General features: G+C 35.1%; 34 protein-coding genes. 16 read left to right on the top strand and 18 right to left on the bottom strand.

Features of this window, described 5'->3' with window-relative positions:
* Positions 1-374 precede the first annotated feature (374 nt).
* On the bottom strand, positions 375-1793 hold the full coding sequence (locus CQA66_RS07640) for a glutamyl-tRNA reductase (protein ID WP_104762258.1): 1419 nt from the start codon (positions 1791-1793) through the stop codon (positions 375-377).
* On the bottom strand, positions 1793-2752 hold the full coding sequence (locus CQA66_RS07645; RefSeq protein ID WP_147289220.1) for a polyprenyl synthetase family protein: 960 nt from the start codon (positions 2750-2752) through the stop codon (positions 1793-1795). The genes CQA66_RS07640 and CQA66_RS07645 overlap by 1 nt, the downstream gene beginning before the upstream one ends.
* 197 nt (positions 2753-2949) lie before the next feature.
* Between CQA66_RS07645 and ppa the strand changes: the two genes are divergently transcribed.
* Positions 2950-3471 carry an inorganic diphosphatase gene (ppa, locus tag CQA66_RS07650; protein WP_104762259.1) on the top strand — a complete coding sequence of 174 codons (522 nt, stop codon included), beginning with the start codon at positions 2950-2952 and terminating at the stop codon, positions 3469-3471.
* An 88-nt stretch (positions 3472-3559) separates the two neighbouring features.
* Here the strand turns inward: ppa and CQA66_RS07655 are convergent, their stop codons facing one another.
* The 3 genes from CQA66_RS07655 to CQA66_RS07665 are packed head-to-tail and all read right to left on the bottom strand — an operon-like array spanning position 3560 to position 5266.
* A complete protein-coding gene (locus tag CQA66_RS07655) occupies positions 3560-4213 on the bottom strand; it encodes a hypothetical protein (protein WP_104762260.1) in 654 nt (217 codons plus the stop codon).
* Between the two features lie 4 nt (positions 4214-4217).
* Complete coding sequence (locus CQA66_RS07660) at positions 4218-4592, bottom strand: hypothetical protein (RefSeq protein WP_115582584.1); 375 nt, start codon at positions 4590-4592, stop codon at positions 4218-4220.
* Positions 4593-4627: 35 nt separating this feature from the next.
* Positions 4628-5266, bottom strand: a complete 639-nt coding sequence (locus CQA66_RS07665) for a porin family protein (RefSeq protein ID WP_104762262.1) — start codon at positions 5264-5266, stop codon at positions 4628-4630.
* Positions 5267-5491: 225 nt separating this feature from the next.
* On the opposite strand from CQA66_RS07665, the gene CQA66_RS07670 reads away from it, so the two are divergent.
* Positions 5492-6286, top strand: a complete 795-nt coding sequence (locus tag CQA66_RS07670) for a sulfite exporter TauE/SafE family protein (RefSeq protein WP_104762263.1) — start codon at positions 5492-5494, stop codon at positions 6284-6286.
* 13 nt (positions 6287-6299) lie between these two features.
* Here CQA66_RS07670 and CQA66_RS07675 read toward each other — a convergent pair whose 3' ends face one another.
* The 6 genes from CQA66_RS07675 to CQA66_RS07700 form a co-directional block, all read right to left on the bottom strand.
* Positions 6300-8528, bottom strand: coding sequence for a heavy metal translocating P-type ATPase (locus tag CQA66_RS07675; protein ID WP_104762264.1), 2229 nt, complete (start codon positions 8526-8528; stop codon positions 6300-6302).
* A gap of 231 nt (positions 8529-8759) precedes the next feature.
* On the bottom strand, positions 8760-9881 hold the full coding sequence (locus CQA66_RS07680; RefSeq protein WP_104762265.1) for an SAM-dependent methyltransferase: 1122 nt from the start codon (positions 9879-9881) through the stop codon (positions 8760-8762).
* Between the two features lie 29 nt (positions 9882-9910).
* Positions 9911-11977 (bottom strand): hypothetical protein, encoded by a 2067-nt coding sequence (locus CQA66_RS07685; protein ID WP_104762266.1) that lies wholly within the window; start codon positions 11975-11977, stop codon positions 9911-9913.
* Positions 11978-11991: 14 nt separating this feature from the next.
* Positions 11992-14412 (bottom strand): hypothetical protein, encoded by a 2421-nt coding sequence (locus CQA66_RS07690; protein WP_104762267.1) that lies wholly within the window; start codon positions 14410-14412, stop codon positions 11992-11994.
* 104 nt (positions 14413-14516) lie between these two features.
* Positions 14517-15377, bottom strand: coding sequence for a bifunctional methylenetetrahydrofolate dehydrogenase/methenyltetrahydrofolate cyclohydrolase FolD (folD, locus tag CQA66_RS07695; RefSeq protein WP_104762268.1), 861 nt, complete (start codon positions 15375-15377; stop codon positions 14517-14519).
* The gene (locus CQA66_RS07700) at positions 15374-16435 is read right to left on the bottom strand and encodes a transaldolase (protein WP_104762269.1); all 1062 of its coding nucleotides are present in this window, start codon (positions 16433-16435) and stop codon (positions 15374-15376) included. Before CQA66_RS07700 ends, folD begins: the two co-directional genes overlap by 4 nt.
* A 75-nt stretch (positions 16436-16510) precedes the next feature.
* Here CQA66_RS07700 and CQA66_RS07705 point away from each other — a divergent pair, with 75 nt between their 5' ends.
* The 4 genes from CQA66_RS07705 (at position 16511) to uvrA (ending at position 22305) form a co-directional block, all read left to right on the top strand.
* Positions 16511-17719, top strand: a complete 1209-nt coding sequence (locus CQA66_RS07705; RefSeq protein WP_104762270.1) for a DegT/DnrJ/EryC1/StrS family aminotransferase — start codon at positions 16511-16513, stop codon at positions 17717-17719.
* Between the two features lie 44 nt (positions 17720-17763).
* Positions 17764-18699 carry a D-2-hydroxyacid dehydrogenase gene (locus tag CQA66_RS07710; RefSeq protein ID WP_104762271.1) on the top strand — a complete coding sequence of 312 codons (936 nt, stop codon included), beginning with the start codon at positions 17764-17766 and terminating at the stop codon, positions 18697-18699.
* A gap of 4 nt (positions 18700-18703) precedes the next feature.
* Positions 18704-19396, top strand: a complete 693-nt coding sequence (trmD, locus tag CQA66_RS07715; protein WP_104762272.1) for a tRNA (guanosine(37)-N1)-methyltransferase TrmD — start codon at positions 18704-18706, stop codon at positions 19394-19396.
* 107 nt (positions 19397-19503) lie between these two features.
* On the top strand, positions 19504-22305 hold the full coding sequence (uvrA, locus tag CQA66_RS07720; RefSeq protein WP_104762273.1) for an excinuclease ABC subunit UvrA: 2802 nt from the start codon (positions 19504-19506) through the stop codon (positions 22303-22305).
* A 487-nt stretch (positions 22306-22792) separates the two neighbouring features.
* Here the strand turns inward: uvrA and CQA66_RS07725 are convergent, their stop codons facing one another.
* The 3 genes from CQA66_RS07725 to CQA66_RS07735 form a co-directional block, all read right to left on the bottom strand.
* Positions 22793-23419: an outer membrane beta-barrel protein gene (locus tag CQA66_RS07725; protein ID WP_104762274.1), complete on the bottom strand. Its 627-nt coding sequence runs from the start codon at positions 23417-23419 to the stop codon at positions 22793-22795.
* Positions 23420-23587: 168 nt separating this feature from the next.
* The gene (locus CQA66_RS07730) at positions 23588-24214 is read right to left on the bottom strand and encodes a LysE family translocator (protein WP_104762275.1); all 627 of its coding nucleotides are present in this window, start codon (positions 24212-24214) and stop codon (positions 23588-23590) included.
* Between the two features lie 11 nt (positions 24215-24225).
* Positions 24226-24819 (bottom strand): hypothetical protein, encoded by a 594-nt coding sequence (locus tag CQA66_RS07735; RefSeq protein WP_104762276.1) that lies wholly within the window; start codon positions 24817-24819, stop codon positions 24226-24228.
* A 495-nt stretch (positions 24820-25314) separates the two neighbouring features.
* Between CQA66_RS07735 and CQA66_RS07740 the strand changes: the two genes are divergently transcribed.
* Positions 25315-27534 carry an NADP-dependent isocitrate dehydrogenase gene (locus tag CQA66_RS07740; protein ID WP_104762277.1) on the top strand — a complete coding sequence of 740 codons (2220 nt, stop codon included), beginning with the start codon at positions 25315-25317 and terminating at the stop codon, positions 27532-27534.
* Positions 27535-27559: 25 nt separating this feature from the next.
* On the opposite strand, the gene CQA66_RS07745 is transcribed toward CQA66_RS07740, so the two are convergent.
* Positions 27560-29341 carry an AAA domain-containing protein gene (locus CQA66_RS07745; protein WP_104762278.1) on the bottom strand — a complete coding sequence of 594 codons (1782 nt, stop codon included), beginning with the start codon at positions 29339-29341 and terminating at the stop codon, positions 27560-27562.
* Positions 29342-29455: 114 nt separating this feature from the next.
* On the opposite strand from CQA66_RS07745, the gene CQA66_RS07750 reads away from it, so the two are divergent.
* Both CQA66_RS07750 and CQA66_RS07755 read left to right on the top strand, forming a co-directional pair.
* Positions 29456-30301, top strand: coding sequence for an ATP phosphoribosyltransferase regulatory subunit (locus CQA66_RS07750; protein WP_104762279.1), 846 nt, complete (start codon positions 29456-29458; stop codon positions 30299-30301).
* Positions 30302-30303: 2 nt separating this feature from the next.
* Positions 30304-31629, top strand: a complete 1326-nt coding sequence (locus CQA66_RS07755; RefSeq protein WP_104762280.1) for an adenylosuccinate synthase — start codon at positions 30304-30306, stop codon at positions 31627-31629.
* A 48-nt stretch (positions 31630-31677) separates the two neighbouring features.
* Here the strand turns inward: CQA66_RS07755 and CQA66_RS07760 are convergent, their stop codons facing one another.
* Complete coding sequence (locus tag CQA66_RS07760) at positions 31678-33978, bottom strand: hypothetical protein (RefSeq protein WP_104762281.1); 2301 nt, start codon at positions 33976-33978, stop codon at positions 31678-31680.
* 310 nt (positions 33979-34288) lie between these two features.
* Here CQA66_RS07760 and CQA66_RS07765 point away from each other — a divergent pair, with 310 nt between their 5' ends.
* From CQA66_RS07765 to CQA66_RS07785, 5 genes are all read left to right on the top strand, one after another.
* Positions 34289-35362 carry a DctP family TRAP transporter solute-binding subunit gene (locus CQA66_RS07765; RefSeq protein ID WP_104762282.1) on the top strand — a complete coding sequence of 358 codons (1074 nt, stop codon included), beginning with the start codon at positions 34289-34291 and terminating at the stop codon, positions 35360-35362.
* A 16-nt stretch (positions 35363-35378) separates the two neighbouring features.
* Positions 35379-35990 carry a TRAP transporter small permease gene (locus CQA66_RS07770; RefSeq protein ID WP_104762283.1) on the top strand — a complete coding sequence of 204 codons (612 nt, stop codon included), beginning with the start codon at positions 35379-35381 and terminating at the stop codon, positions 35988-35990.
* Between the two features lie 3 nt (positions 35991-35993).
* On the top strand, positions 35994-37307 hold the full coding sequence (locus tag CQA66_RS07775) for a TRAP transporter large permease (RefSeq protein ID WP_104762284.1): 1314 nt from the start codon (positions 35994-35996) through the stop codon (positions 37305-37307).
* Between the two features lie 60 nt (positions 37308-37367).
* Positions 37368-38447 (top strand): DegT/DnrJ/EryC1/StrS family aminotransferase, encoded by a 1080-nt coding sequence (locus CQA66_RS07780; RefSeq protein ID WP_104762285.1) that lies wholly within the window; start codon positions 37368-37370, stop codon positions 38445-38447.
* A gap of 118 nt (positions 38448-38565) precedes the next feature.
* Complete coding sequence (locus CQA66_RS07785) at positions 38566-38856, top strand: hypothetical protein (protein ID WP_104762286.1); 291 nt, start codon at positions 38566-38568, stop codon at positions 38854-38856.
* Positions 38857-39089: 233 nt separating this feature from the next.
* On the opposite strand, the gene CQA66_RS07790 is transcribed toward CQA66_RS07785, so the two are convergent.
* Positions 39090-40868 carry a Na/Pi cotransporter family protein gene (locus tag CQA66_RS07790; RefSeq protein WP_104762287.1) on the bottom strand — a complete coding sequence of 593 codons (1779 nt, stop codon included), beginning with the start codon at positions 40866-40868 and terminating at the stop codon, positions 39090-39092.
* 238 nt (positions 40869-41106) lie between these two features.
* Here CQA66_RS07790 and CQA66_RS07795 point away from each other — a divergent pair, with 238 nt between their 5' ends.
* Together CQA66_RS07795 and CQA66_RS07800 are read left to right on the top strand one after the other, a co-directional pair.
* Positions 41107-41889 carry a J domain-containing protein gene (locus tag CQA66_RS07795; protein WP_104762288.1) on the top strand — a complete coding sequence of 261 codons (783 nt, stop codon included), beginning with the start codon at positions 41107-41109 and terminating at the stop codon, positions 41887-41889.
* A gap of 23 nt (positions 41890-41912) precedes the next feature.
* Complete coding sequence (locus CQA66_RS07800) at positions 41913-42797, top strand: NAD(+)/NADH kinase (protein WP_104762289.1); 885 nt, start codon at positions 41913-41915, stop codon at positions 42795-42797.
* Between the two features lie 66 nt (positions 42798-42863).
* On the opposite strand, the gene CQA66_RS07805 is transcribed toward CQA66_RS07800, so the two are convergent.
* The coding region (locus CQA66_RS07805; protein ID WP_181882258.1) for a bacteriohemerythrin at positions 42864-43435 on the bottom strand (572 nt) is incomplete at its 5' end.

Raw genomic sequence — 43435 nt, forward strand, 5'->3', positions numbered from 1 at the left:
TACAATCTCACCAAAACAGAGATTAAGATTGTAGAATCTCAATAATATAAGAACACAAATTTTAAATAAAGAGGGTTTATGGAGAGAGTTTATATAAAGCATGATTACATAGTAAATTAGTATTAAGGCTTACAGAATTTTTATGATTGCAACGCTTTAAGGTGCGACAAATACAGTATAAATTCAGACATAAAGAATACGGCAATGGAGATTTCAAAATCATTTTGTTTTATAGAATCTTATCGAAGTTTAGGTTTAGTGATTTTGTAATTTTACAGAGGGAGAGCTTCTTCTAATTACTTACGTAACTATACGATTGTATGACATGGTTTCTTTTTATTAATTTCGACTTTCTTAATACTACTTTGATGATATTATTTTTCGCATTTATATTGATTCAGCAATATTTGTTCATTATCGCCGAAAACATTTCCGATAGATTCCAATACCGTATCATAGCATTCGTTTTCTGCCATAGCTTTGAGCTTTTTTGTTGGAGAGTGTAGAAATTCATTAAAGGCACTTTGTAGAAGCTTTAGGGCATTATTTCTTAGCGATTCGGGGATAAATCCCTTTTTAATTGCGCGGTTGATTTCCTTTAAACTTGCTTGCTGTGCTTTTAATCGCATAGCTTTGATAACAGGGTCAACCTCGAGAGTTGAGAGCCAATGTAAAAAATCAATTGTTACTTTTGCCACAATTTCATGCGCTTCTTTCGCGCTTTGTTTGCGTGAGTTAATGAATTCTTCTGCTTTATTTTTTAAGTCATCTACCCCTATGACTCCTATTTCTCCTAATGCTTGTTGCCTTATATCATGTGTATTGAATGTGATATTGCGCGGAATCGATAAATCTATAAACAATCTTTTAGAGTCTTTGTAGTGTAAAACGTCTGTGGTAAGCAAGTTGCCCCCATTAACCGCACTAAAAACAATGTCGTAATCGTTAATACAGGGCTTCAAGGAAGAAAAATCCAGAATCTTGATGTGCTTTTGCATTTCTAAATCTAGTAATACTTGCTGCGCTTTGTGCAGTGTGCGGTTGCACACCGTGATATTAATCGGGTATCGCATAAGATATTTCAGGCATAATACTCCCATTTCACCCATACCAATTATGAGAATTTGTGGTGCATAGTCTTTTGTATTTTTTGTGCATTGATAAATGGATTCGGAATCTGGCTCTGAAAAATTGCCTGATATATATTTTGAAAGCTTATGGGTAGAGGAAATATTTGTGTTATTAAGAAAATCAATTGCGTAGCCAACCGCCACGGAAGCTATTGAAATAGGGTTCTTTGAAATATCCGTCTTGTTTCTTACTTCTGCTGCACAACGGAAAGCAAAGTGCATAAGCCTTGTCAAATGCTTGGCGCAGAATCCATTTTCATAACTTATTTTGTAAGCTTTCTTGAGCTGTCCGCTAATTTGTGTCTCTCCTAATGCTAATGAGAATAGGGAGCTTGCTACGCAAAAGGTATGATAAATCGCCTCTTTACCGTGTCGAATCACGGCTTTCTCTTGTAAAATCTCTTTTGCTATGTGTTTTTGCAACGAGAGAATGTGTAAAATTTCTTCAAATATTGTTTTAGATTCTATTGTTGATTGCTCTAAGCTGTCTTGTAGAAAAAGATAGATTTCACAACGATTGCAAGTAGAGAGTACTATTATTTCTAATATATCACTCATATTTATTAATGGTAGAAATTCTTTAATTTCTCTATCGCTAAAATGTAGTTTTTCTCGTAGGGCAATATCAGTATTCTGATGTGAAAAACTTATTAACGCATACATTAAAAGTCCCTTTGTATCATAGAATCGATAAGTGATTCTAGTTTAGGGTTATTCAGAGTGATTGCGTGTTGCTTGGCAATCTTGGCATAGTCTTGTGCTTTTTGCTTAGTTTTGTCAAGTGATTTTTCTAGCAGTAAGCTGTGTAGTTTTGCCTTATCTGCGTGCGTTATGTCCTTTTTAAAAAGTGATTGTAACCATATTTGTTCGTCTCTTTGTAATTCATGGTATAGATAGATATAAGGTAGTGTCGTTTTCCCTCCGCTGAAATCTCTCATGGTAGGCTTACCAAGTGTCTGTGTGTCCTGTGTAATATCTAAAATATCATCAATAATCTGGAATGCCATACCGAGATAGAGACCATATTCATAATAGATTGCCGCTTTATTGCAAGTAGCGGAATCCAATTGGGCATTATGTGGGTTTTTGGAATCTAATCTAATGCAGTCTTTCAAGAGGAAAGCACATTGTGCGCTCGTTGCGATGAGATCCGCGCTTTTATGTTCTATCATCTGGAGATATTCATTTTCATTAGTATTGAATTTTTGTTCTAAAAAAACATCTTCTAATTCTCCAATGCTCAATTTAGAAACACTCAATGAGAGGTTTTGAGCGATGAGCGGATGGAATTTCGAGAGTTCATAAAAAGCGCGCGAATAAAGAATATCTCCTAACATAATCGCGTTCTTATTCCCAAATTCTGCATTCAGACTTGGCTTTCCACGTCGCAATTCGCTTTCATCGATTACATCATCATGCAGTAACGAGGCACTTTGGATAAGTTCTATGATAGCGCATAGAAGATAGGCTAACTCATGATTGATAATGTTTAAAATCAGTTTTGAACGTAGCATTTTACCCTCTTGGAGTTGTTTATAGAGCATGATCGCTAGCGGACTTTGTGTGTCTTGTATTATTGTTAGTGCGAGCTGTGAGATTTTTTGTTTTTCAGTAGTGTCCATAATATGAGCCTTACTTTTGCTATTTTGAAATCTTTATTTTAACATGTTTTAGTGTTGTTTCTTGTTGCATAATTGCACGGGCAATTATCATTTGGTTCGGATTCGACAAAATACGGTGGGTGGGGGGGGTAGGTTGTTAACTTTTAATTGCCAAGATACACAATACCGTTTTGGTAAATTTTTTTTAAGGAGAAATTATGAATATTTCAAAAATAGATTTAGGCAAGATACCAGATGCAGTTAATGCTGTGATAGAAATTCCGTATGCTTCTGATATTAAATATGAGATTGATAAAGAAAGCGGTGCGGTTGTAGTTGATAGAGTCCTATATTCTGCAGTGTATTATCCTGCTAATTATGGTTTTGTTCCTAACACATTGGCTGATGATAATGATCCTATAGATATTCTAGTGCTTAATGAATATCCGCTGCAGGCTGGTTCAGTGATTAAAGTTCGATTGATTGGTGTATTATTAATGGAAGATGAAGGAGGCAAAGATGAAAAGCTTTTATCGGTTGCTATTGATAAGATTGATCCGACATACGAAGATGTAAAATCTTATAAAGATTTACCTCAACTTACACTTGATAGAATCAAAAATTTCTTTGAAACTTACAAGGCACTTGAACCTAAAAAATGGGTGAAAGTTACTGATTTTAAAGATGCTAAAGAAGCGCAAAAACTCTTAGAAAAAGCTGCCGCAAATTATAAAGGATAATGTTTCCTAGAATACTCACCTTTTACTCAAAATAGCAAAAATATTCTAATAATGTGAACCGCAAATAACTAGTTATTGTAGTTATTTGTTAGTTTTCTCTGCTCAAAGAGCGGTATTTTTCAATCCATTTAATTTGTGAACAATAAGCTCGTGATTTTTTACGCATTTTGCTTGTCGGAGAGATTCTGCCAAGAATTGCAAATAGAATCCTAGACAAATACAACACAAACGGCGAATATGATTCCCAAGTATAGGATAGATTCCAGTCATGTGGTAGGAATTGTTTATCTCTTGAATCTCTAATTGCAGATGATTCTATACTTGCTTTTGTGGACATATAGTCTTGTAAAGTTACACAATTATGAATTTTCATAAGAAGACTAAATATACTTTGGTCATGACGATTTTCCTGAAATTCAGGATAATTTGCTGTTCTTGATGGGCTATCTGTAACAAGATGGAAATGATTGTAAAAGATTTGCAACCACTCATCGATAATTCGTAACGTTTTATTTGATTTTTTCATGAAAATTACTCCACCTTTTATTTGCGGAGATTCTGTAAATTTTGGATTATCTAATACGCCAAAATGTAGAAAAACATCTGCTTTAGTCCAATATTTTTCTTTTGTGCTTTCACTATGGAATCCAACAATATCATTGTTATGCAAACATTCTAGTTGCTGTAAAAGATATGGTACGTTTTTTGGTATAAACTCACAACCAATATCTGCATAAATCAAAATATCACCATAGGCAATTTTTCCTAGACTTTCTAAGATAATCTGTGGTTTCCAACACCAATAGCCAAAACCACGTGAAGTTGTATTGTGATTTATTTGGCAAGACTGAATGAATGGGGCATTCTCTTGGTTTGGGGTTTTGGACAGGGCTGTTGCCCCCCCCCCCGGGTAAGGGTTGTTTGTTGTCCTCTAGTGAAGATGGTGCATAGAATTTTTCTTGAAAGTGCGCTTTAAAATGTCTATCAAGACTGCATTCATTATAGAGCATAATATCTGTAAAAATGCCCATACGTAATGCTTGCTTATAGAATCGATAACTTGAGAGAGCAAGACTCATATTACTAAAAGAGCAAAGATAAATTTTGGGCAGATTCCGCATATTGTGCCTTTATCTGTTCTAAGTTCGAATCTTGTTTAGAAGAGATAAGAATACATAATGACGTATGTTATCCCAACGTCAATGGATAAATCATTTGTTTTTAGCTTGTGATAAGGTAGGCGTACGAGTCCTTCTAATCGGCTTTTACCACTATCGAAATTCATACTTACTCCAGCATGAAATTGCGATAACACTCCGTCTCTTCCATCTAAAGCTGTAATTTTAGAATATCCAACGCTACTTCCCGCAATAAGACCCAATCCAAAATATTCAGTTTGCAAAAAATCCCACAATATATCAAATCCAGCCGCCCCATAGAGCTTCTCCACATTGTAATCAAAGATTCCATACATTCTAAACCCAAAGGTTTTATGAATAAATTGACTATAACCAAGTAAAACGCTAACGTTTACTTTATAGTTTCCTAAGCTTTCATGATTGATTTTTGAAACATTCCCCCCAATGCCAATAGTAAAATTGCTTTTTGCTTTACGAAGTTTATTGTTAATATCATAATCGAAAGAATCCGAACCCGCAAGCTCTAAGTCCGATATAGATTTTGGGGTTTGAGGAATGGATTCGGTAGCATTCATTGGTTGTTCAGCAAACAACGGGTTATATATCAAGAGACTCAATAATAAGCTTTTTGTTATTAAGCAAATATTATTGCGCATAATGCACTCCTCGTTTAAAGATTTATAGATAGTTTGAACATGAAATTTCGCATCACTCATTGCTTATGATAATCATTGCTCAAGGGTTTATCAGTTTATTAGACGTTGAAGAAAGATATAATTTATACTTTCCGTGAAAAAGCAAAAAAGATTCCTTCCTTAATATATAATATATCCATCCATGAATTTCAGCTGAAATTCTTCTGATACTTATAAAGGATGAATATGACAATCCAAGATTCGTTATTAATTGTTGGTGCGGCTTTTACAGGCTCTTTAGCCCATTGTACAGGCATGTGTGGGGGGATTGTGTTGAGTTTAAATATGAAAGAGAGGATAGATTCTAAGTTAAAGCAAATACTCGCTAACCTTTTGTATTTCTTTGGTAGGCTTTGTGGGTATTGCTTTGTGGGTATTGCTTTTACTTTGCTTGGTATGAACTTTAGCAGGAATCATGTGCTTAACGGTATAATTTTTATTGTACTTGGTGTGTTGTTATTCATAAGCGCGACAATTTTCACATTTTTCCCCAAAGGGTTCAAAGTTTTTACTCAAGCAAGCAAACCAGATTCTAAGATACATTCTCGTTACAAATTTTCTTTGATACGTCTTTGTGTTCAGGCTATTGAATCTTTACAGGCATTATTGACTTTTTTCTATAAAAAGACCTTTGGTATTGCTTTCCGATCAGAAAAGTTTATCAGATTTTTTGTTATTGGAATCCTGAATGGATTATTGCCTTGCGGTTTGGTTTATATGTTTGCTTTGCAAGCAGCACAGACTATGTCTGTAATGAAAGCAATGTTTGTCATGTTGCTTTTTGGGTTAGGGACATTTTTACCATTGTTTTTGATGGGTATTTTGAGTTTAGGATTGCTTAGTTCAAGAATGCGAAGCTTTTTTCTACGATTATGCTTTGTTATTATGGTGTATTTTAGCGGGCAGAGTATCTATCATGGATATATGCAAATCACGGCAAATGCGAGTGATTCTTCGCATTTACATCATCACCATCATTAAGTTTGTTAATTCATTAACGAGCGCAACGAAGCGCATTCGCGAGTGCTAGGAGTGCGACACCCACATCACCAAATACTGCAAGCCACATATTTGCTATACCTGCAACACCAAGTATAACTAAAAGCAATTTTGTACTAAGTGCAAAGGAGATATTTTGCCAAGTGATATTGCGTGTTTTTTTCGCAATTTTTATGGCGGTAATAAGATTATGCAATGTGTGTTGCGTAAGAATGATGTCTGCAGTTTCTTTGCTAATGTCATTTTGTGAATCTTGTGTAGCTATGCTGATCCCCACATCTGCTAGAGAAAGTACAACAGCATCGTTGATTCCATCTCCTACAAATGCAGTTTTGCTAGTTTTGTTAGAATCTTTTTGGGATTCTTGATATTCTTTTTTGAGTAATGAAAACATTTCTGCTTTTTGCGCGGGCATAAGGTTCGCGTAAAATTTCGTTATTTGCAATTGATTGGCTATATCGCTTGTGCTTGCATAATTATCTCCACTAAGAATTGCTAGGTTGTTAATATTAAGATTCTGTAATGAGCGAATACATTCCTTTGCTTCATCTTTTAGCGAATCAGCAATACAAATTGCGCCTAGATATTGTAAGTGGTTTGACGTGCTTGCAGCGATATAAATAATTGTTGTATGCTGTTCTTTGGCAGAAGATTGCATGGAATGGACGTCCATAGGTATAGCGATATTGTGCTTTTCCATGAGCCTAGTATTTCCTATGAGAATCTTTTTTAGCAATCCTTCTTCTTGATAGGTAACGACGATTCCTTCTCCAGATACTTCTTGATATTCTTGCAAAGGGTAGGGTGGCAATTGCATATCTTTTGCATATTGTCTTAGAGAATGTGCAATTGGATGGTTAGAGAGGCTTTCTGCATAGCAGGCAATTCGCACCAACTCTTGTTCACTGATTTTATTTGGTATTACATTTGTAACGGCAAAAATTCCTTTTGTCAAAGTGCCTGTTTTATCAAAAATAATATTTTGTATCTCTGCAAGTGTTTCTAGGTGGTTAGAGCCTTTGAACAATATGCCACGTTTGCTTGCAATGCCAATAGCACCAAAGTATCCTAATGGCACAGAAATCACAAGAGCACAAGGGCAACTAATCATCAAAATCACCAAAGCCTTATAAATCCATTCGCTCCATAACTCTTGTGTTGACCCCAAAAGTAATGGTGGTAGTGTCGCTACGCAAAAGGCGATAGCAAACATAATGGGAGTATAAATTTGCGCAAATTTCGTGATAAGCTTTTGCGTTTTTGCCTTATTGTTTGTGGCGTTTTCTACCATATCTTGGATTTTTGCAATATGCGAATCTTGGAATCTCGCTGTTACTTTTACTTCTAGCGCGTTGCTAGTATTGATTGAACCTGCAATAATGTTATCCCCTTCTTTTATGGTTATGGGTTTAGATTCTCCATTGATTGCGCGCATATCAAGATAGCTTTTGCCCTTTATAACAAGTCCATTTATAGGTACTTTTTCCCCAGCTTTTACAATGATAATATCATTAACTTCTAATAGTTCGGGATGAATGTCTTCTAGGGAAAGTGGTGCTTCTAACGGTGTTTTGGGAATCTTACGATGAGCAATATGCGGAATAATTTGTATTAAAGCATTCAGAGATTTACGTGAAGTATTGAGTGCCAAAGATTCGATAAATTCACCCATACGAAAGAAGAGCATAACAGCAACGGCTTCAGTCATTTCACCTAGACAAATAGCAGCTATTGTGGCAAAAAGCATCAAGAAATTTTCATCGAAGATAACTTTGTTTTTGAGATTTTTATAAGTTGCTTTAAAAACAGGGAATCCAGCAAGCAGATATAAGGATATAAAGTAGATAGAAGCTAGATTTTGTGCATTCTCTGTATTTGCTATAAAGAATGTAAATAAATTGTTATATTGCATGATTACGCCGCATATAAACAGGCTAATTAATATGGCTACAAATATTCCCTCTTGCTTATTGAATGTAGATTCTACGTGAGCTTGCGATTCTTTCTTGGTAATTTGTACCTTTGGTTCAATGGCTTGTATATGCTCTTGCAATAGGGAAAGAAGATTGTTTTGCGCGGCGATATTTTCTTCTGTTTGAATATAAAGAGTGTTAGTTGAAAAATTCACTTTGACATTTTTTATAAAAGGCAAGTTGGATAATCCTCGTTCGAGTTTTTGTGCGCATGAGCTGCAATCAAGGTTGGATAATTGGAACTTTTGCATAACTACTTCCTATTCCTAGAAGAAATAGAATGTATTATACTTTAATTTTGGTTAATACTTAAGGGGGGTATAGGTTTAATGGTATGAGGTTTATAGATTTAGAGTAATAGAGAATTAATCTCTTGTAGGTGATTGTATAGAATCAATAAAAGAAGTTGCTCTTAAAAATTTGATGGGAACGCAATAGCAATAGTGATTGTAGCCATGTTATCGGAGTTTATTTCGATTTTGTTAGTTGATTCCACCAATGAAACAAGCTGACTTGAATCTTTCTCCCATTGCATTTGGAGCTATTAATCCGCGCAATTTTACTTGTTGTTTGAGTTTTGTTTGGGCATTGAATTGTTGGGCGAATAGCTCGAAAATTTCTAAGATTTTACATTCTTGTATTAAGACGTTAGCTTGCGTTGCGCAAAAGAGACATTCGGCATGATAATGCGCAAATAGTTGTTGTAGTAATCCGAAATTTACATCATAGGTTATGTCGCTTTTTTGGTAGAAGCTCGGGATATTTTCTTGTTGTAACTCTTCGTAGAAATTATAAACGTTGTGTTCATGATACAAACGTAAATTCATATCTCTTGAGATAAATTCACCATAATCAAAGGTGAGAAATATCCACTTTCTTGCTTGGAATTGCGTTAATGTTTGCACGAAATCCTTCAATGCTAGAGAGACTTCCACATCTCTTATTTGATACATGTCGCAAAACTCTCTTACTTCTGGCGCAATATCTTTCCATACAAAACTTGGATTCTGTAAGGATTGGTTTTGCGAATCTACAAAGAGCATTTGATTATGCAAGACAACATCGCAAGGCATGCTATCAAGAAGCTCATTACTAATAAAAAATGTGTCTGTAAGTCGTGCGTTTGTACTAGATTGATTGCATGGATATTGTGATTGTATAAAACTTTGTATGTTTTCAAGGGTAGTGAACGTATGTAGTTGTTTATGGAATCTTGATGTAATTCGAGTAGTGAAAGTTTGTTGTTGTAGATACTGCAAGCTTTGTAACGGTTCAAGAGTGTAAAATGCGCATTGCTGGAATACTTCTTTATTAAAAGCCGTAAGAAATTCTGCAATGTCGCTAATTAAATCTGCGTTATTGCTGCCAATTTCTACAATACACAAAGGAAGCTTTAGAATCTCTTTTTCAAGTAGCATGATAATATAATGCGCAATAGCACCGCCGAAGAATTTTGAGACAGAGACTGAAGTATAAAAATCTCCTTTTTTGCCTATACGTTGATGATTGTTGTTTGCATAATAACCGCGCGAATCGTTTTGTTGGTATAGCCATAAACGCATATATTCTCTAAAGGGCATGAGATTCTTGTTGGCATTTGCCATGATTGTATCCTTACTTGAATTTGCAGGGGTTATTCTTTGAGTTTTACATTTGTCATGGTTTTTTCAAGTAATTTTGTTCCAACTTTCATGGTTTGTCTTAAGTCGATAATTTCGCGGATTCTATAACGAATGATTTTTTCATTTTCTTTTGCTTCTTCGTGCAGTAGCGCGGGTATATGATTAAATTGTGTTTTAGAATAAGGGAGCAAGCAAAATAGCTCTTTGATTTCTTCGGGTAGAATCTCCAAGATTGTATCTACAATTAATGCGCGATTAAGTGGAGTGATAAGATGCACTTGCGCATTCTTTGCTAACATTTTATCTTGATGGAATTTATCTTTTAATTTTTCTACAACACATTCTAGCAACATTTTTTTTGTTGCACGTACCCATACATTGAACATTGTTAATTCTGTGTGAATCTTTTCTGCAAAATCACGCATAATTTCATAATGTTTCTTTGTAAAACTACGATACACACCGAGGTTAAATTCCTCCAAACTGAAATAACCATCCATGCTAATAAACAGAGGTTTTTTCTGCAACACTAAATGATGTCCGCGCTTTACCCATTCTTCAATAGCGTTTCCAAAGGCGAGCAAATTATCTTCGACGGTATTATTGATATAGGCATCAAAACGGTTAATTTTCGAAAGGAGTGTTTTATGTTTACGCGCTAAGAGGCTTTGATTATCTTCTAGCTCCCTTATAATTCCTTGTGTATTGATTTGGAAAGTTTCATAGATAATGTGTCTATTAGTAAGAATGTCTACAAAGGAAGTTTGTTTGGGTCTTATGCGAATTTTCACTAGCTCGATATTATCAAGAATGCTATCTACAATGCTCTCTAAGTATCGCTTAAAGCTGCGTAGAATATTGCCTAGAATTTCGCGATTGTATTCGTTATTGAGCCTTACGGCTTTCGCCATGAGGTTTAAATGTTCCTTATGATAGCTATTATCAAGAGACTTATAATGATCAAAAAGGATTTTGTAGTGCATATCGATAGTTTTGTTTTTTTCAAACACTTCTTTAAGTAATCCATAATCTTTTTTTGTTTTGGCAGTTTGTGCCATTTTGAGGATGGATTCTTCTATTGTTTGCATTTTGACACGTTGGTGCTGTGTTTTTGTTTCCAATGACTTGGAATCTTTTTGATTGTTTTCTGTTTTGGAAAGGTAAAATTGCTCAATAGTGTTCTTGTTAGATTCAAAAAGGATATTGATGTTTTCATAGGTTCTATTTTTCAGTGAGTTTAGTTGTTTCTCCAGCATGCCCAGACACTTGAGAATAATGAATTTCTCGTCTATTTTTTGTTCACTGAAAAAATATTCAAAGCTTATATCATGAATGGATGATAATTTAAATTTTTTATTGAGCATATTTTTATCGAGTGAAATTTGCTCGAGCAGTTCACGCGAATCGCTGTATTTCTGTGTTTTAGTCAAAATAGCTAAAGTAGGCTTTTTCTTCAGAATCTTCGCAATAATATCTTGTTGAATCATTTTGCTTTTTAATTCTAAAAGCCATATATAGATGTCTGCTTCTTTCAGCGAGAGGGCATTTTCTTGCTTGAATCCATCAATATCTTTGATAATTTCAAAGCTCTGTAAAAATGTAGATGGTACAAAAATCTCAAAGGAACTAATTTGATCTAAATGCGAAGAGCTCATATCAAGCGAATGTAGGGTGTTGCTAAGGATAGAGTCTTTATTGGCATTGCCCGCTAGCTCTTTTGGAGCAGAATCTTTATAATGAATTCGAACAAACGGGTTAGGCGAATAGCGTACGATGATTTTTTTTTGTATCAATCCATTATGCAGTGGAATAATGCTATCTTTCAGAATGGCGTTAATAAAGGAGATTTTGTCTATACTTTGATTGCCGATAAGGAGAATTTTAAGGGCCTTTTTGTATTGGTCCCGAATGTTTTTGTAGAAAGCCTTTAATTCCATAGTTGGATGGAATTTAGGGTTACTCATGATTTTTTCGACTTGGCGAATCTGACTTAGTATATCGCTTGTGGTTTCTTCGGCATAAATCTCATGATGTAATTCATTGTATTCTTTTAAAAAAAGCTTTAAAATACTCAACATTCTCTCCTGAAATACTAAAGATTTTTTAAAATCGCGCTATATTCTTCTTTGTCGCTTATGTGTGCATCTTGATAATAATCGATGAGAATACATTGTATAATACAAAGTGCCTGTTGCATAAATTGGCTAAAGAAAGCAATGTGTTTATTAAAAAGTTCTTCAATATTACGTTCAAGCAACAAAAAATAATACTCGAAGCCTGCTTTAATGGGCTTGATAATCGCTTCCTCGCTGATTGTGCCCTTTTTTGCATTGTCTGGTAGAATCAGATTAAGTCGATACGAGAGATGTTCAGCAATAATATGACTACTATCTGTCGAATATCCATCCTTAATAAAGGTATTAAAATGCGTAGAGAGAAGGTTGAGGATATTTTGATGTTCTTGTGTTAGCGCAAAATGAATAAGGGAATTTGGATTCTTACTATCTAAATATTTTGCGATATTATGCAGTTCTTTATGAGTGAGAAAGTGGTTTTGCAGAATCTCTGATAAACTTTGCAAGCCTATAACAATGCTATCAATCGTGGAATTTTTCAATCTTTTTATGCTAAAGCCCGTTCTCTTTCGCATTTCATAATTGATTGATTGAATAAATTGCGAATACAAATTATCGCGTAAATTGCTGAAAGAAACATAAAATGATGAATATTTGGCTGGTAGTTTCTCTGTCATAAGTTGGACATTTTGTTTGATTTCGTCAAGAATAGATTCTATTTTTTTGCGCGTTTGTTCGTTAAGTTGTGCTTGTTTGTTTTTTTGCAGGAGTTGTTGGATAGCACTGTTTGAGCTTATCTCTGCGGAATTGCTTGCTGGATTTTCTTCTTGTTCTTGTAGAGTGTTATTTTCTTTGCCCGCAGTTTGTTGTGTGTTCTGACAAGATTCAAGCAATTTTGTATTTTGCTGATAGTCATTTTTGCAGAGATTGAGAATATTTTTGAGAATCTCAATGGAAATATGTTGCACGGGAGATTCAAAAATATGCGCAAAAAGCTGTCTTTCTAATTCTAGAATCCCGCTCGAGGACATATCAAACCCGCTTTCTGATGAGAGAAGGTTTTTGAGACGTAAGTTATAGGCGATTCCGGGAGTAAGATAATGGAAATGCAGCTTTTTAAGTAGTTCCTGCTTTGCATACATACCTTCTAATTTTTGCTCGATAAGAGTAAAAAGTTTATTGTAAAGTGTTTGTCTTTTTTTAAGCGTTAGATTGATTTTATCAATTTGGCTATAAATGACATAAACGCAAGTAATATTATCTTGTGTGAGCAGTCTAAAGATGACTCTGGCATTATACTCATAATGTTTATTAGCGTTAGTGCTAAATAATTCTTCTGTATTGATGAGATAGCAAATATTTTGACTTGCTATTAAGCATTCATAAATTTGTAAATGTCTTAATGCTTGTGGAATCAGTGAGGGAGTATTAATAAGTCGTACATATTTCAATATATCGCTGTCATGGTAAATAGTTATGTTTTTTACTTGTTGAATCTTTTGTGTTTGATAAATTTCTTCGTAGATTCTCTCGTGCTTTATTTTTTGTGTGGTTTCGTCTGTCGGAATTGTAGAGGCAGTGTTGAGTGCCTGCATTTCTTGAGTGTTGAAGTATTCTATCTTGGCATAGCCTTTGCCATATTGATAACAGATTGGTGATAATGCCTCAAGAGGTTGTAGATGTGTTGCGTTTGCATTATTACAGAGCAAAGTAGCAATTAGGGTAGATTTCCCTGTTTTTTTACCTCCAATGATGAGGATTTGTTTCGTAAAATTTTCATCGCATAAGAAAGTAAGTGTGCGCGCCCACGGTACTTTGTGAAGTATTTTCTTGGCTTTTGCGATTGCTGTAAGCTGCTCTTTAAAAAGAGTATGGTTAGGGTTAGATTGCGCAAATGATTGAATAGTACCTGTCGCGGCGGTACTTCCTTTATTTTCAGTTGCTTTACGTATCGAATCACCGCTAAGAGCTGCTTGGATACATTTCTCATCATGAAAACTAATGATTCCATTTTCACGTAATATTTTCATGTTTTTAAGAATCTGTTTAGTGGTTTTTGTATCAATAGAATGCAATACGCTAGCTTGTAAACATTGCAAATAGATTCCATAATGTTTGTTGGCTAGTTGTTCGATAGTATCACAAAAGGCTTGACAGATATGTTTAAAGCTTTCTAGTTTTAGGAATATCTCTAAGTTATTATGATTGACTGCGAGGATAATCGCATAAACCTCATGAATGTTATCAATGTAATCTTGATGTTTAGCTAGTAGCTCTTCTGGTTGTTTCCTTAGAATAAACTCTGGAGGGCTGCTTGAGTAGAGAAGATTAAAGAAAGTTTGTAATTTAGAGCTAGGTGATATTTTTTGAAGAGGAAGAAATTTATGCAAAATATCTATTGTTTTTTGTGTTGAATCTTGTGTGGAAGATTTTTTCACAATTACTCCTCATTGAATCTCTGCAAAATTATACAATAAATTACTTTGAATAAGTGGGTTTTGTGGGCTTGTGAAAATATTTTGTTAAGGATTGGTGTTTGAAATTATTTGTTTTTATGATTCTGTAATCTACATTGAGCACTTTTTAAGGTATTTTGCAACAACGAAACAATGGTCATAGGACCTACGCCACCTGGCACAGGAGTGATCATCGAAGACAAAGGAGCGACGTTTGCAAAATCTACATCACCTACTATTTTCCCATTTTCCAATCGATTGATACCAATATCTATAATAACCGCCCCTTGTTTTATCATATCGCTTGTAATTAGATTCGGCTTACCCACAGCTACGCAAATGATGTCTGCTTTTTTCGTATATAAAGATAAGTCTTTTGTATGAATATGACAAATGCTTATAGTCGCACCAGCATTCAGCATGAGCGCGCTTAATGGTTTACCTACAATATTGCTAGCACCAACAATCACAACATTTTTCCCTTGAATTTCAATAGCGTAATGCTTCAATAGAGACATTATGCCCAATGGAGTAGCAGGCACAAAGCCAGAAATCCCGCTATGGAGTTTGCCGCTGTTTTGTGTATGGAATCCATCAACATCTTTACTCGGCAGTACAGATTCTAAAATAACATTTGTGTCAATATGATTGGGCAGTGGCAGTTGGATTAGTATCCCATCAATATTGCTATTTTGATTGAGATTTTCAATCATTGTCATCAGATCTGTTTGTGTAATATTTGCAGGCATTTCGTGTAAGATAGAAGTGATACCCACCTTTTTGCAAGCCTGTGCTTTCATAGTTACATAAGTTTGACTCGCGGCATCATTGCCTACTAAAATTACTGCAAGACTTGGAATAATCCCTTGTTTCGAGAGGAATCCCACTTCTTGCGCTATCTCTTCTTGGAGTTTATCGGCTAGCTTTTTACCGTCCATGATAATCATAAGATTCCTTTTGGAGTATTTGTAAAAGAATTTAGAGCGTCTTGAAAACTTGCCTGAAAGCTTTCTAACCCTTGTTGTAAGAGTTTTTGTGCGAGTTCATTGGCATTTATCCCTACAGAATCAAGTTTATGTCGCAATTCTTGCAATAGAGTATCGTTATATTCGTTGTTGGTTATTTGTATTTGTTGCAGTTTTTTGTAATCAATCTCTTGAATGGTCGTTAAGGGTAATGTATTGACACAGTGATCAAAAGCTAAAGGATAGACATAATAGCCCGCGTCGCGGTATATTTCATTTCTCTCTTTTACTCCCGTGCTAGCGAAGAGGATTCTGAAATACGGATTATTATTGCGCTCTATAAAATCTTGATAAATGTCAGTTGCGTTGCAGATTCCATATTTTCCGCGTAGAGCTTTCTCTAAATGCTCATCTATTTCTCTATCGTAACGAGAAACAAACACGCTAATGACGCCTTGCGGATTCTGTGTAACTTGCGAAGAATTGTTCGTGCTGTTTGTAAGATTCTTATAGGCTTGTTGAAACGCTTGTAGGACATTTTGTACTTGCTCTTTACTAAAAACTAATGTGGCGTTTACATGTATGCCAGCACTCATAAGCTTTTCCATAATAACAAAACCACTTGACGTTGCAGGGACTTTTATCATGACGTTAGGACATTGTAATTTCTGCCATAAACGTTTCCCTTCATCTATGCTAGATTCTATATCATCGCAGAGATAAGGATCAATTTCAATGCTTATTAGTCCATTTTTGGAATCTTGTTCATAGAGTGGCTGAAGGATTTTCGCGGCTGTCTGCACGTCTTCTAGCGCGAGGTGTTCATAGATTGCTTTTGCGTATTGTTTTTTTGAGAGAGATTGCAGAGAGTTGGTTTCTTGTATTTTTTGTATGGCTTGTTGATAGTTGCCGCTTTTGAAAGCATTTGCAAAGATACTCGGATTAGTGGTTGCTCCATTGATTAAACCTGTATGTACCAAGTCTTGAAAACCTGATTGTAGAAAACCACGTTCGATAAAATCACACCATATATTTATCATAATTATCCTTTACCTTTTTATCGGTTATAATTCGAAAATATTATAGCAAAAGATTTCTTTCGTAAAAGGACATTTATGCCGCCTTCTTTTATTCCTTATAGCACACAAAACATCACCGAATCCGATAAAGATTCAGTAATAAAAGCATTATTTTCTTCGCATCTTACACAAGGCGCATTGATAGAGCAATTTGAAAAAGACATTGCAAATTATCTCAATGCAAAATACGCTATCGCCTATAATTCTGCGACTTCAGCACTTTATGCGGCTTTCGCGACACTAAAAGAATATGTTACACAAGATAAATTTGCCAATGATTCTTTGCTAGCAGATTCTATGCGACTAAAAAAAGCCAAAGACTCCAATACTTATAGCATTCTTACCACGTCTATTAGCTTTGTAGCAACCGCCAATATGATGTTGGCAAATGATATTGTGCCAATTTTTGCAGATATTACTATGGATGGAAATATCAATCCTAAACATTTAGAATCTTATTTGCGTGAGGATACTATTGCGATTTGTTCTGTTGATTATGCAGGCAAAAGTGTCGAGAGACAAAAGTTACGTGAATTTGCAAGGGCACATAAAATATTATGGATTTCAGATTCTAGTCATGCGTTTGGTGCGAAGTTTCAGCAACGTTTTATAGGGAGCGACAATAACGAAGAAGCCGATATGTGTATTTTTAGTTTTCATGCTGTGAAACCTTTTACAACTTGTGAAGGTGGCGCGCTTGTTACGAATAATGAAACTTTTGCGGATAGCGCAAGATTGATTTGCTCGCACGGTATTATCAAAAAGAATCATTACAACCACGATTGTATAAAGTTGGGTTTTAATTTTAGAATGAATGAATTAAGTGCTGCTTTGGGAATTTCGCAATTGTTACGTTTGGAATCTTTTATTGAAAAAAGAGAGGAGATAGCAAGATTTTATGATGATTATTTTAAGGGTAATCCTTACTTTTATACACCACGAATAGAGAGTCATCAAATCACTACAAGGCATCTTTATCCAGTATTATTAGATCCGAAATATCTTTGCGATAAAGAATCTCTTATTCACGAATTATTACAGCAAAACATTGGCGTACAAGTGCACTATAAGCCAATTTATCATTTTTCTCTTTATCAGACATTGCCTATAACTTATCCATTGTTGCGAAATGCAGAAGATTTTTTCCGCGCGGAACTCTCTTTGCCTTGCCATCAAAATATGGATATAACGCTTGCCAAGCAGGTAGCAGATATTGTCTTGCAAACTTTTGCCAAGATTCGCTAATATATATCTAATATATTTGTTACTTTGAAATGAAAGGAAATATTATGAATATTGTTATGTTAGATGCGCTGACTTTAGGAGAGTTTGATTCAAAGATTTTTGCAGAATTTGGTCATTTTAGCATGTATCTTACAACAAAGCCAGACGAGATTATTCCTCGTTGCAAGGATGCTCAAATTATCATTGTTAATAAGGTGGTTATAGATTCGCATACAATACAATCCCTTGATAATTTACAGCTCATTTGTGTAGCGGCGACAGGGACAAACAACATTGACTTACAGGCAGCAGAGAAAAAGGGCGTCCTTGTTAAAAATGTAGTCGGTTATTCTACGAATGCAGTTGCGCAACATACGCTAATGATAGCTTTGAGTTTTTTAGGCAAACTTTCGTATTATGCTCAATATGTTGCGCAAGGAGAATGGGTAAAAAGTGATATTTTTTGTCATTTATCACAACCAATAATAGATTTACAAAGCAAAGAATGGGGTATCGTTGGTTTTGGCAGCATTGGTAGGCAGGTGTGCCATCTAGCGCAAGCGTTTGGTGCGCGTGTCAGTTATCATTCTACCAGTGGCAATAACACACAAGCAGGGATTCCGCATAAAAGTCTTGATAGCTTGCTTCAGACGAGTGATATTATTTCTATTCATGCCCCGCTTAATCCGCAAACTCATAATCTTATTGCAGAACCACAGATTAGGCAATTAAAGAAAGGTGCGATTCTGCTTAATCTCGGGCGCGGCGGCATTGTCAATGAGCAAGATGTTGCTAAGATGTTGCAAGAGCAAGATTTTTATTTTGGAAGCGACGTTTTAGAAAAAGAACCAATGATTGCTAATCACCCCTTTCTTAATCCAGCTCTTGCTAATCGGCTAATTATTACTCCTCATATTGCATGGGCATACACAGATACCAAAGAACGATTGTTAGGAATGGTCGCAGAGAATGTTAAGAAATTCTTACAATCCATAGCATAACACAATGAAATTAAGTTTCTTAAGTTTATTTCCAGAGATTATTCAAGCCTATTTTCGCGTGGGCATTATTGGGCGAGCTGTGCAATCTAATATTTTGACAATAGAGTGCATAAATATTCGAGATTTTGCTACTAATCGTTATAAAAAGGTTGACAATCAGCTTATCGGAGGCGGCGCAGGTATGTTGCTTGAGCCTTATGTCTTGGATTTAACATTGCGCAGACTGAAAGATTCGAGGATTATTTTCCTAAGTCCTTGTGGTGCTACTTTCACACATAAAGATTCCAAGAGATTAAGTACCTATTCGCATATTTCTTTTGTGTGTGGTCGTTATGAGGGATTTGATGAACGTATTATTGAAATGTATGCTACGGAAATTTTTAGCATTGGGGATTTTGTGCTTACTGGGGGCGAGTTGTCGGCTTTATGTATTGCGGATTCTATGCTGCGATATAAAGAAGGAGTACTAGGCAATGCAGAGTCTTTGGAAGGAGAAAGCTTTGAATCAAATCTCTTAGAATCTCCAAATTTTACGAAATCCAAAGCATTTGATGCGCTATATAATATACCGCCTGTCTCGGAATTTTCGAGTGGGAATCATGCCGCTATTAAGAAATTGAAACAGAGCATGGCAAATATGAAAACACAATATTTTAGACCAGATTTATTACGTTCTTCTTTGTACAAGGATGCTTAAAATTAGGATTACTTCTTTTGCTAAGCAGGCTATTCTCTCTGTCTGTAAAATATCCATTATGTAAGTTTCGATAGAATCCTTATAAATTTATAGGGAAAGGTTAAGCAATGAAAGAGCATATTACAATCATAGGCGCAAGAGAAAATAATCTTAAAAATATTAGCTTAGAGATTCCCAAAAATAAACTTATTGTTTTTACAGGGCTTAGTGGTAGCGGGAAAAGTACATTAGCCTTTGATACTCTATATGCGGAAGGACAAAGACGTTATATCGAATCTCTTTCAAGTTATGTGCGGCAGTTTTTAGATAAAGTTGGCAAACCTAGTGTAGAAAAAATTGAAGGGTTAACACCAGCCATTGCGATAGACCAAAAAACCACTTCTAAAAATCCACGTTCGACTGTGGGAACAATTACAGAGATTTATGACTATTTACGACTTCTTTATGCGCGGGTTGGCATACAGCATTGTCATCTCTGTGGAGAAAAAATTAGCTCTATGTCTGCCGCGGATATTATCAATGAAGTTCTTAAATTACCGCAAGATTCTAAGTTGATTATCTATGCGCCTTTGGTTAAAGAGAAAAAAGGCAGCTTTCACGATAAGCTTGAATCTTTGCGCGCGAAAGGATTTGTTCGGGCGAAAATCAATGGTGTCATGGTGCGACTAGACGAGGAAATCACGCTTGCAAAAACAAAAAAACATAGTATCAGTCTTGTGATTGATAGAGTAGTGCTTAATTCAGCTAATGCGACAAGGATTGGGCATGCTATTGAATCTGGTTTAAGGGAATCTTATGGAGAAGTTGAGATAGAGATTCTTAAGGAAAATAATGTTCATGAGACGATACATTATAGTGAACATTTAGCGTGCTTTCAATGTAAGGTAAGCTTTGAGGAGCTTGAGCCTCTTGGATTTTCTTTTAATTCTCCTAAGGGCGCGTGCAAAGAATGTGGAGGGCTTGGCATAAAATACAGCCTTGATACAAATTGCATTATTGATAGAGGTGAACCGCTTAATAAGGGGGGTATTAAAATTATCTTTGGATTCAATAAGAGTTATTACTATGCGTTGTTTGAAGGATTTTGTGCTGCATATAATATTGCGCCAAACCTTAGTTTTGAGGAGCTTTCTGTCGACGTGCAAAATGCTTTGCTTTATGGCAGTGCCAAATCAATAGAGGTTTTATGGAGAGATTCTAAGCTTACGCAAGTATGGAGAGGTGTATTGCAAATCGCCCTTGATGTTCTTAAAGAGGATGCGGCGGATTATATGATAGAGAAAACTTGTCAGGCTTGCAAAGGCAATCGACTTAATCCGCAGTCATTGAGTGTTAAGGTTGCTGACAAGAGTATAGCCGAAGTGATTACCATGTCAATACAGAATTGCTATGAATTTTTTAATGATACAAAGAATTTTGCCTATTTTAGTACGCAGCAAAAACAGATTTCAGATTCTATTCTAAAGGAGATTCGAGAAAGGCTTTTTTTCCTCCATGATGTTGGACTCGGGTATCTTACGTTGCATAGGGATGCAAGAAGCATTAGCGGAGGAGAGAGTCAAAGGATACGAATAGCAAGTCAGATTGGGAGCGGGCTTACAGGCGTTATGTATGTGCTTGATGAACCAAGTATTGGATTGCATGAGCGGGATACCATTAAGCTTATTAAGACATTGAAATCATTACAAGAAAAAGGCAATACCGTGCTTGTTGTAGAGCATGATAGAGAGACTATTATGTGCGCAGATTATATTGTAGATATTGGTCCTGGTGCTGGAATCTATGGTGGGGAAGTCGTGTTTAGTGGCACTGTAGAAGATTTACTCAAGACACAAACGCTTTCTGCGCAATACCTCAATGGCAGTAAAAAAATCCATTACCCTTTCCATAGAAAGCAAAAAACATGGCTAGAGATTAGCAAAGTTTCTTTACATAATCTTAAAAATGTGAGTGTCAAGATTCCATTGTCGAATTTTGTTTGTGTTACAGGCGTGAGTGGAAGTGGCAAAAGTTCGCTTATTCTACAAACGCTTTTACCCGTTGCTCAAGAATTACTCAATCACAGAAAAAGAATGCAGGCAAGCAATGGAGTGATTATTAAAGGGCTAGAGAATCTTGATAAAGTTATTTATCTTGATCAAAGCCCGATTGGTAGGACACCTAGAAGCAATCCCAGTACATATACTGGGCTTATGGACGATATACGCACGCTCTTTGCACAGACTAAAGAATCTAAAATACGAGGTTATAGCGTGGGACGTTTTAGCTTTAATGTGAAAGGCGGAAGATGTGAAAAGTGTCAAGGAGATGGTGAGATAAAAATTGAAATGCACTTTTTACCAGATGTTATGGTGCAATGTGACTCTTGCAAAGGGGCTAGATATAATCCTCAAACATTAGAAATTACCTATAAGTCTAAAACTATCGCTGATGTATTAAATATGAGTGTAGATGAGGCAATAGAGTTTTTTAGTAAGATTCCTAGAATCTATAATCGTTTGCAAACTTTGCAAGCGGTAGGATTGGGGTATATTAAACTTGGACAAAGTTCGCTGACTCTTAGTGGCGGTGAGGCACAGCGAATCAAGCTAAGTAAGGAACTAAGTCGCAAGGATACGGGAAAAACTCTCTATATTCTTGATGAACCTACCACAGGATTGCATTTTGCCGATGTCGATAAACTTACAGGAGTTATTCATCATTTAGTGGAGTTGGGTAATTCTGCAGTTATTATTGAACACAATCTCGATGTGATAAAAAATGCGGATTATATTATCGATATGGGTCCTGATGGTGGAAGTGGAGGAGGAGAAGTGGTTGATTGCGGAAGTGTTGCAGAGATTATTGCGAATCGTAAAAAAAGTGGCAGTTATACAGCAGAATTTCTTGCAAGAGAAATGGATTTGTAATGATATTTTTAGTCTAATTGTACACAAATTGTAACAAGGACTTTTTATAAAATTCTCTAAATTAATAGATTGCTTTATATTCATTGAGAGTTTATGTATTGAAGTGTTAAATGCCAAAGTATAGAATCAGGGTGTTTTAGCAAGAAAGAGAGAGAATTTCTATCATTCAAAACGGTGTTTTGGTATTAATAAAGTTTTAAGTAGCTTATTTCCTAAAAGGAAAATAGCTAATATTTGTGTAAATTAGGCAAGGTTAAAGTAAGATCACAATGAATATGAATTCTATAATTTATAACTTTTAATAAAGTGTTATTGATATTCATCAGTAAAATAATGATCTAAACGTAAGAAGTAAAAATACTGCAATGAATATTTATCGAATTTTATAACTCAATGTCTTAATAACATGGACTATTCAAATTTCCAAAACTCCATTATGCAGTATGAATTGTATTCACATGAAATTTATCGATAACAATGAAAGACCTTAAAAGATATATGAATATCCTACATATATAGTATGCGGATTGTAGCGCGTTGCGATTTCTTGATTGCCTAGTTTTAATGTGTGTCCAGCTGCTAAAGTTTGAATCTTGCCTCCTATTTCTATCTTATGACTGCCAAAGGTTGTAGCAAGCCCTACATTAATGGGAATATTAAAGCCATTATATGTAGTACCTTCAATCTTTTCTCCAGTTGCGACTACAATACCATATCCAAGTCCAAATCCAAGAAATGCTCCCAAAGTAAAATTATCAGAGTTAATGAAATTTACAAGTCCATCAAAATTTAATGTGATATTATGAACCCCGGTTCTTCGTCCTTGTTTGGTAAATTTTGCATTTACATCAAAATCATAACCCAAATATCCTCTTACGCCAAACAATGGTACAAAGAAATACTGATACCCTGCCTGAATCCCAGCATTAAACGTAAGGGCTCTTTCACTTGCATCTTTCTCTTTTTTGTTGTTCAAATATACTGAATTATTAAGAATAGCTAACCCAAGATGTACTCCCGCAAATGCCCCACTTTTCTCTTCAGCAAAAGCCACATTGCTAAAGGCAACGCTTAAAAAACTGCCAGCAACCAATACATTAATAACCTTTTTCATAATATTATCCTTTCGATTTTTGTAATTCAATTGTTATTAAATAAACAATTGAAACATAGAGTATCACGTCATATAGAAGTAAAAACAAAAAAAAAAAAAACGCTTTTTATTTATTTTGCTAGGAAGAAAGTAACATTTAAGAGTATTACGACATATTAAATTGAGAATTTACATTTTCATTACAATATTAAAAGCATGATAAAAAAGAGAGAAAGCAAAAAGTAAGAATAAGATTCCGCAAATTATATCGATACGAGAAAATAACTTCACGGTAAGATATTTTCGAAAATACGCAGTAGTGAAAATAATGCTAAGAAAACCACTCACTAGACTTAGGTATAAGACAATAAGGCTTATTTCTAAGTTTTTTTCAATAAAAGGCGCAATAATTGTAGAAAAAAACAAAATTGCTTTTGGATTGGAGAGGTTGATGATTAGCCCTTTAACGTAAGTATCTGGTTGCGTTGCTGCATGGCGATGTTCTTGGGTAAAATCAGAATCCAATGATGAATGCTGATTTGATATATTGTTTTTTAAGAGTTGATAAGCAAGAAAGAGAAGATAGAATCCACCCAACACAGTTAAAGATAATTGCATGAAATTTGTATTAAACAAATGAGTAAAGCCTAAATAAATAATACTAAGAAAAACAATCCAACCAGTAGCTATACCTGATAAAACCTTAATTGCCTGCCATATACCAAACTTTAATGTATTGTGCATAACAAGCAAAATGTCTGGTCCAGGAGTAATAGCTCCTACGAATCCTATAAGAAAAATCGTCAACATATCCATGATAGATACCTTTAATAATCCCCATATCCTTCGATACGCATTTCTTCGTTGGGTTTTGGACATTCTAAGAGAATATTTGCTGTGCCGTAATTGGGAATTTCATTTAAATCAAGCAATATTTCAGGGCTCGAAGTTTGTTGCGCTTCAAAAGAACGTGAAATAACAAGTGAGCAAAGCGAAAGATTCTCGGGCATAGGTTCTATTTTGTAAAATGTGCCTGTAATATGTGTAACATTATAAATATTGGGTGCAATTCTTGCGTAAAGATTGGAATTGTTGCGTGAATAACGATAAAAAGTAATAGCATGGTTATTGGAACGGAAGATGGTGTAATTACCGTGATTATACATTCCTCTTGACATAATATTGGTTGATTGATTCATATTGAATGCAGATTGTGGAATATCAATTACGCGACCATAAGGTGTATCTTTAAGAAAAGATTTATCAATCGGAATAACGTTAGATGTTACAAAAAGCAATAGCCCACGATTGGTTTTACTTTTTTGATACGATTGGTTTTTTTCATTCAAAAAACTATCGCTTAACAACAATGAACAGTTTACTAAAAAGAGAATCCATAAACATGTCATAAAACGTATCATAACTACCCCATTGCAATGTTTTAAATGGCTAAAGCAATTAAGATTCCAACTCGGTTAGCGTCATCAAATTTATCATATCTAACTAAATTCACATATTCACACTGGAATTTATTGAATCCCAATCATTTAGGGATAATGCAAGCAATCAGATAAAGATTCCATGATAAAGTATTGTTTCTTCGCGTTTTATGATTACAGCTTATAATTGCAGTAGGGCAGCATGATTCTGAAAGTAGATAAATCTTGCGTTAAAGATACCAAACATCTTAGATTTATTTGATTATTAAACAAGTCGAGGCGAGCAAACATTTCTGAAAATGTTAATTTATGATTAATAAATTATTATTTTTGTAACGTTATGAATGATAAGTGGGCGAGCACCATCTTGGTTGCTCTAAACACAACTATTTTCGCTATACTTAAGTTTTTATACATAATTTAGATTAGATAGAAGCTTAATTATTTATTCACGAGTTTTACACGAAAGGATACAACATGAAAATTACTTACACACTTACGGACGAATCCCCAGCTCTAGCGACTTATTCGTTTTTGCCTATTGCTCGGGCATTTTTGCGACATGCCGATATTGAGGTGCTTACCTCCGATATTTCATTATCTGCGAGAATATTAGCCCAATTTCCAGAATCTCTGAATCCAGAACAAAGAGTAGAGGATTCTCTTAGTGTTTTAGGGGATCTTGTTAAGAGCGCAGAGGCTAATCTGATTAAGACGCCTAATATTTCTGCCTCCATTCCACAGCTTAAAGCGGCGATTAAAGAATTGCAGGATAAGGGCTATAATGTGCCTGATTTTTATGATGAACCACAAAATGATTTGCAACGCAAGAGCAATGACAAATATCAAAAAGTATTGGGTTCAGCCGTTAATCCTGTGCTTAGGCAGGGTAATTCAGATAGACGTTCTACTAAGGCTGTAAAGTCTTATGCTCAAAAAAATCCTTACAGAATTGCTGCATTTAATACAGATTCTAAAAGTTGCGTAAGCTATATGCAGGATGGTGATTTTTTTGCTAATGAAAAGGCAGTATTGATAGAATCTCCGACTACTGCAAAAATCATTTTTCAATCTGCAGATGGCAAGAAAGAGACGCTTAAAGAAGGAATCAAGTTAGAACAAAACGAAATCATTGATGCAACATTTATGAATACAAAAAAGCTTAGTGAGTTTTATCACGAGCAAATTAAGAAATGTAAAGAAGAGGGGATTCTATTTTCTTTACATCTTAAAGCTACGATGATGAAAGTAAGCGATCCTGTTTTGTTTGGTTATGCAGTGAAAACCTATTTTAGAGATCTTTTCGAACTCTTTGGCGAAGAATTAGCGAGGCTTGGAGTAAATGCGAATAATGGCGTGAGTGAAATACTTGCTAAGATAGAATCTTCTCCTAAAAAAGCTGAAATATTTGCTAAATATCAAGAAATATTGAAGCAGAATGCCAAGATTTCTATGGTTAATTCCGATAAAGGTATTACCAATTTGCATGTCCCTAGTGATGTTATTGTTGATGCTTCTATGCCGGCTATGTTGAAAAATGGTGCGAAACTTTGGGATAGTGAGGGCAAAGAATGTGATACCAATGCTGTAATACCCGATAGGACTTATGCAACAATTTACGAAGCTGTGTTAGATGATTTACGTTGTAATGGCGTGCTTAATCCTCAAACTCTTGGAAGTGTGTCAAATGTTGGGCTTATGGCGAAAAAAGCACAAGAGTATGGATCGCACGATAAAACCTTTATTGCGACTAGCGATGGGAAGTTTATTGTGATGGATTCTCAAGATAAAGTTTTGCTCTTACATGAGGTTAGGAAAGGCGATATTTATCGCGTTAATCAGGCAAAATTTGACGCTGTGCAGAATTGGATTGATTTAGGAATTGAGAGAGCAAAAACCACTGGAGATATAGCTATTTTTTGGTTAGATTCTAAACGCGCAAGTAATAAAATTATGATTGATTTAGTTCAAGCAAGATTGCGAGAAAAGCTTGGAGAAAGAAGCAAAGATATTCTTATCTTAGCACCTAAAGAAGCGTGTTTAGAATCTTTGCGCATTATTCGTAGTGGCAAAGATGTGATTTCTATTACAGGGAATGTATTGCGCGATTATCTCACAGATTTGTTTCCTATTCTTGAACTCGGCACAAGTGCAAAAATGCTTTCGGTTGTTCCAATGCTTAATGGCGGAGCAATGTTTGAGACAGGTGCTGGAGGTAGTGCGCCTAAGCAGGTAGAGCAATTAGTCAATGAAAATCATTTGCGCTGGGATAGCTTGGGAGAGTTTTTGGCATTGCAGGCTAGCTTGGAATTTTATGCGCAAAGAAACAATAACAATAAGGCAAAAATATTAGCCGATGCGCTTGATAATGCGATTGGACAATGGTTAGATAACAATAAAGCACCTTCACGTAAGGTTGGTGAAGACGATAATCGCACAAGCCATTTTTATTTAAGTCTCTATTTTGCTAAGGCATTATCAGAGCAAACGGCAGATTCTACTCTTGCGAAGTTTTTTAAGCCTGTTTCTGATGCTTTGGAATCGCAACAGGATTCTATACGTTCAGAATTTAATTCTATACAGGGAGCGAAAGTAGATTTAGGTGGATACTATAAATTTGATGATGCTAAAACTGAGTCTGTTATGCGACCAAGTAAGAGTTTCAATGCTATTATTGATAGGATTGCAAAGGGTTAAAGTTTGTAGAGTCAATGAATTGTGTTCATGTTCCAATGAGTTTTGTCGCGAAAGCTTTGTTGTAGGGTTTAGCAATTTGCAATAGCGAAGCAATAAGCTGCCCTTTCTTTTGTAGCCAAAAATTATAATCACATACAATTATCAATTTCTTTTTTAAACGGCTAATGGCTACGTTGAGAGCGAATAGTGCCCCCTTATTCATTGAATTTGTCATAAACATGCTAAATTTCACGGGTGAAAATATTATGCAATCAAATTCTTTGCCTTGTGATTTATGTATAGTAAAAACGCGGTTACGAGGTACACCCTTACGCAATAAGAGCTTTTGTTGATCACGAAAGGGAGTAAGCACAGCATAATCGGCAAAGTCATTGATTATCGTCATAATAGCGTTTGCTTCAGCTATATTTTCATTATTACTGCTTGTAGCATAATGGTATGGTTTCCCGTATTGCTTAGAATCTATAAAATAAATTTCTGTTTGTTCTCCTTTTCCCTGCAAACCATTGCAATACACATGCCCGTCAAGAATCTGGGCAAGATTGTTGCCATAACGGTGTGTTACGGTAAGTTTGTAATGGGCAATATTCTGAAAAGTTATTTCATCATGATTGTGCGCATGATGCAAACCTGTATGGTCGCGCAACAGAGATTCAATGAAAAGCGCGTTGAGATTCCATAAACAAACCTCGTGCTTTTCTGCAGAGATTGTTTTAGTATCCATAAGACAAATGGGCATGAGCTGTTTGTGGTCTCCTAGAAGCGTAAGAGGAATATTGAGTTGCAATGGAGCAATAAGCTTAATAAGGGGAGAAAAGGCGCATTCGTCAAGGAAAATATGCGCAAAGTTTAGAGTAGAGAGGATTTGATAACGTTTTACAAAACTATCTAATGTTAATCCTATAACTAGGCATTCTTGTAGTCTGTCTTTAAGATTAGGAGAGGCAAAGAGCTTCGTGCTTTCTGCCTGCTTTGATTCTTCCTCATCTGTATGTATGCACACTTCAGGATAGTGTTGTAAAAAATCATGACTAGGCATACCAAGACGTAAAAATTTCTCACGCGCAATACCTTTTACATCGCATTTTGTTATAAGTGCCGTAAATATTTGTTCTAGTGCCGTATTAGTTGGGGCAAGAATCAAGGCTTTCTTTTGCTGCATAATGATATTCAGTAGAGCAAAGAAAAGCACAACTTGTGTTTTACCGCTACCGCTTATACCCCAAATATAACTCATTGGGGAAGAAAAAATGCCTTTGAGTGCTTTTTGTTGTTGGACGTTAATGTAAGAATCAAGAGGAATTGTTAATGAAAGAGGCTTTTGCGAAGGTAAGGCAAGATGTAACTTTTGCTGACAAAAAGAAAGAATATTGCTTACAAGGAATTTCAAATCTACAAAAAGCTTGAGATATTTCGCAATATTATTATCAAGAGTATTTGTATTGGACAGGTTCATATCAGATTCTTGTTCTAATAGATGCAATGCCGTTTGCAAAGTTGTATCTGTGAGGGGAATATGCAATGTGCGGGTAAGCTCGTTGTAATGTTTTTTTTCATAGGAATCTAAATCTATGCTTGTAGAGCCAATAGAGAGTTGCAGATAATCAACCGCAAGAAGAGGTTGTTCAAGAGAGAGAATAAGTGTATTTTGTTGCCGTGTTTCTTGTGGATTCTCACTATGTGGAATATTTTTGGAGTGAATTATTGCTTTGGTGATTTTGATTTCTTCTCTGCCTAAGTTATTTTCTTCTAAGTATGCTAAGTAGTCTTGCGCAGATTTTATGATGTAGTCATGTAGAGTGGACATTGCCTTTCCTGAATGTGAGGTGATTTGGATTTTAACAAAAACTCTCTAACAACAGCCGCAATTGGACAATTTTGGATATAATCAAAAGTTTATTCAAGGATTAGGATAGTGAGTATGGTTTTAGAGCATGAGATTCCAAAGGGAAGTAAACTTCATTTTGGCTTGTCTGCTAGATTAAAACGAAAAGTTGAGAATCTTAGTGCAGAACTATTTTATCAGCATGGTTTTGAAGAAATAGTCAGCCCTATTTTTGTTTACCAAGAACATCAAAAGAGTTTTCTTAATCGCAATGTTATTCATTTAAGCAGCGAACAGAATCATCAAATTGCTATGCGCAATGATAGCACGATAGACGTTATTCGCATTATTACTAAGAGATTGGGCAGAACTACCGATCAGAAAAAATGGTTTTATATTCAACCTGTCTTTAGCTATCCTACAATTGAGCATAATCAGATTGGTGCTGAATGTATCAATGAGAATGCTATACAAAATATGCTTATGTTGGGTATAACTATTTTCCATTCACTTGGTATTACGCCTTTGCTGCAAATAACCAATACAAAAATCGCAAAGCTCTGCGCGCAGGAAATGCAGTTAGATATTTGTTATTTTGATAAATTGCATATTGAAAAGTTACAGGCTGTTGCGTTTATTGGCAAACTCTTATCAGTCAATACACCGAGTGATTTGGCAAATATTATAGATAGCATGCCGCAATTTCTTAGACCCGAATTAGAATATTTGTTGCATTCATGTTCTTGTGATTATCCACATGTGCTTTGTTCGCCACTGCTTCCTGCGCCCGTAGATTATTATGATGATTTGTTTTTTAAAATGTTTTTACGCAACGCGGTTTTTCTCTCTGGCGGACATTATTGCGTTGATGGAACAAGAAGTTGTGGGTTCGGGATTTATACTGACAATATTATTTATCATTTACTGAAAGATAAAGGATAATCATGGCAGATGTGGTTTTAGGTGTGCAATGGGGAGATGAAGGCAAAGGCAAGATAGTTGATAGTTTAGCTAAGGATTATGACTTTGTTGTTCGTTTTCAGGGCGGGCATAATGCTGGGCATACTCTTGTCATTGATTCTGTGAAATATGCTTTGCACCTTATTCCTAGCGGAATATTCTATCCTAGATGTAAAAATATTATCGGCAATGGCGTTGTTATTGATTTACAGGCATTAGATTCTGAAATGCGGCAATTTGAGAATCTCTTTTGTGGATATTTGCAAGATAAGATGTCGCATCAGGGCAGCATGACAGAATCCTCTTTGCAATCAGATGCGGTAAGTCCTCTTGTTGGTAGACTTTTTATTTCTAATAGGGCACATGTTATTTTGCCTTATCATATTGCGCTTGATAATCTTGCAGAAACTAGAAGAAAGCAAACCAAAGGTATAGAAGCTATTGGCACAACCGGCAAAGGCATTGGTCCTGCATATAGTGATAAGGTTTTGAGAAATGGAATACAAGTTGGGGATTTGTTTGATGAGGATTTATTGCGCGTAAAGCTAGAGGCAAGTCTGCAAAATATTGCCCCCTTTCATCTTTCGTTTGATAGAGATTCTTTGTTTGTTACAATGCAAGAATACGCGAAGAGGTTTGCTCCGTTTGTTGTTGATACTACGCAGATTCTATGGGATGCTGTTGGCAGTAATAAAAAAATATTGCTTGAAGGTGCTCAAGGCAGCATGTTGGATATTGATCATGGAACCTATCCTTTTGTAACAAGCTCAAACACGAGTATAGCAGGTGCACTTTCTGGTACGGGATTAAATACACGCGATATAGATTCGGTTATTGGTATTATGAAAGCCTATTGTACGCGTGTTGGCAATGGAAACTTTCCAACGGAATTACACGATGAGGTAGGTGAATTTTTGCGCAAAAATGGAGCAGAGTTTGGTACGACGACCGGACGTTTGAGGCGATGCGGTTGGCTTGATTTGGTAGCCATTAAGCAAGCAGTACGACTAAATGGGTGCACAGAGTTGGCAATTATGAAGCTTGACGTATTGGATGGGTTATCTGAAGTTCAAGTGTGTATAGCTTATGAGTATCAAGGTCAGAAAATTGATTACATGCCCTATAACTTGCAAGTAAAGCCAATTTATAAACGTTTTGCTGGTTGGAATAAAACCGCATCAGTACGTAATCTTGAGGAATTACCGTCAAATGCAAGAGAATATATCGCTTTTATCGAAGAATATATAGGATGTAAGATAAGGCTAGTTTCAACAAGTCCAGAAAGGAATGATATTATTGAAATAGGGTAGTCAAATGTTCTGCGGATAGAATCTATGGAATCTTATATATTCGGAATCTTATACTGAAAATATATATCGAAATATTGCATTACCACCATAGTGATAAAAACTTTCTTTCTCGCTTAAAGTCCATTTAAGGAATGTTTCAAAGCCTAATTGTGTAGTGTTGTTTATGGCAAATTGTCCTGTTAGATGAAACGATATTCTTTTATTGTAAGGAGAGTCAAAAGCAATATGACTTCCATCTTGAAAAGATAAAAGAAGTTTTTGAGAATTTAATAGGAAATGTTCATAATCAAATTCTAGTGCAATATGTTTATTGTTGTCTATTATATAGCGACTCTCTAATCCTACGGAGAGATTCAAATGGTATGCGTCATAGCCACGTGAGCCAAGAGAAGAGTTTGCAGTCGCGGATTCTACAAAATTAGCTGATAAATTATAGCTCTGGTGAAGACCGAGATAAGGCTTTAGAGAAATGTTGTTGTAGAAAAAACGATACCCCAATTGCGTATCAAGTGGCATACTCTGAAATATGTAATTTGTGCTTAGTGAATCATTTACTTGTAAGGCGTTAATTTGCATATTTCTTTGGGAATCTATAATTGATAGAAAATAGCCAAGCAAAATATCTAATTCAAGATTCTGATTTGCAAGAAAACGTGAATGTACATTCATTGCGAATCCTATATTATGACTTCGATTTTGAAATGTGGATTGCAAGAGAGTGAAGTTTCTTTGTTTGTCTTGTATGCTGCCGTATGCGTAGGCGGTTTGCAATGACAATAAAGAATTTAAGAAATTAAAGTGCGTTCCTGCTTTTATTCCGTTAAAAGTGCCGTTTGCGCTGCCTGATATGCCGCTAACGATGCCACCTACTTCTACATTAGTGGTATTGGCATATTGATTTATAAAAAATGAATCGACTTTCATATTGCTTTTTAACATATCAATTAAGCTTAACGGTAAAGTAAAGAATTGAGACATTAAAGCCCCATTCATTTCATCTATATCAGCTTTGATACTATTGCGATTAGAGCCATTCACTGTATAGATTCCATTACCAAGACTTTGTAAGATTGCCTGTTGGTTTGAATCAAGTGTGTTTGTGAATTGCTTAATAGCGTCATGATTGATAGTCAATGTAGCTTTGCCATCCCAACGATTATTGGCTCCGTAGGAAAGCTGTGCGCTTGCAAACTCTGTATTGCCATTTTTTATTTGTACATTCGCGTTAGTTGCGATTGGTCCATTGACAAGCGTATATGAATTATCTGTTGCGCCAGCGAAGTCTACGATAATTGTTCCATTATTTTCGAGATTCCCGTTGAACACCCCCATTTTGCCTTTATATACACCAAAAGTTAATGTGCTGCCTGCTTCATTGGCAAGCTTTGTTGCGCTAAGAGTTGCGCCATAGATTCCAATATTTGAATCTTGTGGGCTTAATAACCCGCCTCCATTTGTTGCTGAGCCACCTCTTGTAGAAGTAATTTGTCCGTTCACATTCATAGTTCCACCATAAAGCAGTAATTGTCCACCGCCACCAAATGGAGGATCAAATACGTTAAATCCAACCGATCCATTTCCCGTAGCATCGATTTGTGCTTGTCCGCCATTGTAGAAGTTCCCTACTACGGTGATATTACCTTCATGATTCTGAAAAGTTGCAGTGCCGTTAGTATTGAGATTGACAGGACTTCCAATATTATAGACATTACCGTTGAGTGTGATTTGTCCACCGTTATTCGATAAATTCTTTTGTATTCTTATAGTATTCGCTTGGACGTTAAGCTTGGCGTTTGTATTGACCGTAAGATTCCCATCATGGATAAAGAATATTGCTTGAATAAAATCTGCAGTAGCATTTTGTCCCAATATTAAAGAAGTGTTGCTATTAAAACGTACTTTGGAACTTCCTCCATAGTCTGAACCTGCCGCGTTAATGATGTTTCCACTTGAAATGACGCTTAATGTTGCGCCGTTGCCAACATTAATGCCTCTTTGCTGAATTGCTAATGTGTGCGTATTGATAAAAGCCACTTGAATATTCTCACCAATGTCTATTCCTTTTGAGTAAAATGTCGTTGTGCTAGTTTTTGCATTTGGGGGATCTTGGATTTCCAAAATATATCCTGATCCAGGAGCACCGATAATATTTAAATAAGTATTTTTACCGTCACCTATTGCTGAAGGTTCAAAGTTGCCTTTGCTTGCAGTAATAGTGTCGTTTCTTGTACCGCCGTTGAGTGTTATTGTGGAAGGCATATTAAAATCAATCCAATCTACTGCGTGTAGGTATGAAAATAGAGTAAGAGTTACAAAAGGAAATACGCAAGTGTGAATATATTTTTTCATTAAAGATTCTTTGTGCTTTTGGTATATTGAGTTAAATTAGAATCAATTATATCTTATTGATATTTAAATATTTCTAATATCTCTCTAAGATTCTTAGGATTTAACTTACAGATACAATTAAGCGTAACATTTAGTAAGTTTTTTAAAAATTAAGAGTTAAACTGCTTTTTCAATTATTGTTGTGTTTGTGAAGATTTTAGGTATAATCAGTCAAGATTCAAGATAGAGAATCTTACAATTTGCCTAGAAATTGCGCTTAAGATAAGATTGAGATGCACTCGTTGTTGTTTAAGATTTTTAAGGAGTAAGTATGAAAAAGGTAATTAATATCTGCTCATCTATGAGTAGTTTTCTAATAATAAGTTTATGCGTTTTATCGTTCGTTGCTTGCGGCGACAATAAGGATTCTAAAACCAAACAAAATGCGACAAGTCAGAATGATACTCCAAGCGATAAAGTCTATGTCGTGAAGTTTGCGCATGTTGTAAGTAGTGGGACACCTAAGGGAAAAGCAGCTGAATTATTTGCAAAACGAGCAGGTGAGCTTAGTAATGGTAGATTAAAAGTTGAAGTTTTTCCTTCAGCTCAACTTGTAGATGATGACAAAGTTTTCACAGAGATTAAAAGAAATAATGTGCAAATGGCAGCACCTAGTTTTTCTAAATTCACTCCTATTGTCAAGGAGTTTAATATATGGGATGTTCCTTTTTTGTTTCGTGATAATGAACATTTACATAAAGTTATGGACGGAGAAGTAGGGGATCTTCTTAAGAGCAAAGTTACAGAGAAAGGTTTTGTGGCTCTTGATTATTGGGATTCTGGGTTTAAACATTTCAGCACGAACAAGAAGCCTATTATTGTGCCACACGATGCAAAAGGGCAGAAGATGCGTATTATGAGTTCTAAAATATTGGAGGAACAAACAAAAGCTATTGGTGCGATACCACAAGTTATTAATTTTGGTGAAGTTTATTCATCATTGCAAACAGGCGTTGTAGATTCTGCAGAGAATCCGTTGTCTAATCTTTATAACTCTAAATTCTATGAAGTGCAAAGCTCTATAACACTTACTAGTCACGGCTATCTTGGCTATCTTGTTATTGTGAGTGAAAAGTTTTGGAAAGATTTGCCAGATGATTTAAAGCAGATATTCAAAGAGGCATTACATGAAGCAACTTTGTTTGAGCGCGAGGAAACGCAAAGAGATGAATCCATATTGCTAAAAAATCTTGAAGATTATGCGCAAAAAAGTGGAAAACTCCGAATCTTTACGTTGACTCCTGAACAAAAGAAAGAATGGGAAGATGTCATGCTTGCCATTTATCCAAAGTTTTATAATATTGTAGGTAAAGATTTAATCACAAAGATTCAGGATATACGATAATTTCATTTGGAGGGGAATGAAGATGTTTTTGGCTACATTTTTTTCATCTTTACATAAGTCAGTGTTGCTTAATAGGATTTTTAGTGCATTAGATAAGGTTATTGCTTTTATTAATAAGAATGTAGCTGTATTTGGCTTATTGTTGGGCGTTATTATTGTGGCAGTTAACGTGTTTTTACGTACATTGAGTTCTTGGTATCCAGAAATCGGATCGATTACTTGGGGTGAAGAAGTAGCAAGATATTGTTTTATATGGAGCGCGCTTTTTGGTGCGGCATACGGTTTTAGAAAGGGAATACACATCTCTGTAATGATTTTAGTTGAGAAATTTCCGTCTATGATTGCAAAAATATGCATTCTTGTTTCTTATATGTGCTGCATAATCTACCTTGGCTTTATGTGTTATGCTAGTATTGATGTGTGCTATCTTAACTATACTCTTGGCGTTAGCAGTGAATCTTTTCATGATATTCCTCTATGGTATTTTTTATTATGCTTGCCTATCGCCTTTTTAGGGGCGACTTATCGCGTTATAGAAAAATTTTATGAAGTGTTATGGATGGATAAGACAACCTTAACGAAAAGCCTACAGGATGAATTTATTCATGATTCTACGGTGAAAGAGTAGACTATGGGTATCTTGTTTTTATTTGTCGTTTTATTTGGACTCATTTTGATTGGCGTCCCTGTAGCTGTATCGTTAGGTATTAGTTCTCTTTTAACATTGATATTTTTTACAAGTTTTGATATTTTAGCAATCCCTGATATTTTTATATCTGGATTCAAATCTACACTTATGGCGATCCCTATGTTTATTCTAGCAGGCTCTCTTTTGAGCAAAGGGAGTTCTGCTCAACGTATTGTAGACTTTGCGAAAGCTCTTGTTGGACATTTACCTGGTGGCTTGACAATGAGTGCTATTTTAGCTTGTATTATCTTTGCAGCTGTAAGTGGAAGTTCTCCAGCGACAGTAGTTGCCATTGGTTCTGTTATGTTTACAGCATTAAAAAATGCAGGATATCCGCAGAGTTATGCAGTTGGCGCGATTACTTCTGCTGGGAGCTTAGGTATTCTTATTCCCCCTTCTGTTGTTATGATTGTTTATGGAGTTACTGCAAGTGGATTGAGCGATTTAAATGGTAAAACTATTACTGTATCTATTGAAGAGCTCTTTAAAGCTGGAATCATTCCTGGCTTATTGATTGGTTTTGCGATGATGCTCTATGCTTATATTGGGGCAAAAAGATTGGGTTTTAAAGCAAGCCAACCTGAAAAATTTAGTGTGAGATTAAAGAAATTTTTTGAAGCTTTTTGGGCATTACTTATTATTGTGGTGATAATTGGTGGAATTTATGGTGGATTGTTTACTGCTACTGAAGCGGCAGGAATAGCCTGTGTTTATGCGTTTGTTGTGTCTATATTTGTGTATCGAGATATTAAATTACAGGATTTTTATGCTGTCCTTTTAGATGCTGCTCTCACAACTGCAATGATATTTTTAATTATAGGCTCTGCTGTTGTTTTTGCTCATGTTCTTACAAGTGAACGCATTCCACACATGATTGCAGCGTTTTTGATTGAACAAAATATGAGCTGGTGGATGTTTTTAATTGTTGTGAATATTGTTTTGTTTGTTATGGGGCAATTTATGGAGCCTAGTTCTGTAGTGATGATTATGGCACCTTTGTTATTGCCTATTGCCGTGAGTTTGGGAATTGATCCTATTCATTTTGGAATTATTATGGTTGTCAATATGGAACTTGGTATGATTACGCCTCCTGTTGGACTGAATTTGTTTGTAGCAAGCTCCCTTACGGGGCTCAATCTTAAAGATGTTACAATATCCGTTATACCGTGGCTTATTATCATGATACTTGGACTTCTTGTTGTTACTTATATTGAAGATATTTCTTTGTGGCTACCTTCGCTTAGTCGCATTAGTTGATAGGCTATATGCCTCTTTATAGTATAATTTTGTCTTGTGATTAAAGATGTAGGGGATGTAATGATAGCAGTTAATAAGCCTTATTTACCGAATCCTAAGAAATATCAGAACTATTGTGAACGAATATGGAAGAGTAACTACCTTACTAATTTTGGACCTTTAAGCCTTGAGTTAGAACATAAACTTTGCGAATATTTGGGCGTACCTTATATTCTTTTAGTGAGTAACGGGACGCTTGCTTTACAAATTGCATATAAATTGGCTGGATTGAATAGGGGAGATAAAGTACTTACTACACCTTTTAGCTTTGCAGCTACTACGAACACCCTTGTTTGGGAAGGATTAGAACCTGTATTTTGTGATATAGAATCACAAAGTTTTTGTATAGACACTCAATTAATGTCTAATATGCTCACAGAAGAAATAAAGGCTATTTTGCCCGTTCATGTCTTCGGGAATCCTTGTGAGGTGGAAATTATAGAATCATTAGCCGCAAAGCATCGTTTTAAATTGATTTATGATGCCGCACATGCTTTTGGTGTAAAGTATAAGGACAGAAGTATTTTATCATTTGGGGATATGGCTACATTAAGCTTCCATGCTACGAAACTTTTTCATACTGTTGAGGGTGGTGCTATTATTGTACGAGATTCTGCTTTGATTGCAGAGGGAAAAGAGATGATTAATTTTGGATTAAAAAATAATTTCCCTCATTCTTTGGGTATTAATGCCAAACTTAGCGAATTTCATGCTGCTATGGGACTATGTGTGTTGGAGGATATGCCCTTTATTATGGAGGATAGGGAACGTATTTGGGAATATTATTACACAAAGTTACGTAATTATTTTAGTATGCAATACTTGCATGCTAAAGCAACAAACAATTATCATTATTTTTGTATTCTCTTTAAAAGCACCTCTTTACTTGATGCCGCGTTACAAGCGTTAGAGGAGCAACAGATTTTCCCTAGACGTTATTTTTATCCGAGCCTACATTCTCTTTCATTTCTTTCCTTCGAATCAAACTGCCCTGTTTCAAGTGATATTGCAAGCAGGATTTTATGTTTGCCTATATTTGTAGGGCTACAACAAGAAGAGCAAGATAGAATCATAAAGATACTTCTTCCTTTTGCAAAATAATTTTTATCAATGAATAAAGTGATTTGTTTGCATGAGGTTTTTTTAAAATTTGTTTTTCATTTGTTTTAAACTATGTTATAATCTTACCCTTTATATCTTATTCTTTAGAGGAGTTTTTATGAAAAAGTTGTTTATTTTGACACTTTTGACAGGTTTGGTGAGTTTATTTATTGGATGTGGTGATGATAAAAAAGAATCTAAGCCGCAAAATGTAGCTCCAGCTTCAACGCAACAAACCGAAAGTGCAACTGAAAATTCATTACCGAAAGTGCAAGAAAGCAATACAGAACAGCAAAGTACAGAATCTAAAGTGGAAGAAGATTCTTCTTCGCAACACGATCATAGCCAACATGATGAAGGACATGCAGATTCTAATACCGCAACAACTGAAAACAATGAAAATAAATAAGTTGTAACATAGCTTCTTATTGTTAACTACTACCTTTCTTTAAAATTTTCAATATTTCAAAAAAGGGAATATTGAAAATATGTTTATCCGTTCTTATTGTTTTTACTTTTTATATTTTAAGCTTTCAATTTAGTATCATTCGCGCGATAGTGTTTTAGAGATAGATTTTGATAGACTTAAATTTTATACTAATTTACGCTCGATTTTATGCAATTTGATATTTTGGTTTCTCTCTACTGATTTATATCATCGATAGATTTTGTATCAGATAATCCATGGATGTGGTTTGTTGCACTAATAAGTTCTTTGGTTACACTATGAATAAATGATAAATCATTGAGCAAAGATGTACCGTCTGTGGTTTGAATAGAATGTTCATGAATGAGTTTTTCTACAATATGAAAGGCATTTTTATCTTGTTTTTTAAAGAATTTTTTCTGTTTTTTCAATTCTACTTTAATATCCATGAGATTTTCTTGAGGCGTTATTTTTATATTTTCTATTGTACGCAGGAGTTCTCCTAAGTCAAGTCTCATATTGTCGTATTCTTTTTGTAATGCTTTGTTTTTTCCCGTAGAATGTTTTTTCATATTTTGTTGCAATAATCCTATATTTTTTGTTGCTTCTGCTATTTTACGTGATGCAATTTGTAGAGCAGTAATGCGTTCGGTATGTTGTTTGTTGCTGACAAGAGCCTGAAGCTTTGTAGAGAAATCCATAATGACATTAAAAAGTGTTTTAATTTGTGTATTGTAAAGTTCATTTACATAAAATTCTTTATAGAACCATTCTTTATTGTTGATTAACGTCTCTAATTTTTTATTCGATCGAATATCTTGTCGTGAGAATCCAATAGTATGGGAGATAATTACAAATGCGTTGTCATAGAGATGTTTTACTTCATTTTCGAGCGCAATTATAGCGGTATCTTGATAAGGCAATAATGTATCATTCACGAATAATGGTGTTGTTTCTGTTGTGTTTTGTGTCAGTAATTTATTGAGTATATTTGCAATGCTTGGAATGAAGATAAAAAGAGCGATAACACCAAAGGCGTTAAACAACGTATGAAAAACAGCTAAACGTAAAATAGAATCTGCTGACAGTCCAATTAAATCTGCAATTGTGTTATTAAGAATCAACAAGTAAGGAAAAAGAATTGTTGTAAGCAACACTGTAATAAAGTTGAACATACAATTGGCAATAGCTAATTTTTTTCCTTCAATATTTGTGCTTAGTGATGCAATGAGCGCGGTTACTACACCCCCAACACTTGTTCCTAATACTGCCCCTAATGCTTGTTCGTACCCTATTTGTTGTTCTAAAAACGCGCTAATAATAATTGCCAATGTAGCATGTGAACTTTGAATAATTGCAGTGATAAGAGCACCAATCAAGATAAATGCAATAATGCCTTTGTAGCCTTCAAATTGATATTGTGATAAGTCGATAACATCTTTCAGATTCTCAAATCCTGCCTTAATGTAAAATATCCCCAAAAAAAAGAAACCAAGTCCAGCCAGAATCTTACCTATCCCTTTATGTATCGGTTTGCTTTGAAAATTAAAGAGTAGTCCTCCCACAATCAGAGGGAGAGCTAATGAAGAGATATTGATTGATGATGCACCTGCAATAAGCCATGAGCCAGCTGTGTTTCCAAGATTTGCGCCAAATATTACGCCGATGCCTTGTGTTAAAGTAATAAGAGAGGCACTTACAAAAGAAATGGAAATTACGGACACAAGAGTAGATGATTGCATAATTGTTGTTGCAATCGTACCGAATAAAATACTTCTTATCGAAGTTTTGGTAGAAGAAGCTAAAATTCTTTCTAAGAATCCTCCAGAAAATTTTTTGAATCCTTCGCTTAAAAACAACATACCAAAGAGTAATATTGCTACTCCTGCGCATAACTTTCCTATCTGTTCGTTAATTGCAAGCGCATAAATTACAAGTATGATGATTATTGATAAGGAATATTGTTGAAAAATTGAATAGAATTTTGTTATCATTTTATATACCGCCATTAGCAATTTGAAGCTATTAAAATACTATTTTTAGTATTAAATTGTATGAATTATAACTTAAATTTTGAGCTTTATTCTTTTTTATTGGGTGTCATTTATAGAATCTGTATTTTTCAGTCTAAAGAGTATCTCTATATGATTTTTTGCTATAATTGTATTTCTTTTTAGGAGTAAAAATCATAGAGTATTGATATAGTTAATGAAGTAAATCTAAGAGGTTGTAATGATTTCTTGTAGTGATAAATATGTACAAATTAAATTGTTTCAAGATACTCGAATCCTCTCTAAAGTGTTGCTTTATGCGAACAAGCACTTTAGCAAACACTATCGGCTATCAAGTTCAATTCTTATTCTTGACGATGGCGAAATTCTTAAAAAGAATTATCTCATTAATTGGTGTTATCATGCGTTATCGCACGATGTGGATTCCACCATGCAAACCAGCGAAAGCGTGCTGCAACAAGTGTTGGAGCATAGTCATCTGCCTATACGTATTAAAATTGTTAAACCTACAGAAATGCTAGAGAGGATCAAAGTTAAAGTTGAAATGCTAGGATCTTCGCGCATTATTCTTACGTTGAGTAAAAAAAGTAAGGTAGCTGAAAGATATATTAAAGCTGTATTTGCTAGCCATTATATTGGTATGAGCGGTAATGAGATTTATCTACAATCAAATAATGAACATTTTTGGGAAAAAGTGGTAGATTTTTTAGGTAATAAAGTAATTCACAATGTCGTGTTGTTTTTTGAATATAAGGATTTTAATGCCAATGAGTTTTCTTTCCTTACTGCTGAAGAAAAAGCATTGAGACAGTGTTATGCAACACTCGATTCGCAATTTGGCGATGATTTTGAGCTAGTAAAAAAACGGTATTTAAAACTCGCTAAAGAGTATCACCCAGATAATTTTTACGGTGTTGACGAGAGTGAGGTTGTTAATCACATTACAAGATTCCGACAAATTACTGAAGCTTATAAAAAAATTAAATTACAAGCACAATGTTAATTGAAGGGGAACTTAAGTAAAAAATGGAATCTAAACGAGTGCAAAAAATAGGCATTATTTTACGTCCACATAGTGCCCATATTAAACCTATTTTCCTTGATATTAAAGAAAGGCTTGATAGTGCAGGAATAGCAGTTATGCTTGAGCATTCTGGTACAAAAATGTTAGAACTTGATACCAACAAAATTTCTAGTCATGATATGAAACACATTTGTGAAGAGTCAGATATGCTTTTTAGTATTGGCGGTGATGGCACTCTCTTGTCTGTTGCAAGGAGAGCTTATGGTCATAACATTGCAATTTTAGGAATCAATTCGGGCAGACTAGGATACCTTACAGTTGCAACTCCAAATGAAATAGCCGAGATTATTCCAAGACTAAAAAAAGGAGAATATACTACTAGAAATCATCTGATGCTAGAAGGTTATGTTGAAGAAAGTCCGAGTTTAGAAACAATACAACCACTTTTTGCACTAAATGAATTTTTGTTGTCTCGTGCTGGGTTTAGTGGTATGCTAGAATTGGAAGCCTATATTGATGGTATGCTTTTTAATCATTATCGATTAGATGGATTGTTAGTGGCTACACCTACCGGTTCTAGTGCATATAATATTTCTGCTGGGGGCAGTGTAGTCTATCCTTATTGCAGGAATGTTTTATTGACTCCTATATGTGCTCATTCGCTTAGTCAAAGGCCGCTTATTCTCAATGATGAATTTTGTATTGCTTTTCGTTTTAAGACTTCTGGTTCTCTTATATGTGATGGGCAACAAAGAATCTCCATTCCACAAGGCAGTCTTATTTGTATTAAAGTAGCGAAATATAGTGCAATTCTTACCGAATTACAGCCAAATTTTTATTTTATACGTTTGCGTGAAAAATTTGGCTGGGGGCAATATGAATCGTAGCTTGATAAATCTAGCTTGGTAAATCTTAGATTCTATACATTTTGCAGAACATCGATTTATTAGATTCTATATTTTCATATCACTGATAAATGATATATTAGTATGACAATGTTTGCAACGTAATGTATGCCCGTTTTGAAGATTCGCATGTATATTTGGTGCAATATTGTAGATCCTACCACACATACAACTATAAATATGCAATACGGATTGTTTTTTAATTTTTTTGTTTGTGTCGACGTGTAAATCATTTTTAGGTTCATGTTCGTTATGCTCTATGTAATTTATGGGAGAGTCTTTGGGCACTGTATTTTGCTCTAAATGTTCTTTTTGCATTTGCTGTGCTTGAAGTATCTCTTGTTGATATTCGCCAATTTGCATATCTTCTTGTAGGATATGCTTTAAGAGCCATTGTTCCATAATGATAACTAGTTGTTGTTTGAAATCATATTTCATATTCTTTATGAGATGAGTCATATCTAATATAATATTTCTATGGTGTTCTCTATGAGAATCTAAGTAAGGGTATTGCATATTTTCCATATATGTTTCTTCATCCCGAAAATGTGTTTTCATATACTCAAAAAGTGCCGCTAACATTTTTTTTATTTCTGCAGGATCAGTCTGCTTACCTATCA

This window comes from Helicobacter aurati, from assembly GCF_003364265.1.
GTDB classification, from domain to species: Bacteria; Campylobacterota; Campylobacteria; order Campylobacterales; family Helicobacteraceae; genus Helicobacter_A; species Helicobacter_A aurati.

Bases quoted from the DNA above. Each gene is read 5' to 3' on its own strand.
- CQA66_RS07710 (WP_104762271.1), top strand. From the start codon at position 17,764: ATGAATATTGTTATGTTAGATGCGCTGACTTTAGGAGAGTTTGATTCA.
- ppa (WP_104762259.1), top strand. From the start codon at position 2,950: ATGAATATTTCAAAAATAGATTTAGGCAAGATACCAGATGCAGTTAAT.
- CQA66_RS07660 (WP_115582584.1), bottom strand. From the start codon at position 4,592: ATGCGGAATCTGCCCAAAATTTATCTTTGCTCTTTTAGTAATATGAGT.
- CQA66_RS07705 (WP_104762270.1), top strand. From the start codon at position 16,511: ATGCCGCCTTCTTTTATTCCTTATAGCACACAAAACATCACCGAATCC.
- CQA66_RS07645 (WP_147289220.1), bottom strand. From the start codon at position 2,752: ATGGACACTACTGAAAAACAAAAAATCTCACAGCTCGCACTAACAATA.
- CQA66_RS07740 (WP_104762277.1), top strand. From the start codon at position 25,315: ATGAAAATTACTTACACACTTACGGACGAATCCCCAGCTCTAGCGACT.
- CQA66_RS07760 (WP_104762281.1), bottom strand. From the start codon at position 33,978: ATGAAAAAATATATTCACACTTGCGTATTTCCTTTTGTAACTCTTACT.
- CQA66_RS07745 (WP_104762278.1), bottom strand. From the start codon at position 29,341: ATGTCCACTCTACATGACTACATCATAAAATCTGCGCAAGACTACTTA.
- CQA66_RS07675 (WP_104762264.1), bottom strand. From the start codon at position 8,528: ATGCAAAAGTTCCAATTATCCAACCTTGATTGCAGCTCATGCGCACAA.
- folD (WP_104762268.1), bottom strand. From the start codon at position 15,377: ATGATTATCATGGACGGTAAAAAGCTAGCCGATAAACTCCAAGAAGAG.
- CQA66_RS07700 (WP_104762269.1), bottom strand. From the start codon at position 16,435: ATGATAAATATATGGTGTGATTTTATCGAACGTGGTTTTCTACAATCA.
- CQA66_RS07785 (WP_104762286.1), top strand. From the start codon at position 38,566: ATGAAAAAGTTGTTTATTTTGACACTTTTGACAGGTTTGGTGAGTTTA.
- CQA66_RS07725 (WP_104762274.1), bottom strand. From the start codon at position 23,419: ATGAAAAAGGTTATTAATGTATTGGTTGCTGGCAGTTTTTTAAGCGTT.
- CQA66_RS07680 (WP_104762265.1), bottom strand. From the start codon at position 9,881: ATGGCAAATGCCAACAAGAATCTCATGCCCTTTAGAGAATATATGCGT.
- CQA66_RS07800 (WP_104762289.1), top strand. From the start codon at position 41,913: ATGGAATCTAAACGAGTGCAAAAAATAGGCATTATTTTACGTCCACAT.
- CQA66_RS07670 (WP_104762263.1), top strand. From the start codon at position 5,492: ATGACAATCCAAGATTCGTTATTAATTGTTGGTGCGGCTTTTACAGGC.
- CQA66_RS07735 (WP_104762276.1), bottom strand. From the start codon at position 24,819: ATGATACGTTTTATGACATGTTTATGGATTCTCTTTTTAGTAAACTGT.
- uvrA (WP_104762273.1), top strand. From the start codon at position 19,504: ATGAAAGAGCATATTACAATCATAGGCGCAAGAGAAAATAATCTTAAA.
- CQA66_RS07795 (WP_104762288.1), top strand. From the start codon at position 41,107: ATGATTTCTTGTAGTGATAAATATGTACAAATTAAATTGTTTCAAGAT.
- CQA66_RS07730 (WP_104762275.1), bottom strand. From the start codon at position 24,214: ATGGATATGTTGACGATTTTTCTTATAGGATTCGTAGGAGCTATTACT.
- CQA66_RS07790 (WP_104762287.1), bottom strand. From the start codon at position 40,868: ATGATAACAAAATTCTATTCAATTTTTCAACAATATTCCTTATCAATA.
- CQA66_RS07750 (WP_104762279.1), top strand. From the start codon at position 29,456: ATGGTTTTAGAGCATGAGATTCCAAAGGGAAGTAAACTTCATTTTGGC.
- CQA66_RS07765 (WP_104762282.1), top strand. From the start codon at position 34,289: ATGAAAAAGGTAATTAATATCTGCTCATCTATGAGTAGTTTTCTAATA.
- CQA66_RS07780 (WP_104762285.1), top strand. From the start codon at position 37,368: ATGATAGCAGTTAATAAGCCTTATTTACCGAATCCTAAGAAATATCAG.
- CQA66_RS07770 (WP_104762283.1), top strand. From the start codon at position 35,379: ATGAAGATGTTTTTGGCTACATTTTTTTCATCTTTACATAAGTCAGTG.
- CQA66_RS07640 (WP_104762258.1), bottom strand. From the start codon at position 1,793: ATGTATGCGTTAATAAGTTTTTCACATCAGAATACTGATATTGCCCTA.
- CQA66_RS07665 (WP_104762262.1), bottom strand. From the start codon at position 5,266: ATGCGCAATAATATTTGCTTAATAACAAAAAGCTTATTATTGAGTCTC.
- CQA66_RS07775 (WP_104762284.1), top strand. From the start codon at position 35,994: ATGGGTATCTTGTTTTTATTTGTCGTTTTATTTGGACTCATTTTGATT.
- trmD (WP_104762272.1), top strand. From the start codon at position 18,704: ATGAAATTAAGTTTCTTAAGTTTATTTCCAGAGATTATTCAAGCCTAT.
- CQA66_RS07755 (WP_104762280.1), top strand. From the start codon at position 30,304: ATGGCAGATGTGGTTTTAGGTGTGCAATGGGGAGATGAAGGCAAAGGC.
- CQA66_RS07685 (WP_104762266.1), bottom strand. From the start codon at position 11,977: ATGTTGAGTATTTTAAAGCTTTTTTTAAAAGAATACAATGAATTACAT.